Genomic DNA, 57,671 nt, shown 5'->3' on the forward strand with positions numbered 1-57,671 from the left:
TGAATCCAGATTTTATCATTGATAATTTGTCCATGAAACAAACAACCATGTACCCTTAATCCCTTTTCCCATCCTTGATCCATTAGTAAAAAATGATTATGATCTTCGCTGATAATAAGAGTTGTTGTAATATCTCCATATCGATAGGGAATCTGAGTATATTGTTCAAGGACTTTTCTTAAAAGGTTTTGATATTCAGTTAGAGTTTCCATTGTACTATCTCCTCATTTTCTGGATCAAATATGACTAGCCTCAAGTCAGTTTCATCAAGCATAAGCTGACCAATTTCTTCTGAAAAAATTTCACTAAACACAAGACGAGTTATTGCTAAATATAGTATCCTGTCTGGTTCTTGTTGCGCTAAAACTTTTGAATACAGTACAAATTGTCCTACAGCCTGTTCTAAATCATGAAGTTGCGATGGATTAAGAAAGCTCTTAATTTCAATAGCAATTTTTTGTCCCTCTCGTTCGGCTGCTAATAATTTCTCTGCCCCTAAATCTACTAAAGCTTTCCGACGACCGATTTTCAAGGTCAAAGGATCATTTGTAATCTGCCAACCATCCTTTACTAAAGCTATTTTTACAGTATTATGGTAAATGTCTTTTGCCACTTTAGATTCCATATATCCCATACATGCATAGAATTATAGCCTTAATTCTGCCATTGTCGAGGATCGAGGCGATAGTACCTCTGTAGTAGTTCATAAAGAGATGGATGCTTTTGATGTAACTGATTTGGCTTCTCGAAGAATGTCTCAGTTGCCACTGCAAAAAATTCTGCAGGACTAGTTGCGCCATAACTATCAAGGATTGTCTTTTGACCATTTTCGACACGATCGCATAATTGCAAATATTCTGCCGACATTACCTGTTTCCACATCCCATAATCCAAAGCTCGCGCTAAAATTGGCACACCTTCTGCTCTACCATCCTCTTGATCAAGCTGATGTGCGAACTCATGTAGAATCACATTATGTCCATCTTTCCAATTGAGAACATCTTGCTGTATTTGCTCCCAAGAGAGGACTAGTTGATCCCTTGTCCATGACTCTCCTAATCTAGCGACACGGCGTTCTTCCACCACATAGCTATTCATTATCAACTCATTTACGATATAAGCATGGGGATATACGAGAACGGAGCGTAGGTTTGGGAAGTAGGTCTTACGATCGCTAAATAACAACAAACAAGCGATCGCAGCGATCGTCACTTTTATCTCTTCCGTAATTTGCAATCCTAGACAGCCAATAAATTGCTTCTCTTTCAGAAATACTTGTATATAGCCGAGCAATTCTTTTTGCTGTTCAGAAGTCAAACTCTTATAAATAGAAAGATTACTTTCGATAATGCTTAACCATGACTTAGGAAATTGCTTTGCCATGATGCGATCACGTCGCCATTTGACAAACAATGGATAGCACAAAATTCCTATGGCGATCATACTAACCACAATAGAAAAGATAATTGCTAAAACACTAGGAGGAATCACAGAAGTTAAATTAGTGAAAACTAGAGAATTACAAGAAATTCTGACAATTCCTAAATCTATATTGGCATAATTGGCTTATGTATTGACGACGACAAGTGTTTGTTAATCAAAAGATTTATCGTAGAAATATCCCACAAAAACACAGAGTATAACTTAGAATAACTTTAGAAAACTCAACACTTGCTCTCTTCACCACTATGAAAGCTTTTTGGATATTAGCCACAATTACTAGCTTAGCGGGCGTAACTGTGAGTTGCACTCAAAGCAATAAAGATGCCTCTCAAGCTCAAGTACAGAACCAAAAACCTGCTGTAGCTGTAGATGTAGCGATCGCTAAGTTTGATTCTCTCCAAGCTGAGACAGAGTATACAGGTACAACTGCACCAATAAGGGAAGTATCGGTGAAATCCCGACTGGAAGGGCGTTTGCTAGATCTGAATGTGGATGTTGGCGATCGCGTTGCCGCAGGACAAGCAATCGCCCAATTGGATGATGCAGTTCTATCTGCAACTGTGCTTCAGGCTGAAGCTGAAGTTGCGGCGAGGGAAGCAGAAGTTTCTCAAGCAAGCGCAGCCGTGGGTAATGCCCGTGCCCAAGTAGAACGAGCTAGAGTGGAATATCAACAAGCTCAAGCCGACGCAAATCGCTTCACCCAATTGGCTAAAGATGGAGCCGTATCTTCTCAAACTGCGGAGACTGCTATCACTCGTGCGCGATCTGCCGAACAATCATTGCGATCGGCTGAGCAACAAGTCAGTCTTCAGCAACAGACGGTGGGAGCAAGTTCACAAAGAGTTTTAGCTCAAGAAGCCATCAGATTAAGAGAACAAGAGCGTCAATCCTACACTACGATTACTGCACCGATTAGTGGTGTTGTGCTAGAGCGCGTCAGTGAAACGGGGAATCTTCTATTTGCAGGTAACGACGTTATAAAATTAGGTGATTTTAGTCAAGTTAAAGTAATTGTACTGATTTCAGAATTAGAGATTAGCAAAGTTCGTTTAAATCAATCCGTTGATGTGCGGTTTGACACATTTCCTAATCAAAAATTTACGGGAACAGTGAGACGAATTTCGCCAGTAGCTGATCCTGTGGCGAGATTGATTCCTGTAGAAGTTGTAGTTCCAAATCGTGACAATAAATTAGGTAGTGGTCAACTAGCAAGGGTGCAGTTTTCGAGTGGTCAGTCTCGCCAAATTGTGATCGCAGATTCCGCCTTAGAAGTTGCAGGACGACCGAAGCAGACAAGTACAACTAATCAAACCAAAGCGCAAACGGATTCAAAATCCAACCCAAATTTAGGAAATAAGACAAATGCTAGCAATCAAAGTAAACCGAAAACTGGCACAGTTTTTGTGGTTATGGGTGATCAGCAAGAACCGAAAGTGACAGCACGAAAAGTCACCCTTGGCGATCGCCGTGATGGCAAAGTTGTGATTCTCTCTGGATTAAAAGAAGGCGATCGCCTAGTGGTCAGGAGTGGTGGCAGGTTGCAGGATGGTGATTCTGTCAAGCTTAGCGTGTTATCAGAATCTTCTAAGTGATGAAGTAATGCTCGCATCGTATTACTTCATCACTTTTTTTAATTATTTTAAGAGATAACTTTAAGAGATAACTATGAGCGACCAACACTCTTCCAGTCCCAGACCGACAGGATTTAGCATTAGCGCTACAGCCATTCGCCGCCACATTGGTACGCTGATGCTAACGATCGCTATTTTTGTTATGGGAGCCTTCTATATCACCCGATTGCAGGTAGATTTACTTCCATCAATTGTTTATCCACGTATCGGCGTACAAATCGATGTTCCAGGCATTTCCCCAGAAGTTGCTATTACCGAAGTTACCAAACCTCTAGAAGAAGCTTTAGCGCTAACTGAAGGTGTTAACCAGCTTTTTTCGCGTACTCGTGAAGGTCAGGTGCGGGTCGATTTGTTTTTTGAAGCAGGTAGTGATGTTGATCAAGCTCTCAATGACGCAGTTGCTAGCTTTAACCGTGGTCGGAGTCGTCTACCCGATGTAGTCGAGAATGAAAGAATCTTTAAATTTGATCCTTCCCAATTTCCGATCTATGAATTTGCGCTTACATCGCCTTCTTTGTCATTGCCAGAGTTGCGGCTATTTGCGGATGAAGAGTTGGGACGTGAACTAGCGATCGTGCCAGGGGTTGCGGGTGTTGATGTAGTTGGTGGTGTCAGGGAAGAGGTACAGGTTAATCTCGATCTGCCACGATTACAATCAGCAGGTGTGAGCGTTAATGATGTTTTGAACGCATTGCGCGATCGCAATATCGATATTTCTGGTGGTAGGCTACGCAATGGCACGGTTGAACCACTGACTCGGGCGATCGGTAAGTTTAAAGATGCTAAAGAACTAGAAAATTTATCCTTTGTTGTCAGCAATCCTACAGCTACGACTCCGCCCAGACAAGTCTATTTACGAGACTTTGCGGAAATCATTGATAGTACTGAAGAACAGAGAGTTTTCACGACTTTAAATGGACAGGAAGCAGTACGGTTGTTAGTAACTAAGCAGCCCGACGCGAATACGATTGAGGTCGTCGATCGCGTCAAGGAAAAAATTGCCACACTACGAGAAAATGGCTTAATTCCCAGCGACGCTGAACTAACAGCCACCCTTGACGAGTCAAGACTGATCAGAGCTTCGGTTGCTAACGTGGCTTGGTCAGGGATTATTGGTTCTGGCTTAGCGGCGATCGCTGTGTTTTTATTTCTAGGTTCATTACGTCAGACATTAATTATTTCTCTAGCGATTCCCCTCGCTACCCTTGCCGCAGTCATCTGTATGGGGATTTTTGGTTTCTCTCTCAACCTATTTAGTCTAGGTGGACTAGCCCTCGGCGTAGGTATTGTCGTGGACAATTCGATTGTGATGCTAGAGAACATTACCATCGGCATTGCCAAAATCCGCAAGCGTAATGGTGGTGAGGCTGGATTTGAAGACATTATTCACCAATCACAGTCTAGCAGTGGCGAAATTGAATCAGCCCTAATTGCTTCTACTAGCACTAATCTTGTAGTAATTTTCCCATTCCTATTGTTAGGTGGATTTCTATCACTGCTATTCAATCAACTAATTCTTACCATTAGCTTTGCTGTGGCAGCTTCGATCGCGATCGCGGTAACTGTCGTACCGATGATGGCTTCGCGACTATTAGCTATCCCTTGGTCGAGTCGTTTAAATGAATCTTGGTTCATGGTCGGATTTGAGCGTCGTTTTGCAGCAGCTACTCTTGGCTATGCAGGGTTTCTAGCCAGAATTGTCCATTATCGCCTCTTGGTTGTAATTGCTCTATTTGCGATCCTTGGCGGTGGCGGCTTCCTGATGGCGCGACAACTGCCCCAAGAAATCATCCCTCAAGTTAAAACAGGTGATGTCAACGTTAATGCTCAATTTCCAGCAGGTACAACCCTTGCTGAAAATATGAAAGTGATGTCGCTAGTTGATGAAATTCTGATTAAGCAACCTGAAACAGCCTACTCATTTGCCACTATCGGTGGCGGCTCCTTTGGTAATAACGTTACAGCTAATCCCTTGCGTAGTGGTAGTACAGTCACACTCAAACCAAATGCTGACCTTACTGGCTTTGTCAGTCGCGTTAATCGAGAAATTGCCAAACTCAACCTAGCAGGGGTAAGGATTCGGGTTAACCCAGGGCAAGTTCGCGGGATTATTGTCAATAATTCCCCTGTACCTAGAACGGATATTGATGTTGTTTTGCAAGGTAGTAATCCAGATGTGTTGTCTCAAGCAGGTATGGAAGTTCTCAGTGCCTTAGAGAAGTCAGTCAAAGGCGCAACCTTCCGTCCCGATACCGATGCCCGTCAGCCTGAGATCCAAATTATTCCTGATTGGGAACGTCTGCAATCGCTAGGACTTTCAACTCAAGCGATCGGTTCCACTCTGCAAACTGCAATTACAGGTTCAGTCCCCACGCAATTACAACGTGGCGATCGCCTTGTTGATGTGCGCGTACAGCTTGATCCTGAGTTACGCAAAAACTCTTCGCAATTGCAACAAGTCCCCCTATTTGTCAGCAATAATCGCCCAGTCCGCCTCGCTGATGTGGCAACTCTGAGCGAAGGTCGCGCCCCTGGGGAAATTCAACGGATTAATCAACGTCAGGTTTACTTAATCCTCGGTAGTGTGGAGCGCGGCGCAAGTCTTAGTGACGCTCTCAAACAAACTGAACGGGCGATCGCGGCAATTGATCTGCCCGATGGTGTCGCCGTATTACCCAGTTCTGCAAAAGCGGCTAATGACAACCTCTCTGGAGCCTTTGGAACATTGGGTTTACTTGCCTCATTCCTAGTATTTGTGGTGATGGCGGTGCAGTATAACTCATTGCTTGATCCACTTGTGATCATGCTGACGATTCCCCTTGCTCTGGCCGGTGGCGTTGTGGGGCTGTATGTCACCAATAGCTCGATCAATGTGATGGTAGTAATCGGCGTAATCTTGTTGATTGGTATCGTTGTTAATAATGCGATCGTGTTGGTAGAGCTGGCGAACCAAATCCGTGAGGAGCAGAAATGTAGTCGAATTCAAGCCATGTTGCAAGCTGCGCCGACGCGCCTCCGCCCGATTCTGATGACCACGATTACCACTGTAGTTGGTGCATTTCCGCTAGCTCTGGGTGGTGGCGATGGTGGCGAGTTTTTACAACCGCTTGGAATCGTGATTTTCTCAGGCTTAGCCCTTGCCACAATCCTGACTTTATTCTTGATTCCCTGCTCCTATGTATTGATGCACGAGTTGAGTTGGGCAAAAGTAAGTAAGTTAGTGCCATTAAAAGCATCATCAAGAAATTAGTAAATATAGTTGTCCCCAAATAGTTTGAGGCGGCGCGAAGCACCGCCTCAAACTATTTGGATAGGCGGCTTAAGCAAAAAAGCGTTGCTTTGCAACGCTTTTTTGCTTAAGCCGTAAGTTTCTCTAAGATTTCCGCAGTTCTCATTCCTTGCTTTACAAAACCCTCAACTGGTTGAACTTTGCTAGTGAGTCCAACCAGAAAGCGCGTATAACTATCCTGTTTGGAAGAGGAATTATCAGCATCAGGATCTGGCGGCGACGACCAGTCCGTTGCACAGGCGCGAATATCTTTACCTGCCCAGCGTGAAAACCATGCAGCAATAAATCCAGCTTGCAACTGATGCCAAGGCAACTTACTACCCGACTGCAAGCCAATTTCACTACCTGTCGTTAGCACAGAATTTTCGGTAGTCACGACGATCAGCCCATGTTGACGATGGCTAAAGTCAAGGGTTATGGTTCCCATGCCATGTACTGTCCAGAGTTGGCGCATTGTAGCGAGGAACTCTACCGCATTAGCTGCCATAATTGTCGTGCCTTGATAGGACTCGATTTCACTACGAATGTGATCGTAAAAAGAGCCACCCCAACCAAAACCAAAGGTGTACAGAGCTAAAGTACCTGCTTGCCCTGCCTCAGAATAAAGAGATCGATGGATACTCCGTAACAAAAAATCTGGCACAGCCACAAGGCGATCGCCTTGTCGAGTTGAGAGCAGCCCCGTCGCAGGATCGGATTTGACGTAAAAACGAGGGGAAAAGTAATTACTAGGAATTGAATTGGTAATCATTGGCTTAACCATTGGTGGGCGATCGCAAGGTATGGCAGTAGCAAATCTGCATTTTCCTTAGGAAGATTTGCCTGAACGGATTTCTGCAAGGAGCGATAGACAAAATCATTTACCCGTTGGTTTTTTAAAGCCAACATAATATTCTGCATCCAATACAGCAAACGATCTTTAAGCAATTCTTCGTCTTGCAATAACATCGCTGTAGCACAGTATCGCAGCACTAAAGCCATGTCACGATTACATTTATTACCACCATCAACAGTTACTTTTGCCGCTACATCAGGAGCCGTGTTAATAATCTGTTGCATGACTTGCTCAAGAATGACATTTTCCTTAGTCTGGAGCAAATCATAGGTTTGACGACGCTGTTGCCACGAAGCGATCGCTCCATCCAAGATTCGCAAATCTTCGGGTGTAATGTAGGAGCCATCGGCACGATCTAAAACATTTTCTAAGAGAGTAAGCATAGTTTTAAAAGTTTAATTAAATGATTTTTGAAATAAATGTGCAAAGCACATTTGTTTATGGGACGGAATTAGGAATCAGGAAAATTAACAAGCAAATCCTCCAGCAAAGTCAGATCTTCCTCCTTCGCAATCAACACTTCCTGACTCTCAGCATTCCACTCGATTTGCTCAATTAACTCTTTGGTCGTTAAAAATTCCAAATTGTCAATATTGTCTAAACCCAATAAAAAGCTGGCAGGACGCGAATTCAAGATCGGCGACTCACTACTCAAATGGCTTTGCCCATTGAGATCTTCATAGTATGACGATCGCCGCGATCGCTTGGAAGGAGAACCACCTAAATCCGCAGTGAAAAATACTTTGAGCGATTTAATTAGTGACTTCCATAGCTTTTTAAGCCCATGTAGCCAATTCTTTAACGACCAATTTTTTAAAGTGTGATCGGCTCGATGATTACTTTTTCTTCTCAACTTAAATTCCTCCTGTATCCATTGACTGAGCCATAGCCCTTTTCAGGTAAGTAGTTGTTTCTCCGTCTTGGGATGGGAAATAACTACTTACTTCGCTACAGTCCATTACCATTAGTAGAATCTTGATCAAGTAACCTTCCATTACCATTAGTAGAATCTTGATCAAGTAACCTTGCTTCAATTTCTTGAGCTGTAGCACCAGAACTTAGCCAAAATTCAGCGGCTTTAATCCGAGTCTCTGAACCAATCAAAAAACGACAGAAGTTATTCCCCATCGAATAGCATTGGATTTCAGTACTACTTAAACCGCGATTAAGCATCACCGAAAAGAATCCCGCTAATAATCCTGCATAAAGAAAACATACAGGCTTACCAATATTTCCCATCGATTTTGCTACTGCCGAATCAAATAGATCAACAAATATGAAACCTTCACGAATTGAACTGAGATCGACATTCCATTTTCCCCAGCCCTGAGATGTCAACGGCCACCACCAAGTTTCTAGGGCAAAGCTAAGACTGGACTTATTAATACTGAAACGATAATCTCTCTCAAACCAGATTTTAAAATCTTTGGCATCCTCAGTTCCCCAATCTTTGCCGATCAAATACATCAACCACCCAGAAGCTTCGCCCACTTCATGGTCTAGTCCTTTGAGCAATGACACAATAAAATCATCACTAGCCAACACATATTGGTGTTGGTTCCAGTCTCTAATTTGTCCTTTAGACTGATCAAATTTAAAGAATGTATGGCGACTGTAATGACAAACTTGAGATAAGGAGTTTAACTGAAGAATCGATTCTTCAGTTGTATTATTACGAAAGGTTGATTTGGTCATTTGCAATCCTCAGATTGATGCAGATTGATGCAATGGAATAGATATTAATTTGCGATCGCAGAGCTTCAGTAATGTTATTTACCTGAAGCCATAGATTTTTCTGGTGGTAACAAAATTTGACTTAAATCAGTACTAAAAGAGGAATCAATTTCAGACATTTTTTCTAAAGCTGATCGTAAAATCAACTTACCTTCTTCAACTAAAACGTCACCAGTTAACGGATGAATCAGATTTTGCTGAGCGCGCTTTCCGATTAAGTTTTTTAGTTCTCCAATCGAACCGATGTACATTCCTTGCGGAACTTCAATCACGATGCCATCTTGCCAAACCTTTGCCTGACAAGCCAGACGTGAATTTGCTTTAGATGAAGTGATAAAGCTTAGGGTTAATATTTCCTGTTCACTTTTGGGACTAAGAGATTTTTCCCCTGCTTGAATATATACATGACAAGTTGCACATCTTCCCTGACCACCACAGGCTTGGAGTACATTCATCTCCTGTTTAATCAAAACACTGAGTAAAGTACTGTCAGTTGAAACCTCCACATCTTGATTTAAAGGTTGTAATTTTATCTGTTTCACTGCGATCTCATTCAACGGGGAAAACTAGCTTGGAAACATCGGCAGATAGGGATTTGGCTTGTAATATCTGTGAGAAGTCAACAATGACTCGCTCACATTCTTTCAAAAAAGCTCTTACCCATGTTTGAACATCTTGCAATTGAACGGGGGTTAGTGGCTCAATTTGCTCAGAGATAAAAGGACAGCTTATTTGTCCTTGATAGTCAACTTTCCAATATTCAAGAGAGGGATGAAGTGAAACGAGACTAGCATGGCTTTTTTTCCAATAGTTGGCGATCGCTAATGGACCTAAATAACTGGAACTGTACTTAGTCAGTCGGTTTAGGGCTACTAGGGTTGCCTCCCAAGTGAGAGTGTCAGACTTGTCAGAATTAGCTTCTTCATCAATATTTTGATTGTTTTGGCTAGAATCGGCGATCGCAATTTTCAAGACGTTACGAATTAACGCTTTCTGGAATTGATGTACATTTTGAGGATGCACACTAATTACGTCATGCACACCCCGAGCAATCGCCCACTTCCGAAAAAAATCACCAACTTCCAGTTGCTCAACTAGTAAAATGATCGGCAAGTTCTGCCATTGTTTGAGGCATCGGCGACAAGCCTCTAACCAATTTAAATCTTCCAATTTACCCAATAAAATTAGATCAGAAGATTGTTGAGTAACAGTCTGAACCAATTGCTGGTAATTGGGGCAGATATCGGGAACCCAACGGTTGTCTTTTTTGATTTCTTGAAGAATAACTTGCGATACAGTTGGTGTTGACTCAGCTAAAGCCAAATGGATAAGCTGCTTTTTTTGATGCGGCTTATCCACCAATTCTTCAAAAAAAGAATCTGAGTTATTCATTGTTAATGTATGCATTGTGCAATTTGTTATAGTTGTTTATTAAATTTTTTTATTTTTATAAGTTTTTATAATATTTAAAGTTTTAAGTTGGATTAATGACAAAAAAATGATTTAAAAATCAGAATAAAGTTTGTAAAAAATCCCCCAATCCGAAACATAAAGGTTTTCAAGTCTGTGATTAACAGAACTGCCCTATCCTGTGGAAGATAGGACAAAGCATGGTTAATTCATAAATCATGAAAGATGCAACAGTTAGAGGTAATAATTTTGATAACCAGTCTATAGCCTCTTAAAAGACAAGTATCTAAAAGTTAAAAAAAATATGTAATTTTTAACACTAGATCAGTCCTAAATAATTTGTGAAAGTGTGCCACTTTGTGGCACACTTTCACAAATTATTTAATCTCACGACTCTTTTATAGCTGTCGCCAAGTGTAGACATAAAACCCAAGAGGAGAATGGCGGCGCGAAGCGCCGCCATTCTCCTCTTGGGTTTTGATTTTGTCCTAACACAATCGACGGTAGCTATAAAATTGCTATATTTGTTTTTCTAAACATAAGAGGCGGCACAAAGCGCCGCCTCTTATGTTTAGGAATCACTTAGTAACCGTTCTAAAATCTCTTGTGTAATTAGATTCCCTTCTTGAACTAACAAATCATTGGTGATGGGGTGATAGATATTGCGAGGAGCAATACGGTTTTTAAGTCGTTCAAAAATTTGTACTAGTTTTTTGTCAGCTTTGTTATCTAAGTAAAAAACAACTCCATCCTCTAAAACTGAAGCTTGGCAGGTCAGACGATAAAGCGATAGATCGCGGCGCGTATTTTTAAGAGTGACTTGTTCTAGGGTTTGCATAGGACTAAGGCAACTTGCTCCCTCAAACACTCTTAAAGCACAAGTACCACAGGTTCCTTGTCCTTGACAAGTTGCGACTAGTTCAACCTTGGCATGTTTAAGCGATCGCCACAATCCATTTTTTGCGGAGACGTTGATCGTAATTCCTAGAGGTTCGAGTTTAATACGCGGCATAGAGATTAAATTGTGCCAAGAAAAGTTTAGTGGTCTGAGATGAACAGCACAATGCGTTGATGATCCTAACCTTTTTTGGACAATTTTAATAAATTTTGGTATTTCCATCGCCGAAGGCGATGGAAATACCAAAATCGGTTTTTTATGAAGTTGCGATTGAAGGAGATCGCAGTTCTAATCCCAAAACTTGCGTATGCTCACCCCTTGCTTGAGTTACACCAATTGTTCGTTCTGAGGCTTCGATCATTGGGCGGCGTAGACTGACCACAATGAATTGGGCGAGATTAGCTTGCTTCCGTACCATCTTTGATAGACGCTCCACATTCGAGCCATCAAGGAACATGTCTACCTCATCAAAGGCATAGAATGGTGATGGACGATAGCGTTGTAAAGCAAAGATAAAGCTGAGGGCAGTGAGAGATTTTTCACCACCAGACATGGATGCTAAATGCTGAACTTGTTTCCCTTTAGGATGAGCAACCAAAGTCAGTCCACCACTCAGAGGGGCATTGGGATTTTCTAGTTGCAGATAGCCGTCGCCATCAGAGAGTTCGGCAAATATCTCTTTGAAATGACCGTTGACGGCATCAAAGGCTTGCATGAAAGCGCGTTGACGTAAAGTTGTAAAGTTCTCAATTCTGATTAAAAGTTCAGTACGTTCTTGGTTAAGGGTTTCTAGACGATTGCTAAGTTCTTCAAGACGCTGGGATGTCGCTTCGTATTCAGCGATCGCCATCATATTGACTGGCTCCATGGACTGAATGCGCTTAAGCAAGCGGCGTTGCTCTAGTTGCAGTTGTTCGAGAGTCATGGTTTCAGGAACTTCAGGAACAATATCAGGAAGTTCAATTTGATCTAGTTGTTCCGTGAATTGAGCGATTTGCTGTTCGAGTTCGGTTTGACGTTCGCAATTTTTTTGGAGTTGCCATTGTTGCTGCTGTTGTTGTTGCTGTTGAGCGCGAAGGGATCGCTCACAGGCATCACGTTCTTGTTTTGCGGAGCCAATGGTTTGTTCGAGAACCTCTAATCGAGATTGATAGGAGGCGATCGCTGCTTCTGTTTGTTTGATTTGATGCTGAATTTGTGATGTACTATTGATCAGTTCGGCTTGAGTACTACGCAATTCTTGGAGACGAGTTTGACGCTGCGCCATTTTCTCCAAGGCTAACTTATGCTGATTTTCTAATTCTCCTAACTGTTGTTTGGCAGTGCGCAGTTCAATTTCCGCACTATTGAGCAGAGCCTCTTGACCTTGCAGGGCATCTTGAGCTTGGAGCCAACGGGTATGGGTTCCCGATTTTTCGAGTTCCGTAAGTTCAGCACGCTTGACTAGAAGTTTTGCTTCTAGTTCAGCAATGTTTCCATCTAGGGTATTTAATTGTGACTGCCCAATCTCAATAGCAGTGCGAGTTTGTTGGATTTGGTCTTGCAGTCGAGAGCGATCGCGACTATTGCGTTCGATTTGTTCGTAGATGCGATCGCGTTTGAGTTGGGCTTCGCGATGTGTGGTTCTTGCTGCTTGCAATTGCTCTTCATATTTAGCAATTCCCGTTAATGCCCCACGCAAACGTTGATTCAGCCGCGCTAACATTTGATCGATTTCCAACAGGCGATCGCGTAGTTGCTTTGTTTCCGAAGATTCCGCAGGTTTTGTATTGCCAAAATGGAGACTGGAATGCAAAGGAGCGCTACCGCCAGTCATCGCCCCTGATGTTTCCAGAATTTCCCCTTCTAGGGTTACCATACGGTATTTGCCGATATGGAATCGCGCTTGGTCGAGATGCTCGAATACAAGGGTATTCCCGAATACAAAGGAGAAAACATCTTGATAGCGATCTTCGTAGGTGACCAGATTGAAGGCATAGTCGATCGCCCCTAGTTTTTGGGCTTCAGTACGCGAAGGAAATCTAGCGGACTGTAATTTGTTTAAAGGTAAGAAGGTAGCTCGACCTGCGCGTTCGCGTTTCAGCAGTGCGATCGCTTCGGCAGCAACTTCATCATTTTCAACCACCAAATTTCCTAAACGTCCACCTGCACAAATTTCCAGAGCCAATTGATAGCGAGGTTCGACCAGTCCTAATTGAGCGACTAAGCCATATACTCCTGACAGATCCGCTTCGATTACAACCTGCGAAGCTTTAGTTCCTTGTACTTCGCGGCTTGCCTGTACCTGTGCCTCCAATTTATCAAGTTGGCGAGTTTTGACACGCTGCTCTTGAGTAATTCGGTCAATAGTCTCATTCTGAAGTTGCACTTCTAATTGAGCCTCGGCAAGATTTTTAGCTAGGGTCTGGACTAAAGTCTCGGCTCCACTTACTTCTGCTTCTTGCAGACGTAGAGCATCTTCAAGGGACTGATTAGACAACATGTCAACGGCATAGCGACCCTCGCCAGCCATGACTTCTTGTAGTTCACATTCCTGTGCTTCTAATTGAATTGAACGTTGGTTCAGAACTTCCCGAAGTCGAGTTTGCTCTTGCTTTTGGGGATCGAGTTCTGCTTGGGCTTGATCTGCGTCCTGACGTAATTGTGTTTGTTGACGCACCCACTCCGATGAAGCCGAGGCGATCGCTTGGACTTCCTTGCGATATTGCGAAACAATCGATGACTGTTGATCGCGAGATTTCTCCGCAGTAATTACCGACTCTTCTTTAAATTGCTTTTGCGATTCTATTTCTTCAGATTCACGTAAGAGGCGATCAATTTCCTCTTGGGTATTGACGATATGGTTTTGATTATTTTGATAGGAACTAGTTAGAGATTGCTGTTGACGTTGTAAACCGCGTAGTTCCGCCTGCTGTGCCGATAAGTTACTAGAAACCGAGAGATATTCTTCTTCGCCCAGAGTATGGACGCGATCGCTTAATTCATTAAGTTGGACAGTGCCTGTCTCGATTATCTGCGATAGTTCAGCTAGAGATTTTTCTAAATTACTACATTGTTCCTTATTATTAATCAGCTCAACATTGCGAAGTGACTGTTGATAGAGAATCTCACGCTGTTGAAGAACTGCCTCCGAAGCTTCCATTCGTTCGTATTCTAATCGTAGCGCCTTATATTTTTCGGCTTTAACGCGATCGCCTTTTAGTTTCTCCTTATTGGCAATTAGTTCTTGCTCAACTATCCGAAATCTCTCTTCCTGAGTTTTGACATCATCCAACTTATCTTTTGCCGTAGCAATTTTGCGATCAAATTCACCTACCCCTGCCAATTCGTCAATAATTTCCCGCCGTTCTCGTGAATTCATGGAGATAATACCCGTAACATCCCCCTGCAAAACAACGTTATAACCTTCAGGATAAATACGGAATTTGGCTAATTGTTCATGTAACTCACTTAAATTACAAGGAGTTCCATTAATGTAATAAGTAGAAGTGTAAGTCCCCTGACTAGTAACTCGCAATTTTCGCATCACTGTCCATTCACCCACAGACTGCCCCTCTGCTGTAGGTATTTCTACGCCTTCAGCCTGTAAAGCCGTCACTTCAGCATCTTCAAGGGCAAAGGTAACCGTAACGATCGCCTCAACCATCCGACCTTTTTTACTATGGGCTTGGTTCACCAAGTCTGGTAAGCGATCAGCCCGCATCCCCTTTGAGCCTGCAAGTCCTAGCGCAAACAACAGTGCATCAAGAATATTCGACTTACCCGAACCATTGGGACCTGAAACAACCGTAAACCCAGTCATTAATGGGATGGACACAGTTGAGCCAAAGGACTTAAATCTGGTGAGTTCTACATTTTTAATGTACATATTTAATATACGCGATGGCGATCGGGGGGCAGGTAAGCTAGTTTTTGGCAGCAGGAAAGTGCCAATACGTTATCATAACTTGGCAAAAATGGCATAAATATTCTTAAGATTACCCAAGAATTAATGGTGTGGCACTTAGCGCCGCACCATTAATTCTTGGGGTGGCAAAAGGAGAAGCTTTTTACTTAACACCCGTTAAGGGTTCTGCAATTATTCTGATAGCGTAGTGACCCCCCGCTATCAAAAAATCGGTTTCTTATTTTACGGCTAAGCTCTAATTTAGTTCTATAGCAAAGCAAGTTTTGCTGTCGCCCAAGAAGTGAGGGGCGGCGCGAAGCGCCGCCCCTCACTTCTTGGGCGACAGCTATAAATTAGGAAATATGATTATGTACCGTGCAATACTAAGTAGCTAGGCATAAGTAAACTAAAAACCAAAAAGGTTGTTCCGCCCGCGTAGCGGGCGGAACAACCTCTGGTTTTAGATTTTAATTAAGCCCAGCTACTTATTAAGCTTAATATAAAGACACACTACAAAACTTTATATACTTGTGAATTACTATTTTCCCTCCGATCCACCATATTTTTTGTTTGCGATTTCCCTTGTTGCTGGACTTGCCTGTGGACGATCATTTGAAGTAACTTTACGCAATTTGGTTAGTATCTGGTCAAGCAGTAAGTCTTCTCGCGTCATGCTAGAACTAAAGAGTGCCAGTATCAAAGTCCCTTACATAGGCATGACTATTAGCATCGCTGTCTTTATGTCAACAGGGCTAGAGGTGTTTGGCTTCCCATCTCTATTTGGCTATATCGTTGCGATTCCTATCACCGTTGGTATTGCACTACTAGTTTGGAGACAACTAGGAAAGATGTTGATTGAGCTAGAGAAGGGAGGCTCCGCAGCATTAGATCTTGATTCGTTTGAAAGTTAATTTGTAAAACCCAAAAGAGGCGGCGCAAAGCGCTGCCATTAATCTTTTGGGTTTATTGCTATAAATTAATTTTTAAGAGATTTACTTAGTATGTCTTTTAAAAATTTGTTTGTACAATAACTACATAAAGATTGTTGCCAAGGCTAATCAATTAATGGATGCTAAAGAATTTTTGCAAATCTATCGATCGGGGCGAAAAGTATTTTCTAACGTTGTTTTAGTGGGAGTAGATTTACAGGCGATCGATCTTCATAAGATTGACCTTAGTCATGCCCTCATGAGCAAGGCTAACTTGGCTAACGCGAAACTTTGTCGAGCCAATCTCACTGGGGCAGATCTAAGTTATGCCAATTTGAATAATGCAGATCTGCATCGGGCAAATTTGCGTCATGCCAATCTTAAGGGTGCAGATTTACGCAAAGCAGATCTGCGGGGGGCTGATTTGCGGGGCGCAAACTTGAGTTGGGCAAATCTGCAAGAGACTCTTTTTGATGGCGCTCAAATGACAAATACTAACTTATACAATGCCAAAACCTAAAAAGTGGGACACCTTGTGTCCCACTTTTTTAAGCTTCACCTGTGATTGATAGTCCTTCTACCCAAATCTGTGGTGCAACACCTGAAGGCGTAATTTTTACTTCTGGTTCGATGTAGACGATCGCCTTTAGTAAGTCCAAGATGTCACCAGCCACCGTAGCCGAATCAATGCTAACGCGATCGCCTTTATTGATTAGCCAACCGTCAAAGGGTAAAGAAAAAGAACCCTGCGAAGCCTGCACGCCTGCATGAAGTGCTTGTAGATCATCGATCAAAATTATATTCTCAGCCGTTGCCAAATCGTAGACTTTTTCATTAGGTGCATTAGCCTCGCTACTACCCTCAATATGGAAGAAATTAGGGCTGACTGAAACCTTCGAGCCAATGCTACCATTGCCTGTGGGCTTAGCATCTAAACGTTTTGCGGTGACAGAGCTATGTAAGAAATTAGTTAAAACTCCATTCACAATTAATGGAGTGCGGCGTGTGGGAGTGCCTTCTCCATCAAATGTTGATGAGCCTACATTTCCCACATGCAGTTCATCATCGCTAACATTTAATAGTGGTGATGCGATCTGTGTGCCGATAGATTCGGGACTAGAGAGACTATTTTTGTCGAGAATGCTTTGAGCATTGAAGAGACTCGAAAAAGCACTGATTAAGCTCAAAAATGCTTCAGGGGAAAACACAACTAAATATTTGCCAGACTTGATTTTGTCATAGTTTAAATGACTAATCGTTTTCTCCGCAGTTTCCTCGATGCAGCCCTTGACATCTAAATCTTCAAAACTACGACTCACTCGATAAGCGCCAGCACTGCGAGGTTTTCTGTCTTCCTCTTCCGTTTTAGTATAGAGATAGATAGAGCTATAGGAACTACTCTCATTTCGCATTGCACCAGCACTATTCAAATAGAAGCGACTGACATCACGTTGAGATAGTCCATTATAGGGAACACCTGCGATCGCTGTATGTTTCGCTAATAATTCTTTTTCTGCACCCAAGAGGGTTGCAACTAGCTGCTCGATCGCAGTTTGTGGTGCAGTCTGTGATTCGCGAGAGGGAATATCAGCGATCGCTTCGGGACTAAAATCAGGAATATTTTCCTTAGCACCAAAGAAACTTGCCTCATGGGCGCTTTGGAGAGCAAGTTCTAAGCCAATGCGATCGATATTGGTGGTAGAAGTAACGCCGACAGTTCCTTGCTCATTCCAAACCCGCACGGTGATGCTAGCGCGGTTAGAGGCTGATACTTGTTTGGGTGCGCCACTATCGACTTCAGCACTAGTTTCATCGACGATTGCACCATAAATATCGAATTTGTCGATTTTTAGCTTGCTTGCGGTCTCTTTAGCATCGGAGACTAATTTTTCCACACTGATCGCTGATGACATAAACCCTTGATTCGTTTTTAACTTTTCGTTGCTTAATCAATATCATCATATAGCAATCCTAAATGGTTTGTGGAAGCGCTCCCTGAAAGAGAGCGCTTCCACAAACTCCCCAAAACACAAATGATTTACAGCCTATTTAGGGTTTCGAGAAATTGCAAAGCGCTGTAGGACTGCTATAGAAACAAATAAATAATTTATAAGTTTTAGGGAATCAGTAACACCTTGGCATAGACAACCATTAAAATTACAATAAAATAGGGGATTTCCATATATTAGGTAAGGCAAGAGTGACTATCTAAATAATCACTCAATACTTTGGGATATCTACATAAACTAGCTCAATCAACCTAATATTAATTACTTTAGTTTTATTTATATTTCAGGGAAAAATCATGTCTAGGAAAGTTGACTTGCAAAAGCAACTAAAAATGGCGCAAGCTCAAATCCAAAGACTTTCTGAACAGTTAATAGCAGAACGGGAAACTGTTCAAAGCATCCAGTCTCAACTGCAAAAGCAACTTGACCATCAGCAACAACAACTTGCGGATCTTGAAGCTAGAGAAATTACCTATCGGCAGCAGTTTGATTGTAATCCTCAGCCAATGTGGATCTTTGACTTGGAAACTTTACAGTTTTTAAAAGTTAATGATGCAGCGATCGCCAGATATGGCTATTCCAGAGATGAGTTTTTGAGCATGACGATCGCAGATATTCGCCCACCAGAGGATGTACCTCGGCTGTTGGCGAATGTGGCTCAAGTGGACTCTGGACTAGATCAAGCAGGTATCTGGCGGCACTGCCTACGGGATGGGCGACTCATTTATGTAGAGATAAACTCCTATGCCATAGAGTTTGAGGGAAGGCGTGCGGAATTGGTGATGGCTCAAGATGTCACTGAGCGCAGACAGGCTCAAATTGACCTTGCAGTTCTAAATCAAGAGCTAGAAAAGCAGGTAATTGATCGCACTGCTGCCCTCGCCGCCTCCGAAGCTCGTCTTAACCTCTTGCTCAATGCCAATCCTGCCATCCTTTACAGTTGTGAGCCTCACGGAGACTATACTTGCACCTTTTTCAGCAAAAATGTAGAAACCTTACTGGGCTATACGCCAGAGGAAATTTACGCTATATCTGATTTTTGGTTGCAGAGGCTGCATCCAGATGAAGCCGCAAGAGTGCTTGCAGAAATACCAGATTTATTTGAGTATGGCATCCTCAAACTTGAATATCGTCTGCGTCATCGCGATGATCATTATGTATGGGTCTATGATGAATTGACATTACTTCATGATAACGTAGGTCAGCCGCTTAAAATATTCGGGTTTGTTACAGATGTTAGCGATCGCAAAAAAGCAGAGAGTCAGATTAAACAACTACTCACCACCATCGAAAACGCCATTGATGGTATTGGCATTACCCAAAACAATATTTTTATCTATGCCAATCGCGCCCAACTAGATATGTTTGGCTACAGTGCCGACGAACTGATTGGTCAACCTTGGATAATCCTATATAGTGCTGAGGAAGTCGCCCGTTTAGAACGGGAAGCTGTTCCTGTCTTTATACGCGATGGCTATTGGCTGGGAGAGACGATCGCTACCCGCAAAGATGGAACTACCTTTAATCAAGAGTTATCGCTAACGCTCAGCGATGATGGAGTAACCATCGGTGTCAGTAAGAATATTAGCGATCGCAAACAGGTAGAAATAGCCCTACGCGATAGTGAAATGCGGTATATCACCCTAGCTAAAACTGCACCTGTAGGCATCTTCCGTTTTGACCTTGAGGGTAACTGCATCTATGTCAATGAGGACTGGTGCAAAATGACTGGCAAACCAGCAAGCTTTGCCTTAAATAATCAGTGGCTAGAAACTCTTCATCCTGACGATGTGACATATACCCAAATGCAAGTTCAGCAATGGTTGCTGGCAAATGATGGAAGTTTGTTTCAAAATGAAGCGCGGATCTTGCGTGATGATGGCAGTATTGTCTGGTTTTATTGCCAAATGCGTACTGAAATGAATGCCAACGGTGAACCCATTGGCTTTGTGGGTTCACTGACCGATATTAGCGATCGCAAACAGGCAGAAATTGCTCTCCAAAATCTCAGCGATCGCCTTACGTTAGCGATGGAAGCTGGAGGTTATGGAATCTGGGAATGGACTCTAGAACATTGGCTGATGTGGGATGATCGGGTGTATGCCATCTATGGTCTACCAAATCAAGGACAAATCTCCAAATATGAAGATTGGCGTGTATTTGTTCATCCCGACGATATTGCTCAAGCTGAGGGTAATGCTCATATAGAAGAAAATGGGATCTTCAATAGTGAGTTTCGGATTTGGCAAACTGATGGCGAATGGCGATGGGTGCAGTCCGTTGGCAAAGTCCAGCGAGATGCGAACAAAAATATTAGTAATAGCTCAACGTAGGAAAATTGACAAAGGGGCAAAAGCTGATAAATTAAAGAAATGAAAGAACTACCCAACCTAAAAGAACTAACAGACGAGGCAAAAGAAGCCTTGATAGTTAAGTTATGGGAAGAACTACAAAAACTACAGAAGCAGTTAGAAAAGAAACCAAAGAAGACTTCAAAGAACTCAAGTTTGCCACCAGCCAAAGGATTTAAAGCGGAAATCAATAATCCAGAAAAACAGAAGGCAAACGAGCAGGAAGTATAGGAAGAGATGGAGGAGGTCGTCAACTGAGTGAAAATCCAGACCAAACGCTCAAAGCAACTGTAAAAAGTTGTGCAGAATGTGGGAAAGAGATCGCTGAATCAATGCAGGTATTACTGGAACGATACGACAAGATCGATATACCACCAATCAAGCCCATCGTTACCAGAATCGAAAGGTATGGATGCAAGTGTGAGCATTGTGGACAGGAACAAATCGCAGCATTACCCGTAGGACTTGAAGTAGGAAGTCCCTTTGGAGAAAGAATAGCTGCCCTAGTGACAACGATGAGATACAGTCACGGTATAAGCTATGGAAGAATGCAGCAAATGCTGAGTGAAGTATTTGGCTTAGAGATATCAGAAGGAGGTATCGCCAATCTCTTAACAAGGGTGAAAGGACAACTAGAGTCGGAGGTGACAGGAATACTCCAAGCCCTAAAAACATCTCGTCTAGTATGCAGTGACGAAACCAGTGCAAGGGTAAACGGTAAAAATCAATGGGAATGGGTATTTCAGAACGAACAAGTATGTTTTCATATCATCCGACCGTCTAGAGGCGCAGATGTCATCGCCGAAGTGATGGCAGAGCATCAACCAGAGGTGTGGGTATCAGATTTGTTTAGCGCCCAAAAGACCAATCCAGCGACAGAATGGCAAGTTTGTCTTGCCCATCAACTCAGAGATTGTCAGTATGGAATTGATGCAGGAGACCAGATTTTCTCTGGCAGGATGAAAAAGCTGCTGCTACGAGCTTTGGTGCTGCGAAGGCGATGGTCGGATTTAGCTGACTCTACTCGTTATCAATATCGATGTCGATTGTATCGAGACCTCGACAATATTTTAGCTCTGTTACCTACTCAAGAAGATGGACTTAGATTACAGAAGCGATATCTAGAATTACGAGAAAACTTATTTCTGTTTTTGGATGACCACACCATCCCGCCAACTAATAACTCTAGCGAACAGGCTTTACGTTGGAGTGTCATTTTTAGAAAAGTTACGAATGGTTTTCGCTCCGATTGGGGGCGTGACTTATTTGCGGCTGTTCGTTCCATTGTCAATACTGGAAAAAGACAAGGCTTTTCTGCTTTTGAGTCCATTCTTATCGCTTTGAATCCTCTCAAATCATTGTTTTCTATAGGTTGAGCAATTACAAATATTATTCGTATGGTGGGCGTTAACAGTGATATCACACAGCATAAACAGGCAGAACAAGAACTAGCAGAACGGAATCAACAACTTTCTATCACCAATGCCGAACTAGAACGCGCCACTCGCCTCAAAGATGAGTTTCTTGCAAATATGAGCCACGAACTCAGGACTCCACTCAATTCGATCCTCGGTATGACCGAATCCTTACAGGACGAAATCTTTGGCACTATTAATGAAAGGCAACTTAAAGCACTCCGCCTCATCGAAAATAGTGGCAACCATCTACTGACTCTCATCAATGATATCCTCGATTTAGCAAAAATCGCCGCAGGAGAAATAAAGTTAGAGTTCAGTTCCGTTGAGGTGGAACAACTATGTAGCTCTGCTGTTACCTTCGTCAAACAGCAAGCCCACAAAAAACAAATCCGCCTAGCCCCAGAAATACCGCCAAATCTACTGAATTTATACGTTGATGAAGTTCGGATCAGGCAAGTATTGCTGAATTTGCTGACCAATGCGGTCAAGTTCACTCCAGAGGGCGGCAGCATCAAACTTGCAGTTTCTCTGATTTCGCCCGAACCCAAAACTGATCGCCCTCACTATCTGCGCTTCTCCATTACCGACACAGGTATCGGCATCAGTCCCGAAAATATCTCTCGCCTCTTCAAACCCTTTAGCCAAATTGACAGCGCTCTCAACCGCAAGCAAATGGGAACAGGGCTAGGTCTAGCATTAGTAAAACAAATGGTGGAACTGCATGGCGGCAAAGTGGGGCTAACCAGTGAATTTGGCGTAGGCAGTTGCTTTACTGTGGATCAGCCCTACAGTCCTGAAGTCCGCATACCTAGCCAGCCACAAGCGATCGCCTCTGACATTGCTCTATCCCCATCCTCTAGCAACACCAACTCTTATCGGATTCTTCTAGCAGAAGATAACCCCGCTAATGTGGCGACCATTGCCAGTTATTTAGAAGCGAAAGGTTATTGCATGATCTTCGCAAATAATGGTCAAGAGGCGATCGATCTGGCGCGATCGCATCAACCCGATTTAATTTTGATGGATATTCAAATGCCTGAAATCGACGGTTTAGAAGCAATCAAGCAGATTCGTCAACAAGAGAGTTTACGCGAAACTCCGATCATTGCCTTAACTGCTTTGACGATGCAAGGCGATCGCGATAGATGTCTAGAATCTGGGGCTAATTATTATCTGAGTAAGCCAATTAAACTCAAGCAACTCACTGCAATGATTCAACAGATCCTAATATAACGACAGTTCGACGAAGGCGAAAACTATAGCTATATTCACCTGTATTAGGACAAATCAAAACCCAAATAATGTGAGGCGGCGCTTCGCGCCGCCTCACATTATTTGGGTTTTATGTCCTAACAAGAATGGCAACAGCTATAAGTCCATTCTTATCGCTTTAAATTCTCTCAAATCTTTGCTTGCTATAAGTTGAGCAGTTAGAGCAAAATTTCAAGACATATTACAAAACGTTATTCTGTTTGCTCCACCTTATATCTCATAGCCCATTGCCAATTAGAAAGAAAGCAGACCAAAAGTAAGGATGATCGAAGGGTTCACCACCTCGGATTAATGCTACTTGTGCTAAACGTAATGACTCTGTAGCGGAAATACCTTTCTTAAGATTGGCATAAAATGCATCCATTAGTTTCTGTGTTCCACCGTCATCCACTGTCCATAGAGAGGCAATTACGGCTCTTGCGCCAGCATTCTGAAATTGATAGCCCAATCCTAGCACCTCAGTTCCATCACCTAATTTGCCACCGATTCCTGTCTCACAAGCGCTCAAAACCACCAAGTCTACGCCCTTGAGCACCCAAGTCTCAATTTCTCTTAAGGTCAAGCGATCGCCATCTCCAAAGATCAAAAAAGATTCATCTGGTGTACCCGTATTAAAAGAACCGTGAGTAGCCAGATGAATGATTGTATGCGAACCTGTACCAGTTTTAGTTGAGTTTTTTGTAAAATTTTGATCAACTAGTTCTGTCACATTTGGGAATATACTGACAATATTTTTGACTTCCTTTTGGGTAGCAGGAATAGCAACAAAGGAAATAGTTTTACCCAACACATTCACGCTATGAGCCGTAGTTGAAGCCCCAGCGAAGACTTTGGGTTGATTTACTGAAGGTCGATTAAAATTCGTCAGTGAACTAGCAGTAATATTGTTGATTTTATATTTCTCCACTAAAAACTGCTTGCCATCATAGAGAGTAGAAATGGGAATATAACGCAACCTACTATCAGGAGCATAGATGATTGTCTGTACATTAGCTTGTTGCAATTCAGCTTCGATGGGAGCAATCAGCCATTTATAAAACTGTTGGGAAGTATCTTTAAAATCAAAATTACTTGCATCTCGTAAATCTGCACGAAATTTATCGACAGCCGCACTAATTTCTCTTTGTCTGACTGGAACTGCACGATGTATGGGTGGAGATGAAGGAGTGATCAATACAATTTCCAGCCTGCTTTCCAGTACCAGTGGATAAATAATCACTGCATTTAACTGCTTGAGTTCTTTTTGAAGGTTAACGATCGCTTTGAGATTCACATTTTGCTGTTGGATATCGTTATTTAGCTCCGTAGTTAGTTTCTGCACTTCTGCACTATTCAAAAAAGCGTTGAATTGTCGATTAGCTTCTTTCTCTTGATTGACAAGATAGGTTAATCGTTCCTTTTGTTGAGGAGTTAACTTGTTCTGATTTTCTAGTACTTGTAAATCGGCAAGTTCTCTATTCAAATTGATCATTTGCATTTCTACAGGCTGATACTCTACGCCCTTGGCAGTTTGTTCATTGCCACGGACATTTTTAAGGAGGTCATCCGCTTCCTGCACTTTGAGCAGATCAATCACCTGCTGCGCCTCGATCACGCGATCCTGCTGCAAAAGTAAATCTGCAAGCCGACGATATACTGGCGCAATTGTGTCTGCGTAGAGTTTTTGCTCCTGTCGCGCTAGGGAGTTGAGGTCTTTCCGAATCTCCTCATAAATATTAACGGATTGCTTGAGATAGGCGATCGCCAAAACATTCTGCTTACGTTCTTTGAGCAGTGAGCCAATATGTTGATAGAGCTTAGCCTCACCTGCGCGATCGCCTGTTTGGCGACTAATGGCTAGAGCCTGTTGATAGTAACCGAGCGCGATTTCAAACTGTCCTTGGCTGTTGTAGAGCAGTCCTATATTGCCGAGAGTGATGCTTTCATTTACTCGATCTGCCAACTTTTGACTGATCTCTAGGGATTGCTGATAGCTTTTGAAAGCCTCAGCATTCAGTCCGCGCTCATTCAAAAGATAGCCGATGTTGTTGAGAATTACGGCTTCACCTGCGGGATTTTTGCCCGATTCTTTGGTCAGCGCTAGAGCCTGTCGATAATAATCTAGAGAATTGGCATATTCCTTGTTGTTGCGATAGACCAGTCCCAAATTGTTAATTGTTCTGGCAATACCAAAGCGATCGCCTAATTTCTGTTGAAGTTTGAGAGCTTCTTGATAGAGTTTGATCGAGCGATCAAATTGTCCCAAGTTGCGATAGACGATGCCCATGTTGTTGAGAATGCTGCTCTCGCTCAAGGCATCTTTAATGTCTTTGCTAATTTTAAGGGCGCGTTCATAGGATTCGATCGCGCGTACAAACTGCCCCAAGTCGTTGTAAACAGAGGCTATACCATTCAATGCTTGAGCTTGTCCAGCGCGATCCTGTTCTGCGGTGCTAAGCTTCAATGCTTGCTGAAAAGCTTCTAATGCGGAGTTAAGTTGTCCTTTTTTCTGTAATGCAATCCCATTCTTTTGCAAAATGTCAGCATCCGATGACTTTGCTTTGAAATTATTGTCTGAACTTTCTTGTGAGCTAATTTGAGCCATTGCCGCAGATGTTAGCCCCAAATGCGTCCAAGTTCCGTATATACCAATCGAAAGGGGCAACAACCAAACAGAAGAGCAGAAACCTTTGTGTAAAGCCTTAAAGATCATATTGCTGTACTTATTCGCAGATAAATCAATAATGTAGTGCATTTATATAAAATAAATGATTGTTTACAATTTGATAGGTTTGAAAAATTTAGAATTACTTATAATTTAATTAGTTTAAGGATTTTATTGTGCCAATATTTTCTGTCTATCGTCGAGCAGTCTTGAGGTGGATGTCACTATTCTGCATTGGCTTAGTGATCTCGTTTCTCTTTGTTGGTCAAGCCGAGACTCAAAATCAAAGTAATTGCATCAAGATCCCCGAAGTGTCTTTAGGCAATGCCGAAGCAATTGAAAGAAATAGACGTGTGGCTGTGCTAATTCAAGCGGATCGATTGATTCAGAGTAACAATCTGGCTGAAGCGATCAAATTGCAACAATCTGTGAAAAAAGCTCTCCCCAACGTAGCTGCGCCTAATCCACCGACAAGAAATGTGGATAATCTAGCGAGTGGCGCTAAGGTATATTGGCAGAATGCTGAAGAAGGGCTAGAGGCTGGACTGTCCACCAAATCATTAATTGCTTTGGAGAAGCTATCCGATAATTATCCTGAATTTATTACTGGACATATCAAGTTCGCGGAGGCATCCCTACGCTGGAATCAACCAGATAAAGCGATCCAAACCTTAGATCGTGCCTATGGCATTTATCCCGATCGCGTGGATTTATTAGAGCCATTACTCAAACTACTTATATCTAAAAAGATGGAGGTCGAAGCTTCCATTGCTTCCCGTCAGTTTGCACTTAACTATCCTGAACATCCTGATGCTCCTAAATATAAGAAGCTGGCTGATGATTACATGAATCAGTTTATCAATGACTTCAAAAATGAGTCATTTATCACTGCACTTATTTCTGGCGATCGCAAAATCATTGAGCAAATTTTTAAAGGAGAATCGGGATTTGGTGAAGAAAGTGCTGCCGAAATCAAACAGAGTGTGTCGTTAGTAACTGATCCGAAGCTGACGGAATATATCAATAACCTTGGGCAAAAATTGGCAAAACTATCGGGTCGGGATGACTTCAAATATGAGTTCAATATCATCCAAGACAATTCTCTCAATGCCTTTGCTCTACCAGGAGGCAAGATCTTCATCAATACAGGTGCGATCGCCGATATGGAATCGGAAGCAGAGCTAGCTGGTATTCTCAGTCATGAAATTGCCCATACGGTCTTTTCGCATTCCTATCAAAAGATTATTACCGAAACCAAAGCCAGAGCTTTAAAAAAAGTTGGGTTGATCAATACATTTCTGGAGTATCTCAAGCCAGAACTTGCATTTGGGCGATCGCTTGAACAACAAGCTGATTTCTTAGGCACGCGCATTCTCTCATCGGCTGGCTATTCTGCGGATGGACTATATCGTGTGTTTGATCGCTGGCGTGGTTATGAGAAAGATCGGCAGACAGGTTGGCTAGATAGTCATCCTGCGTCTTCAGAACGAGTGAGATATTTACAAGCAGCCGTCCAAAATCGCAACTACAATCGCTACTCATTAGAGAATATTGAAGCTCTAATTGCGGCGCGGGGTGCATTCTGTAAATCGGAAGCTAAAAATCCACCCTCTACAGATGTTCCAACTTCTACTTCCAAACCCAGTAATAAGCCAACTTTAGGCAAGGTGGCTGTAGTTGCTGGGCAAACCAACGACAATGTGAGCATCAATATTAATGGAGGTAAGGTTGAGTCGAGCGGTAAATACATACTGAATGTAGAAATCGTCAACAAGAGCAGTCAGTCTTTTGGATTTGTACCTATATTTGCGAAGACAACTAATGCTGATGGAAAGACAGTTTCGTCACAGTTCATCAGTGCTTCTGGCAAAAACGTTGTGAATGCAGGAGAAACTGCTAAAGGAACTCTCTCTGTTTTCCAGCAGCCTTGGCGAGATACTGGCGATCAAGGGCTAGTGTGGCAAGTAACAGAAAGTACTGGCGGTGGTCGAGTGTTTCGGATTCCATTCTAATTTGCTTTAAAAAAGCCTTGCAAAGCAAGGCTTTTTTAAATTATTTACTGGGTTTTGAGATTCAAGAAATGGTAACGCCACGTAACATCAGATATTAACTGATGTTACGTGGAACTCAGATGATGAATTGCTTGCTGCTAGCGAAGCAGGGCAACCACGGGGGGATTGCCCCTACCTCAATAATTTAGATTCTTTAGGGGCTGTGCCCCCCGTGCCAGCCCCAGACTTCCGAGATCGCAGGAATTGCTTCTACATAACATCAGTTAATATAATGAAATCAACACTGCTTAATATTAAAATTAAGTAACCGAAGGAAACTTGGAATCAATATTTCTGTATGCTTGTGCTGTGAAACCATCATTGCGATCGCTAATTTTGTAGCGATTGTCTTGAAAGTCAAGAGGAAAGGAGAAAAAATCTAAATTCCAAATATGCACGACAAAATTACGGTAATGTGTATCCGTTTTTGTCCTTGATTAGATTGTACAAGCATTCAACTAAGTAGGAGCTTGCCAAGTTTTGTTATCGCGGATCATGGCATTGAGAATAACCAGAAGTTTTCGCATACAGGCAACTAAGGCAACCTTTTTCAGCTTTCCATTTGCTAGCAGACGTTCATAAAAATCATGAATTACTGGGTTATGTCGAATCGCCACTAAAGTTGCCATGTACAAGCCACAGCGAATCGATGTGCGACCTCCCTGAATCATCCGCTTGCCTTTGTGTTTACCACTATCGTGATTGATCGGAGCAACACCAACTAAGCGAGCAATCTGTTTGTCAGAGAGTTTTCCTAGTTCAGGTAATTCTGCCAAACAAAGCGCTGATGTGACCTTGCCAATGCCTTTGGCAGAACACAAAATCTCCCGTTTCCTTTGCCAATCACTTTGCTGTTGCGCCAGAGTCTGAATTTGCTCGTCAAGGGATTCAATCCGTTTCTGGATCTGTTCGCTATGATCGCGGATATCAGATTCAACAGTGTTGGAAGCACGGCAGAGACGATTTTTCTCTGCTATCTGCATCTCTCCACTAACTGCTGACGACGACGCACGAGATCGCTCAATTGTTGAGACTGAGCATCGACCATTGCTTGAGGTTGAGGTTGTACAGCTTGAGCAAAACGAGCAATCACTTCAGCATCAAGTTTGTCTGTCTTCGCTTTTCCCAAAGCAGTGGCAAAGCCTTTAACTTTGCGTGGATTGGCGATCGCTACTGGAATCATCGCAGTTTGCAAGCCACTGACCAGTGTTCGTTCTAATCCGCCTGTTGATTCAACTACCACCAAACTCGGTGAAATTGGTTGTAATTGTTTGATTAGGGTTTGCACTCCGATTTCGGTATTGGGCTGTTGCAAGATTAGACCTTGCGGTAACACGTAGACATCTAGAGCATCTTTACAGACATCTATTCCTATCCATATTTTTTCTATGTTCATTGGTTATACTGGGGCTGAGTTATTGTGTCCCTTTGATAACTCGTCCTTGCGAATGCGAGGTTATTCCTCCAGCGATTGTTCGAGCTTGTATCATTGGGATAAAAGCGTGGCTCCGATGGCTACTAAACGGTGTCAAGCACCTTGGTGGAACTGGTTCGCCACGCTCTTTTCTAAAATATCAGGCTCCCTTGCTACAAATCGGTATTTTCTACCTAGGGTGCGTCGGGTTGCCTTGTTCTCAAGATACAAGGGTGTGTTAAATAAAGTCCATTACCCATTATCCATTACAAAAAAATGATTTCTATTAGAGAAAATCTTCCTCAAATAACTCCAGAAGAATACTTTGCTTGGGAAGAAAGGCAACTAGAAAAACACGAACTGATTAACGGTCAAGTTTACGCTATGAGCGGTGGTAGCGTTAATCATAGCCGCATCGCAATTCGATTTGCGACTATGGTTGACACCCATTTAGACCCTAGTAGTTGTATCACGGGTAACTCAGACCTGAGAATTAATATTGTTGGCACAAATAACTACACCTATCCTGATGTCAGCGTCACCTGCGACGATCGCGATAAATCTACAACCCAATATATTACCTATCCTTGCTTAATCGTTGAAGTTCTATCTCCTAGTACTGAGTTATACGATCGCAGTGGCAAGTTTAGACTGTACCGCAAAAATCCACACTTACAAGATTACTTATTAGTCAGTTCTACCAGCATCGAAATGGATTTATACCATAAAAATGACGCTGGCGAATGGCTGATCATTAACTACCAAGAAGGCGACACCGTAGAACTAAAAAGTATTAACTTAAGCTTTCCCATTGAGCAAGTCTATCGCGGTTTAGAATTGAATCCAGAATAATTACTCGATTCAGCAAATAAATAGAGAGTAATAGCGATCGCCTTGAGGAGATTGATTGTTGAGGCGATCGCCTAAAAATCACGACTCACAGTACTAGCGATCGCCTTGAGAAGATAGATTATTGATGCGATCACCTAGAAATCAAGACTTGCGGTAATGCAAAAATCTTGTTATTACATTTATTAGTTTCTTTATTTGACAATTTTATGTAATATTTATCTTATATAAGTATTTATCCTGTAATCTGCAAGATAATTCCTAGTTATACGACTTTGGGTAAGAGTGATGGATGGCATTGGCTGAAATTTATCGGTTAATATTTAACATCAGATAAAGTAAAAGTAAAAAGGTAAGCATCAGCAAAAGTGAAATTAGTTAATTTTTCTGTAACCAATTTTCGGAGCATTACTACTGCACATAAAATTCCAATTTCTAGTACTACTGTCTTAATTGGGAAAAACAATGAAGGCAAGTCAAATATCTTGAAGGCTCTCTTTATAACGATGAAAGTTCTTCAAGAACACGCTGCGTCTAGAAGAGTCGTAGGTGTTAGAAATAGATATCGTACTGACGAAAGTTTTTATGTATGGGAAAGAGACTTTCCTATTAATCTCCAAAATAGAAAGTCTGGAAATCAGTCTATTTTTAGATTGGAGTTTGAACTGAATGAAGAAGAGATTCTTGAATTTAAGGAAGCTATCAAATCTAGCTTAAATGGTACTTTGCCTATAGAAATAAAGATGGGCAAGGAGAACATTCCTTCAATTAGAGTGTGTAAAGGTGGAAAAGCAGCAGCAAATCTTAATTCTCAATCGAAAAGAATTGCGGATTTCATATCACAAAAAATATCGTTTAATTATATTCCTGCCGTTAGAACTGACAAGCAGGCTTTACTAGTAATTGACAATATGCTGTCTCAAGAATTGCGAATTCTGGAAGGAAATCAGGAATATCAAAATGCTCTAAATATAATTAAAGAACTTCAGCAGCCTATCTTAGATAAATTGGCAGAAAGAATCAAAGAACCCTTGTCGGAATTTTTACCAAATATGACTGAGGTTAAAATTGAGATTCCAGAACAGGAGAGACGTACAGCTTTAAGAAAAGAATTTAATGTGATTATTGATGATGGAACGCCTACAAATATAGAATTCAAAGGAGATGGTGTAAAGAGTCTAGCTGCATTGGCACTTCTGAAGAACAGATACGTAGAAGGCAGTGCCTCTATCGTAGCCATTGAAGAACCAGAGTCTCATCTTCATCCTGCTGCTATTCATCAATTAACTGAGATTATTACTTCTTTATCTAGTACTAGCCAAGTAATTATTACTACACATAATCCATCATTCGTAGACAGGCAGCATCTAAAATCTAATGTGATAATTGACAATGGCAAAGCTTCTCCTGCTAAAAGTATTAAAGCAATCAGAGAACTTCTTGGCGTTAGAGCTTCTGACAATTTGATCAATGCTAATTACGCATTAGTTGTGGAAGGAGCAGAGGATGCAATAGCCCTGAAATCTCTCTTGCCTTTTTTGAATGAAAAATTAGAGAAGTTTATGAAGAATAATTTGTTAGTAATTGAACCTATAGGAGGGGCTGGGAATTTATCCTATAAGCTCTCATTGCTTAATAACTCATTGTGTATATATCATGTCCTTCTTGACAACGATGATGCTGGTAGACAATCGTATGACAAAGCTAGCAAAGAAGGGCTTGTCACGATCAAAAACTGTACGATGCTCAATTGTTTGGGAATGAATGATTCGGAATTTGAAGACTGCCTTGAAGTATCCCTTTATAAACAAAAAATCTATGATGAATTTGGGGTTGATTTAGAGGATCCTAGTTTTCGGTGTAAATTGAAGTGGTCAGTGCGTATGAAATCTGTATTTATGAATCAGGGTAAGCGTTGGAACGAAAATATAGAACATAATGTAAAAAGAGTAGTTTCAGAATGTGTTGCAGAGAACCCAGAGAAGTCCCTTAATGCATATAAAAGAAAGTCGCTAGATGCATTAGTAACTGCCCTAGAAAGTTTAGTTAAAATATAGGTATACGCCTGTCACGACCGTATAATACTATATCGAAGTGGGTAATGCCCTGAAGGAAAGCTTGTCGGGTTCTAGCCAAGATTGTGCTATCAAAAAATTGTTGACCTCGTTGTTGAATTCTAAGAAATTATCGGTAATTCCTTTCAAGATGTGTCCCGCAGCAAATACTAATAATTATTAAATGATCGCCTAAAACTCACGGCTCACAGTAATAGCGATCACGTTTCAAAGATAGATTGTTGATGCGATCGCCTAGAAATCACGACTCACAGTAATAGCGATCACGTTTCAAAGATAGATTGTTGATGCGATCGCTTAGAAATCACGACTTACGGTAATAGCGATCACGTTTCAAAAATAGATTGTTAATGCGATCGCCTAGAAATCACGACTCATAATAATAGCGATCGCCTTGAGGAGATAGCGCGATCGCTGATCTTGTAGAGTGCGTTAATGCAATTTAATGTACCTTTCTAATACCCAAAATTTGTGCGTTACGCTGACGCTAACACACGCTACTGGACTGTTTCATCTAAAATAGTGCAATAGATATTGGTTTGGAGAGCCCTAATCATGGGAAGAGGAAGGCGAGATAAAGTCTATTTAACAGTAGAGGATAGAGAAAACTTAGAACAAATTAGTCGAAATGGCTATGCACCTGCAAAAAAGATCTTGCACGCCAGAATTTTACTGATGTGTGATGAAGGAAAATACAGCAAGAGAACATGGACTGATGAAGAAATAGCAGAAGCATTGCAGGTGCATAGAAACACCGTAGGTCGAATTCGCCAAAGATTTCTGCAAAAAGGTGAAAAACCTGCACTAGAGAGACAATTAAGGAAAACGCCCCCCACACCGCCCAAGGTCGATGGCTCTAGCGAAGCCCACATAATTGCTCTGTGTTGTGCAGACCCACCAGAAGGACGTGCTGAGTGGACAATCAGACTATTAACGTCAGAACTCAAGCAAAGACAAGTTATTACCGAAATTTCCGCATCAACGGTGTGGCGTACTCTAAAAAAAACGAATTACGACCTTGGAAAACCCAGAGATTTTGTATTCCCGAAAGAGATTTAGCAAGATTTGTGGCAGAAATGGAAGTCGTCCTTGACTTGTATAGCACGGAGCCATGCGAAGAAGAACCGTTGATTGCAATGGATGAAGCATCAAAGCAACTACTCGGAGAGGTTTATCCACCAATAGCGATGCAACCTGGACAAGATAAAAAAGAAGACTACCACTATGAGCGTGAAGGTGTTCAAGCCCTATTCATGTTTGTTGACCCTCATCGAGGATGGAGACGGGTGAGTAGCCGAGATAGTCGAACAAGGATAGATTGGGCTGAGGAAATACGTCAATTGTTGGATGAGGACTATCCGAATGCACGAAAAGTAAAGCTACTCAGTGATAATCTGAATACCCATAATATAGCTTCGCTGTATGAAGCATTTCCTGCACCAGAAGCTCATCGTTTAGCAAGAAGACTAGAAATTTATCATACGCCGCGTAATGGTAGTTGGTTGAATGTAGCCGAAACCGAATTGAGTGTCTTATCAAAACAATGTTTAGATAGACGGATTCCTAGCAAGGACAAACTCAAAGAGGAGATAGACGCTTGGCAAAAGTCTCGAAATCAGAATGCATCCAAAGTAATATGGAGGTTTTCGACAAGCGATGCCAGAGTCAAACTGAAACATCTTTATCCAGTATTTGAGCAAGAAGAATAACCGTATCTATTGCACTATTTTAGATGAAACAGTCCACTACTGTTACAAAATACTATCTCCACGACTAATCCTGTGTCAGGGCTTGCTGTGAAGAAACTTCTTTCGCCCTAGCATTGAAGAGCCCGCGACATATATGCCGCTAAGGAGGCATCATTCTCACCCCAATCGCTAACGGAATCTTCTCCTTGTTCATACATCTGCTTCAATGCTGATTCAAGCTCAGGATCACCACCTGTGAACTCCTGAATTAAAGCTTGCCGACGGCGCACTAGGACTTGCACCACTTCGCTAGCTGGATCTGTTCCCTTCTCCATTTCTGCCTGAACTTGGGCAATTAAGGTTTCCCAATCAACTTTTGCCTGTTGCATTCTTTCTTCTCCCAATAGTTCTTGACGTTGTTTCAGGATTTCAAGCTGTTCAGGACTGTAGTAGTTTTCTAGCATGTCCATAACTTGAATAATCTGGAGAATTTCTTCAATAGGAATGACATCAAGGTTTGCGACAGTTTGTTCAACGTTTTCCAATCGTTCTAGAAGCTGTTGAGACAGGTCTATCTGTTTACGAACTTTAGCAATATGCAATTGAAGCACTTCGATAAAGGTGCGATCGCTATTATCCAAGCAACTTCGTACATCTTCTAAGGAAAGCCCAATTTGTTTGAGGGCAATAATCTGCTGTAGACGGATGATATCTTCCTTCCCATAAACCCGATAACCAGATTCTGTCCGATGGGATGGAGACAATAATTTGATTTCATCGTAGTAGTGTAGCGTCCTGATTGATAATCCCGTTCGTTTCGATAAATCACCGACCTTAAAAGTTATGGGTTCCATGTGTTTAACTACTCCTTTGTGTACTCTCATTCTTTAAAAGGTATGTTCTTATCTTAAAACCCTCACCTAACGTGAGAGTCAAGAGGGAGAGTCTTCTAAATTTCTAGATTTCAAGATTACCCTCAGAATGGGAGAAAAGAAGGGGGCGATCTGTAGAAGGCATTGATACAGCTTATTGAAGCTTTGAGTAGTACAGAAATATTTTTGAAAGTGGTGTTTCGCACCACTTTCAAAAATATTTCTGGGTTTTAAGTAAGCACAAAGCGCTGTAAGTAATGTAATTTCTTCTTTCTGGGTTTTGGGTAGACTGATGCATTTGTTACAAAAAAATGTTAATCTTAATAAAAAGTTAAGTTTTGTTGCTACCCTAAATCTATGCTTCGTCTTGAACACATTCAGAAAATTTATCCCACTGGCGAAGTCCTTAAAGACGTTAACTGGGAAGTCAAAACAGGCGATCGCATTGGTTTAGTCGGCGTAAATGGTGCGGGGAAATCAACACAGCTAAAGATTATTGCAGGGGAAATCGAACCGACCGCAGGGCAAATTGTCCGTCCTTCTAGCCTCAAAATTGCCTATCTCAGTCAAGAATTTGACATCGAAGAGACACGCACAGTCAAACAAGAGATGTGGCAAGCATTTCAGGAAGTGCGGGAAATCCAAAAAGAACTAGCAGTAGTACATCATCATCTAGAAAATTTAAAAGATGGTGAAGACTATGAGCCAATTCTCAAAAAAATGGATCGGCTCCAACGCCAGTTTGAAGATCACAATGGCTATGAACTAGAAAGCCGCATCGATAAGCTATTGCCAGAATTAGGATTTAAAACTGACGATGGCGATCGCTTTGTCAGCGAATATAGCGGCGGTTGGCAGATGCGAATGGGCTTAGGCAAGATTTTGTTGCAATCGCCTGACTTGTTATTATTGGATGAACCGACAAACCATTTAGACTTGGAAACAATTGAGTGGTTAGAGAAATATCTGCGATCGCTAAGTACCCCAATGGTGATCGTCTCCCATGACCGTGAATTTCTAGATCGCCTCTGTACATCGATTGTGGAAACTGAGCGTGGCGTATCGATGACTTATTTAGGTAATTACTCATCTTATCTAGCTCAAAAAGCTGAAGCAAAAGCTGCACAGGGAGCTGCCTTTGAGCGTCAGCAAAAATATATCGAAAAGCAACAGGTATTCGTAGATCGCTTCAGAGCAAGTGCTACGCGCAGTACCCAAGCCAAGAGCCGTGAAAAACAACTAGACAAAATTGAGCGTATCGAAGCACCCGAAAGTGATGTCAGAACCTTAAAATTTCATTTTCCACCTGCTTCTCGCAGTGGGCGCGTTACAGTCGAGATTAAAGATCTCACCCATGCCTATGGCGATCAGATCCTATTTTTGGGCGCAAATCTGGAAATCGAAAGAGGCGATCGCGTTGCTTTTCTAGGACCCAACGGTGCAGGAAAATCCACACTATTGAAAATGGTGGTTGGCAAAGAAGCCTATAACGAAGGCGAAATAATCCTCGGTCATAACGTGCTAGTTGGTTATTTTGAACAAAACCAAGCCGAAGCTCTGGACTTACATAAGGACGTATTTCATACAATCCATGATGATTTTCCCAAGATGACCCATGAAGAAGTACGTGGTGTGTTGGGTAAATTCCTATTTAGTGGTGACACTGTATTTAAACAAGTACGTGACCTTAGTGGTGGCGAAAAAGCAAGACTTGCCCTCGCCAAAATGTTGCTTACCCCTGTAAACTTTTTGATCCTTGATGAGCCGACTAATCACCTTGATATTCCTGCCAAGGAGATGTTAGAAGCAGCTTTGCGTGAGTATGAAGGGACAGTCGCTGTAATCTCTCATGACCGCTATTTCATCTCACAAGTGGCAAATAAAATTGTCGAAATTCGTGATGGCGATCTCTGTATGTATGCAGGTGACTATGCCTACTATCAAGAAAAAAGAGAGGAAGAAACAAGGGAGGCTAAATATAAAGCAGAAATGGCTGCGAAAGCGGCAAAAGATGCTTTAAAAAGAGAAAAAGAAAAAGCAAAACAAGCTGAAAAACGTCAAGAAAAGCAACAACAAAAGGCGAAAGCAAAGTAATATGCAATCATCTATAGCAATTTCATATACTTTTGTAGGTGATTGCTATAAGTGAACCTGATTTTTTAGTAAAAACATTGATTCATGAATCAATGTTTTTACTAAAAAATCAATAATCTATTGATTTTTAAATAGGCATATGCAAGAGAGAACTGCATTTATTCTTTTTGATACAAACATATTATATTTATGTTGAATCATATTGCTAAAAAACGCAATTTGATAGAACGATATTCCCAAGGAGAAAGAAACTTTGAGGGATGGGATTTGAAAGGATTAGATTTAAGTAAAGTTGATCTCAGTAATGCGATTTTACGTAACGCAAATCTAGTTTTTGCAAATCTATGGGAGTCCACTCTCTGTAATACCGATCTATCTGGTGCAAATTTGTCTGATGCCGATTTATGCGGTGCATCTTTACTAGACTCTAATCTCAGTAATGCCAATATCACTCGTGCTAACTTTAGTTATGCAGGATTGAGCGGCGCGCAATTTACTAATGTGATCTTTAGTAGCGTAAACTTTCGGCTAGCAATTCTGAATTGTACCAATTTGCACGGGATGAATTTTAAAGGGGCAAATTTACAAAAGGCTTACCTTCTTGAAGCTAATCTTTCTAATACAGATTTGAGTCATGTAAATCTGCATCATGCTTTTTTGTTTCGGGCAAATCTGAGTCGATCTAACTTGCAAAATGCCGATCTCAGTGAAGCTGATCTTAGTGAGTCTAGCTTACATGGGGCAAATTTAAAGGGGGCAAATTTAAGTGAAGTAGATCTACGAGAGGCTGATCTTGATCGGGTGGATTTTAGTGAGATTAATCTGCGTTTAGCAAATTTAAGTGGTCTAAATTTGAGTAATATCAATTTTATTGGTAGTAATTTAAGTAAAGCAATTCTGCGCGGTACGATTTTGCATGGTGCTTGCTTTAACGGAGCGAATCTGTGGAATGCTGATTTAACTAATGCAGACTTGACTGGGGCTGATTTGACTGGGGCTGATTTACGCGGTGTCAACTTTAATGGCGCTAATCTAAAACATGCTGAGTTAGATGTGGGATGGATGAATGAGGCTAGGATATGTCAGACAATATTGCCTGATGGCAATATCTCCTATCGAAGTTGTCGATCCTAATTTATTTGCGAGATTAAATTGTTTGTGAGAATGTGCCACAAAGTCGCACATTCTCACAAACAATTTAGGATTGTGATAGCAATGGTGATTAAAGTATTGTCTGGATAATTTTTATATTGGTAATAATGCAAGATCTATTTGTTTTTAAGAATGAAAAATTATTGCGAATGGCTCTGACCCATCGTTCCTATGTGCATGAAAATCCCAGCGCAGGAGAAGATAATGAGCGCTTAGAATTCTTGGGTGATGCCATTTTAAATTTTTTAAGCGGTTCCTATCTTTACCGTCAACATGCTGACCTCGGTGAAGATGAACTTACTCGTCGTCGTGCGGCTCTAGTAGATGAGAAGCAGTTAGCAAATTTTGCGATCGCCTTGGAGTTAGATACGCAAATCCTATTGGGCAAGGGGGCGTTACGTGATGGCGGTAATAAAAGTGACAATCTCTTAAGCTGTGTATTTGAAGCAATGATTGGTGCTTTGTATCTGGATCGTAATTGTGATGTGGAGGCTGTGCGTCCTGCGGTGGAGGCTTTGTTTAATTCAGTACCACCAGAGTTAGTGAATACTCGCGCCGATCTTGATGCTAAAAATCGCTTACAGGAATGGGTGCAGTCTTATATCGGTCATATTTTGCCCAGATATGTCACCGAAAAAGTGGGGGGAACTGATCACACGCCCGAATTTGCGTCTAAAGTATATGTTGGCGATCGCCTATATGGTCAGAGTATGCGAAATTTTTCTAGTAAAAAGGAAGCAGAACGAGCAGCCGCATTAGACGCATTAGAACAAATAGAAAGAATGTTATAGGTTTGCAACTTCCTAATTTACGAGAATTTGCAAACCAAGGATGAAATATATGACTGAAGATTGGTTAATGATTGGCAAAATTGTCTCACCACAAGGGCTAAAAGGCGAGGTGAGAATATTGTCCTATTCAGATTTCCCAGAACGTTTTGAAAATGCTGGCAAGCGCTGGATTGCAGCTTCGGAGAAAGATGAACCGCAAGAAATCATGATGCTTTCGGGTCGAGAAGTTGCTGGCAAAAAGAATCTATTTGTGGTGCGTCTGGAAGGAATTAATGATTGCGATCGCGCAGAATCTTTGCGTAACTATCTCATGTTTATCCCCACTAGCGATCGCCCTTATTTAGAGCATAATGAGTATATGATTGCAGACTTAGTAGGTTGTAATGTTTACCATCAAACCACAGGTAAATTACTGGGTGAAGTGATTAGCATCATTGCCGCAGGAAATGATTTGCTGGAGGTTCGCAATCTTGAAAACAATGAAATCGAATTGATTCCCTTTGTCGAAGCGATCGCTCCATTTGTCGATATCAAACAAAAAAGAATTGAAGTTACACCTCCAAAAGGACTGATCGATAAATGGCTGGAGATTGAGCCTAATTAGTAGGGCTACTACTTTTTTCATTTTCTGTCTACTAAAACTGATCAAAGTCTTTATGAAGCGATCACAATTTAACACACCAAAATTTTGGCTGAAAGTTATATTTCTTATAGCTTCGTCACTTTTATTGCTAGTGTTTTTTCAGCATCTGAGTACCCACGTTAGGATTAGTACTTTGGTTCAAAGCACTTTACTTTGGGTAAAGATGCTGGGAACTATTGGCGCGATCGCTTTTATCGTTATTTACAACATTGCAACAGTTTTATTCATTCCAGCTTCATTACTGACTTTGGGTGGTGGCGCAATATATGGTTTGGTATGGGGTTCAATCTATGTATTCGTTGCTGCAACTTTAGGCGCTACTTTTGCTTTTTTGATTGGTAGATATTTTGCACAAAAATGGGTAAATGAGAAGATTAGCAAAAATGTGACTTTTCGAGCGATCGATGAAGCTGTAGCGATCGATGGATTCAAAATTGTTCTGTTGACAAGGCTGTCACCAATTTTCCCATTCAATATGTTGAACTATGTGTTTGGGGTTACCCGTGTAACTTTGAAGGATTATGTCCTCGGCTCAATTGGGATGATTCCAGCCACAATTATGTATGTTTATCTTGGTTCTCTGCTTGGAGATATTGCTTTGCTGGAAATGCAACCTTCCAACATAATTAGTAATCCCCAAACTCAAATTGCTCAATGGGGGATTAAAGTTTTAGGTTTGGTGGCAACTCTTGCCGTAACTATTCAAGTTAGCCGCCTTGCTAATAAAATTCTCGTTAGGAAACTATAGCAATAAAAAAGGCGAGCTTAGCTCGCCTTTTTTATTTGGTTATTTAGCGAGATTGCGGAGTAGCGATCGCTGATTTTCATTCATACTTTGCAAAATCTGTCTTGCATCACTGTTTTGCAACATTTGTAAAAGCTCTTCAATTTCTTCATTGAGCGCTTTAGAAACTGGCTCTTTAACTTTAGCTTTTTCGGCAACAGATTGATGATGATAGGCATGATCATGATGTTGATCAGCCTGATTCTCAGGCATCACGCAAGTACCTGTCTCACAATCCATGCCTAACTCTTGCCAATAGAGCGTTGGCACAGCTTTTCCATGCTGCCCAATATGCTCATGTTGGATCAAAGCACTCTGCAAGTAATTACGAGGTGAATCATGGAACTTCACATCACGAGCATAGGGAATAGTATGACAACCAAAAGCTTTGCGATATTCTTCAGAATCAAAGATTTTATGGAAGAAGGCATTGACACCATGCTTGGTTAATACATCTGTATACCCACTAATCTCTTCTTTATCATGGGCTGTCCTGCCAAGCAAATGCTTAAAGCTCAATTCCATAAATTTCAAATTAGAGCTATCACGATAAAAACTATCGAGATAAAGCTCAGATACCACTAGCTCTCCCAAGAAATGGCGCACATCAATTTTGCCAGCTAGAAAATCTTTCTCTAGGTGAGCAATCTCTTTTCGCTCAAACTCGTAGGGTTGACGCTCTAGCACTTGAGCGTAGATTTGAGCAAGTGCTTTTTGGCGATCTGCAGAGTGCACAGAATGACTAATTGCTTCTGAATCATGCATCATTTCTTCAGGAATGACACAAGTACCCGTTTCGCAATCCATGCCTAGTTGTTGCCAATAGATGGTGGGAATGACCTTGCCCCGTTGCCCCACATGCTCATGCTGAAGAAGATCTGTTTGAAGATAGTTACGAGGTGAATCATAGAATTTGACATTACGAGCATAGGGGATAGTAAAGCAGCCAAATGCTTTGCGATATTCTTCAGACCCTAGAATCTCCTGGAAAAATGCGGATACACCTTTCATCATCAGCAAATCCATATACTTGGTAATCTCTTCATGCCCTTGGATTGCTCTACCAAGCAAATGCTTGAAGCTCCATTCCACAAACTTGAGGTTAGAACAGTCCCGATAAAAGCTGTTGAGATAAACAGACGACATAACTAGTTCGCCAATGAAATGTTTTACCCCTAACTTTCCTTTAAGAAAATCTTTCTCAAGTTTGGCAATCTCTTTGCGCTCATATTCATAGGGCTGTCGCTCTAGCACTTGGGCATAAATTTGACGAAGTGCAATTTGACGATCTATCTCTGTGGACTTGCGATCAATGGTGATGGGGGTATGGGTAGCCATGACATCTTCTCCAAAAACTCTCTACAAAAAACTTCTAAAACATCGTTCAAACTGGCTATTAATTACCTAGAGTCTCGGAAGTAAATCTCTATAGCTTGTGCCATTAATTTTTTGGTAGGTAACATGCCTAGTTAAGCATTGAGCAGGGCTGCGATAGCCATTTCTGAATAAGGCTTCAACAAAGCTGCACATTCAGCAGGTAACATCTCGTCAACGACCGACTGCAAAAGACGATAAGCAGTAGAGCATTCTTTAGCAATTTGATAGGAATTGATGATATTTGCCAACCAATCCATCAGGGCTTCACGAAAGAAAAGTTCGTCATCACGTAATACTGATAGCGATGCATAACGAATTACGTTAGACATATCATATTTGCATCGTTGCAACTGTTTCTGAACTAATTCAGGATATTGCTGAGCCAAGAGTTTGAGCGATCGAATCGTAATTTCATCGGCGCGATCGCGCAATAGGTTATAGGTCTTGACACGCACTGAAAAGCTATTAGCAAAACGCTCCAAATTGACCAAATCACTATCGCTTAGATAAACGTGATCAATACTCGCAATTTTTTCATCCAAAGTGCGATTCATTGTTAGCATAATCTTCTTCTTACCCCTCAAATAAACTTAGTAAATATACTTATTCGGCTGCTGCAATCTTGAAAATAATCTTCTCGAAGTCCCCTTAATGAACAAGAATAGAATTCTATTTGACTGAATATTCAAGAATGAAATCAAAGTTAACTTAATAAAATATTTCGACACATAAAACTTTGCGCTTTCAAAAAATTTCTTGTTCTACATAAAGCCTAAACAAGTCGATTGTGTTAGGACAACAGCAAACCCCAAGAAGAGAATGGCGGCGCTAAGCGCCGCCATTCTCTTCTTGGGGTTTATGCCCTCATACACTTGGAGACAGCTATAGATGCAAGTTTTACTTACCCAAAAGATTAATGGCGATGCTTTACGCCATTAATCTTTTTTCCTTAAGTCTTACTCTAGATATTCCCTTCCTAGTCTAAAAATAACGTCAGTGCGACGCAAGCGAATCACGCTGCAAATGGCGATATCGAACTCACGTTAAGAATAAACATTAAAACCCAAGAATTTATTAACGCAAAGAAAAGTGCTGTAATACTAATTCTTGAGTGGGAAGGTAGTATTGCTTAAACATTGCTGAGAGCCTGAGATTTTATTGCAGTTTTAAGAACGACACGGTTAAAATGTATGTTTAATAGAACGTAATACTTAGATATATCCATGCAATCGGCAGTACGAATTGAAAATCTTAGAAAAACTTATGGCGAGACTGTTGCTGTAGATGGAATTTCTCTAAATGTTACACAGGGTCAGATATATGGGCTACTAGGTCCAAATGGAGCAGGCAAAACTACAACCATGCGTTGTCTCTGTACTTTGACTACTCCTGATTCAGGATTAATTGAGGTAGCTGGGGCAACAGATGCAAGAGCGATCCGCAATCGTCTAGGCTACATTGCTCAAGAGGTTGCTCTAGATAAAGTACTGACAGGACGAGAATTATTACGTTTTCAAGCGGCGCTGTATCACATTCCGCCAACACAAATTGGCGATCGCATTGATAGCGTATTAGATTTACTGCAACTAGAGCCTTACGCTGATAAGCTATCAGGGACATATTCAGGTGGTCTAAAAAAGCGCTTAGACTTGGCTGCGGGTTTACTCCATCAACCATCGGTACTCATTCTTGATGAGCCGACAGTGGGTTTAGATATCCAGAGTCGGATCGCAATTTGGGAGTTTTTACGCAAGCTCCGAGCTTCAGGTGTGACCGTATTGATTAGCAGTCATTACCTTGAAGAAATTGATGCACTTGCCGATCGCGTGGCAATTATTGATAAGGGCAAAATTATTGCTGAAGGCACAACCAATGATTTAAAGACTAAGGTTGGCGGCGATCGCATTACAGTCAGGATTCGCGAGTTTGCTGATCGCCGTGAAGCCGAACATGCGAAAAAGATTTTGCAGCAGTTACCAATTGTGCAAAGCATTACTATTAATTCGGCACAAGGTAATGCAGTTAACTTATTTGTTACTCCTGATGCTAATGCCATTAGTGAAATTCAAAACATTTTGGCAGCAGTTGATATTGAAGTATTTAGTTTGTCCCAGTCCAGACCTAGCCTTGATGATGTATTTCTTGCAGCAACAGGGCAAACCATTCTTGATGCTGAAATTGCTCAGTCAGAAATACTGACTGCAAGTAAAGGCAAAAAGAAGGGCAAATAGATTGACTATCCAAGGAAAAAAATACGCCACTCAGTGGCGTATTTTTTTCCTTGGAGTTTAGTAAACTTTTTTGTAGCAAATATAGCTGTCGCCATTTGTACTAGGACGAATCAAAACCCAAAAGACGAGTTGCGGCGCGAAGCGCCGCAACTCGTCTTTTGGGTTTGTGTCCTAACAAGACTGGCGACAGCTATATCGCAGCACAAGAGAAAGCTAGGACAAATTAAAAGCCAAGAAGTGAGGGGGCACTGCCCCTCACTTCTTGGCTTTTATGTCCTAAGCAAAAATTGCTTTGCTATCCAAGGAAAATCTTAACTATTGCTGTCTATTTCATACCTATAACTACATTTAATATACGGTGAGGGGTTATACCAAAGCACAAAATGACTGCGCCATTTTGTGCTTTTTAAACCATTACTGGGTTTAATTTTTAATTTATGAAAGTATCGTCTCACTTTTGTAAATTGGTATTACTTTCCTGAGTTCTTTACATTGAGGTGCCGTATGCGCGATTTCACGTCTTTCGTCTTGGCTCAAACCTCGACGACAAAAAGTTTTGCGATAGAAGATTTACTTCGACCTGATGGAATCGTATTTCAGCTTGTCTTTGCGATCGCTATTTTAGTTGGTGGCTGGGTAGTTGCCATATTTTTCTCTTCCATGACCGAAGGTTTACTGAAGCGCACTGATATTGATAATAAGCTGTCGAATTGGTTAACTGGTTCCCGTAGCAGTAGTTTGCCGATTGAGAAATGGGCTGGCACTACAGTTTTTTGGATTATTCTCCTATTTACTTTGGTAGGATTTTTCCAATTCCTCCGATTAGATGCAGTTGCTACTCCCTTAAATAGCTTACTAGCGCAAGTTGCGTCATTTTTACCTAAGCTCGGCGGTGCAGCGATTCTGGCTGGTATTGCATGGATCTTAGCTACCGTCAGCAAAGCCATTGTCGGACGATTTTTGCGAACAGCTCAAATTGATACGAAGGTGAATGAGAGTGTTGGGGATACCACCACACAAGTAATGCCCCTTAGTGAGACTTTATCCTCAGCTTTGTATTGGTTTATTTTGTTACTCTTTCTGCCATTGGTTCTAGATACTCTTGGCTTAGTTCAGGCTCTTCAGCCTTTACAAAATCTCGTCAATCAGATTTTGAGCGCTCTACCCAAAATCCTCAAAGCTGTGATGATTGGTGGTATTGGCTGGTTGATTGCCCAAGCTGTGAAGCGGATTGTCACAAATCTCTTGGCTACTAGTGGAGCAGATCGCTTCCTTCAGCGTTGGACTCCTAATCAAACTGAATATACCCTATCTCAAGTAGTTGGGAACTTCATTTATGTATTGATTCTGATTCCTACAGCCATATCTACTTTAGAAGCATTAGAAGTTGGCGCGATTTCTCGTCCAGCAACAGCAATGCTTGATCAAGTGTTGCGCTTCTTACCTCAAGTTTTTGTAGCTAGTGCGATTCTCACGGTTGCCTATTTCTTTGGTCAGTTTGCAAGAGATATCGTTTCTGGAATTCTCACAGGTTTAGGCTTTAACAATATTTTGCAATGGTTGGGATTTCCAGCGATCGCAGCTACTTCGCAAAGTAGTACATCTGCAACTGAAGATACAGACAACAACGCTATAACTTCACTCCCCACACAAACGCCCTCACAAATCGTTGGTATCATCGTATTTCTAGCAATTATGCTAGTGGCGATCGCTACAGCTACCGATGTTTTGCAGATCAATGCGCTGACTAGCATTGTTTTTGGGGTATTGTCAGTGTCTGGACAAGTTCTAAGTGGTGTAGTGATTTTCGCGATCGGCTTGTATCTTGCCAATCTTGCCTTTAACTTGATTACTAGCACTGGTGGCAGACAGGCAAGAATCCTCGGTCATGCGGCAAGGATTTCCATTATTGCGCTAATTACAGCGATGGCTCTCAAGCAAATGGGTATCGCTAGTAACATTGTTGATTTAGCATTTGGCTTATTGACTGGGGCAATTGCCGTAGCGATCGCCGTTGCCTTTGGACTCGGTGGTAAAGATATCGCTTCGCAACAGTTGCGTGAATGGCTAGAGTCATTCAAACGGAACGACTAAATCTAAAAAGATGCGCTAAACGCATATTTTTGGATAAAAAAAGCCTCGCAAAGCGAGGCTTTTTTTATCTAAACTAGCATTGAACCTGCGGCATACGTACCAGAGGCGATCTCCCTATTAATAAGAGAATTCGCTCCAATTAAAGTTTGCGATGGAATATGAGCATCTTTGCCAATAGAAGCATTTTCTCCCACATAACAAGGTGTATTCAAAACTGCTCCCTCAGCAACCTTAGCAGTTTTCGCAATCCAAACTCCTTTACTTCGCTTCTCAGCGCGATCGCCGAAATCAAATGGGACTTTTTCTTCCAATACATCAATCTGGGCTTGAAAATACTTCTCAGGTGTTCCCATATCCATCCAATAACCGTCCCATACAAACCCCATCATCTTCAAACCACGCTCTAAAACATTGGGGAAAACTTTCCGTTCAAAGCTTAGAGGTTCACCCATTGGATAGATGTCAAAAATCTTTGGTTCTAAAACATAGGTTCCTGCATTAATCGTATCAATACCTTGAGCAAGAAATTCTACCGCTTGTTCTGCATTTGGTTTCTCTCGAAAAGCTTGGACTTGACTTTGCTCATTAATTTCTACTAAGCCAAAAGGCGTAATATCAGGAACTCTTGTCAAAGTCAAAGTTGCATCAGCTTCAGTTGACTTATGAAACTTTATGAGCGCCGTCAAGTCTAAATTTGTAAGGATATCGGCATTGAATACAATTAATGACTCACCTGTGAAATATGGCTCTGCAAGCTTAATTGCGCCTGCGGTGTCAAGTGGTGTGGACTCTTCGACATATCGAATTTTTACACCAAAGCGATCGCCATCCCCAAAATAATCGATTACTTGTCGCGCTTGATACTGCACGTTTAGCAAAATGTCGCACACACTAGCTTCACGACAACGATTAATCATCCATTCTAAAAATGGGCGATCCACCAGAGGTAGCATTGGCTTAGGACAGCCATAGGTCAAGGGTCTGAGCCTTGTTCCTTTTCCACCAGCAATAATTACAGCTTGCATAGAGTTGTTGACTTGCGGTATATGTTGTTTGTTGAGCATTATAGAAGTTATGGAGTGGTGTGTGAGCAATAGACCGATAACTGCATCCAAAGTTCGGTCAGCCGATGCCACCAATCGTGCTGATTTGCCTATCAATTCACTAGAAACAACGCAAATCGATTTGCCTCAAACTACCATTACGAAAGTTAGACGCATCCCCTTTGCGAAAATTGGTTTTACTTTATCTCTACTACTCTCGGTAAGCGTGGGGGCTTTTTTAGGGCGAATTATCCCCATCAATGCCTTAGATTGGGGCGGATTATTAACGGGGCGTAAGCCCGAAGAAGTTTTGATGGAGGGCTTAGGTCGCAAGTTAGAAAGACCCTATCAGATTTTGGTAATGGGGGTTGATCGCGTACTTGACGCTCCTCTTGGCTCTCCTGAGTCCTTTAATGGTCGTAGCGATAGTATGTTGCTGATTCGTCTAGACCCGATTGATCGCTCTGTGTATATGCTATCAATTCCTCGCGATACCCAAGTACCAATTCCAGGCTATGGTGTAACCAAAATTAATGCAGCCAATGTCTACGGTGGTTCAGAACTCGCTCAAGAGGTTGTCTCAGAAAAGCTTAACGGCGTTGAAATTGATCGCTATGTTCGCCTTGATACCCACGGACTATCAGCTTTAGTTGATGCCCTTGGCGGCATTGAGGTAAATGTCCCCAAGCGGATGAAGTATGTTGACAATACGCAAAAATTAAATATCGATCTCTATGCAGGTGTGCAGACTCTAAATGGCGAACAGGCTGAAGGTTTTTCTCGCTTTCGCCATGATGAAGATGGAGACATTGGACGGATTAAGCGGCAACAGATTGTGTTGAAAGCAGTGAAGGCTAAAATTGCTAATCCTGCGGTTGTAATGCATCTTCCCGATTTGATTAACGTCATGCAAAAGCATGTGGACTCTAATCTCAGTTTTGACGAGATGATGGCGATCGCTACCTTTAGTATGACCTTAAAGCCTGAACAAATTCAAGCTACTAGTCTTAAAGGTAGACCGAGTGAGCCTAATGAGTTTCGCTTTAGTTATTGGATTGTGAGTCCTGAAGATGTCGATCAGGCGATTTCTAACAAATTTACAACCAAACAAAAAACTCAATAAAAAAGCAGCGCTAAGCGCTGCTTTTTTATTATTTTAGAACGGGCCAGGAGGGATTCGAACCCCCGACACCGTGGTCCGTAGCCACGTGCTCTAGTCCACTGAGCTACAAGCCCTTAACTCGCGAATCTAATGATAACACAGTGTGCAATCTTAACAAGCAAAAAATAAATTTTATTTTTTGCTTGTCATAAAAGTACTGTGAAGCAAAGCTTTTACAACGCTTTGTGCTCAAATCTAAACCAAGAGATTTTTTGAAAGTGTCGCTTCGCAACACTTTCAAAAAATCTTTTATGCCAATTCACAAAATGGCGCTGGACTAGCGAAGCTAATTTAACGTGAGTTCAATATCGCCATTTGCGGCGTGCGAAGCACGCCACAAATAGCGAAGAATGGTAAGAATCACTTAGCAATTCTTACCATTCTTCACTTTCGTCGAACTAACGTTAATTTAGCTTAGGACATGCATCATTAGCAAAGCTTGCTGTTGGGCATTGTTGCTTTAAGCATGGTTGATTAAAGTCGGGGTCATTTTCGGGAGCGAGAGGAATTTGTCCAAAAACCATCTCGCAACTTAAATCTTCAAAGTTGGGAGTCATGGTAAGGGGAATACCAAACTTCTCAGTGAAAAATGTTTGAGTTGGGACTTTACACATGTTGACACACATACCAACACAGCCGCTATCCACCAGATAACGACATTTTTTAATATGCACAGCCGAAGGTTGCGATCGCACTGTTCCATCGGCAAGCTTGATCTCAGCTTCAGTGACTTCACAGGGACCGACTAGCCACTCAAATAACTTTGCTGCAAACCATGCATTAAGAACACATACCAGTCTTGTTGGAGAAAAAAAAGTGCGAATAAACCAAAGTGCAGGTGCTGGTACTAAGGATTGCAATACTTGTGCTACAAGCACTTGCTGTTCTTGAGCGTTGCGTCCCTGCATAATTTGTTTCGACAAATCAACAAAGCCATCATAGCCGTCAATTTTGGTTCCCTTACCCAAAGCTTGCGCCATCTTGCGAGAAAACAGCTTAATGAACAAGCGATCGATTAGATTATCGTTGTATTCATCTTTAGCAATAGGCGCAATAGGTTGTACGGCTTTAGAATGCATAGATCTTTAAATCAGACTACCAAGATTTACTATGACGATCTTAACTGAATTTTTAATCACCCAGTACTTTGCATTGTGATTAGCTAGGCACAATTAGATTAAAGCAAGAGCCACAGCCTGTGACGCACGTTGTGAGCACGTCAATAGGTCATGACTCTTGCTTTAATGTATATTTAAAATAAGATAAAACATTTTAAACGAATCAAACATATGTCCATATAGATTTGTAAATCTACGGAAAAATGCTTAATTTTCAAATTAAATGCTTGATTTTATCTAATGAGCTAAAAATTAATAAACAAACTTGGATCGACATGGAAGAAATCACCAAGTGATTTTGCTTGGCTTTTGCTAATAGTTCTTTTGCCATTGACAACTTCAGAAACTACACCACGAGAGCCAATTATGCCCACAAGGTCTGTTTGTCTCATTCCATTCTCTTCCATTAAATGCAACAAAATGGAAAGAGGTGTTGACGCTGCTAACTGATAATGTTCATCTTCAAATTTTTCAATTATACCAATTCACGAAAGTGTGGCAACACTTTTGTGAATTAAAAACCAAACCCAGTAAGGGTTTTAAAAACGCAAAATGGCTACGCCATTTTGTGTTTTGGTATTAAAGAAACTAGAAGCCGCAGTATCTGTTCTTTTTCTAGAGACAGATTTTCTTCAGCTAGCAGACTTTCAACAATGCTCAAAGCGCGATCATTCTCTTCTTCAGTAGTAATAACTTGTGGTTGAATATCTGCTAATAATGCTTCATCTCTAAACATGCTTTTCAAGTGCTAACTCAACAAGCCGATCGCATAGTTCTGTAAACGGAATTCCCGAATATTCCCACAACTTTGGATACATACTTAGTGATGTAAATCCAGGGAAAGTATTAATTTCATTAATTAAAACCGTTCCCGTTGCTTCTACATAAAAGAAATCAACTCTAGCTAAACCCGAACCTGCCACAGTTTGAAAAGCTTTCACCGCCATTGACTGCACCGCTTGAGTTACGTTGTCAGGCAACTTGCTAGGAATAATCAGATCTGCCATGCCAGCAGTGTACTTGGTTTCATAGTCGTAGAAATCGCTCGTGAAAGTAATCTCACCGATCGCTGAAGCTTGGGGTTGCTCATTACCGAGAACTGCACATTCAATTTCACGAGCAGTTACACCTTGCTCAATAATGATACGCGGATCGTAACTAGTGGCACTAGCGATCGCCTCTTGTAGCTGCTGGCGATCGCGTACTTTAGAAATTCCCACCGATGACCCAAGATTAGATGGTTTCACAAAGCAGGGATAACCAAGCGTAGCCTCAATATGTTCACTCCAAGCCTGCTCATCCTGTAGCCATTGCCAACGATTTAAAGCTACGTACTTTACTTGAGGCAAACCTGCATTCGCAAAAATTGCCTTCATCGCGATCTTATCCATTCCCACCGATGAGGCAAGTACCCCATTACCAACATAGGGCTTGTGCATCAATTGCAATAGTCCCTGCACTGTCCCATCTTCACCATTAGGTCCATGCAAGACGGGGAACCAAAGATCAATTTGTTGAACTTCTGTTGGTAAGAAAAAAGCAGCATTGGTTAATAATTCTGTATCTTGTAAACTTTTGCCAGCATCTAGAACCTGTTGCGATACATCTGGACTACGCCATGTCCCATCACGCTGAATGTAGAAGGGTTGAACCTTGTATCGAGAATTTTGAGTAAGGGCTGAGGCGATCGCTTTTGCCGATGTAATTGACACATCATGTTCACCCGATTGTCCACCAAATAACAAACCGACATAAAGAGGGGATTTTGCTTTCAAATCTATCGATACACCTGTCATTAGTAAACACCCTCATCAAATTACTATCAAACTTTTAGTATTGAATACTTTACATTAAAGTCTTGAAGTATAACTATTGCCAGTCATTTTAGAAACTCAAAACGGAGTGGCGGCGCTTCGCGCTGTCACTCCGTTTTTGGTTTCAGTTATACGTTGACCATCAGACCCAGATTACTGATAAATTGAGGTCAAGGCTGTTCCGAGAGGCATATTTCTTTGTATTGATCTATACAGAAACTTCTTTTCTACTCACCTTAAATACAAGTTAGTTTTGTATACAGTATACATTTTAACTCTACAGGGCAATAATGCTTCATACCTTTCAGAAACAGTTAAATAGAATTCTCCTTATTGCCGTCTCAACAGCTTTGCTTGCTGCTTGTAATTCTGCGCCACCAACTACAAGTACAACTTCTGGAGACAAGACTGCTGCTCCTACTACTGCGTCATCTCCCCAAGCTGGTAGTACGGACAAGAAGGAAAAACAAAAGATTCGTGTACAACTACCTTTTTTGAAACAAAGTCTTGATGCACCTCTGATTTGGGCGATCGAAAAGGGTTACTTTGCTGAAGAAGGGTTGGATGTCAGTTATGAACGTGGGTTCGGTAACGCTGACACGATCAGTAAGCTTGGTACTGGCAAGTATGACATGGCATTTAGCGATGTCTACAATGCAATGGAATTCAATGACAAGAATCCTAATGACAAAATTGTTGCGGTAGCCTTTTATCAAAACAAGGCTCCTTTCTCAATTGTCACTTTCAAAGCAAATGGAATTAAAACTCCTGCTGACCTAGTTGGCAAGAAACTAGGTGCGCCCGCAGGTGACGGCCCACGTAAGCTTTTTCCACTTTTTGCTAAGGAAGTAAAGATTGCTCCTGATTCAGTCACTTGGGACACCATGGAGCCTAAACTGCGTGAGACTTTCCTGTTACAAGGCAAAGTTGATGCAGTCAGTGGTTTCTATACGTCAGTTATTCCGTCCTTGATCAAGGGTGGAAAGACAATGGATGACATCCAAATCTTCTTCTATGATGAATATGGTTTGGATTTCTATGGCAATGGAATTTTGGTTAAACAAGATTTTATGACCAAAAATCCTGATGCTATTAAAGCATTCCTCAAAGCTTACTTCCGTGGAATGCAGGAAGTCGTCAAAGATCCCAGTGCAGCACTTGATCTAGTTATCTCTACAGATCAAAGTAAGTTGATGGATCGAGAAGCGGAGAAACTTCGCCTAAAATTGGCGATCGAGCGCATGTACGTGACTCCAGAAGTCGAAGCGGCTGGTTTTGGTGGAGCGGATATGAAGCGCTTAGAAAAGAGCATTGCTCAAACGGTTGAAGGGTTTAACTTAAAGCCCGCTACTGTGGCTGATCTATTTACAGATAAGTTTCTACCTCCTAAAGAGAAACGGATGGTTCCTCCTGCTAGCGATCGCAAACCACTACTCTAAGTCTCAAATAATCTAAAAAGATTGGCTTAGCCAATCTTTTTAGATTATTTACCGTAATTTCTGACTCCCCTCAACCTCATCAAATGGTTTAACTAAAATGGTACAACCTTTAACTTCTGAGTCTACTGAAGCTACTGCTCCTTCGATGCCCCTGCTAGAGTTTGATCGCATCGGTTTAGAATATCCCTTTGGCGATACCATGAGACGAATTATTCAAGAAGTATCGCTTGATATCCAACCTGGTGAATTTGTGTCATTTGTGGGTCCCAGTGGATGCGGTAAAACCTCCATTTTACGCATGGTTTCAGGGTTGAGTCCTACTAAAATTGGTGAATTGCGCTGCCACGGTCAAGCGGTAACTAAGCCCCTCAAAAACGTGGGTATTGCTTTCCAAAATCCTGTGCTATTACCTTGGCGACGCACTATTGATAATGTCCTATTGCCACTAGAAGTTGTACATCCCTATAAGCGTGACTTTAAAGTTAACCATACACGCTATGTGGAAATGGCTCAAAAGCTTCTACAAGCAGTAGGGTTAAAAGACTTCCAGCAGCAATTTCCTTGGCAATTGTCAGGTGGTATGCGCCAGAGAGCCTCTCTCTGCCGTTCCCTAATTCATCAACCAGAAATTCTCTTGTTAGATGAACCATTTGGAGCTTTAGATGCCTTTACCCGTGAAGAAATGTGGGTAATGTTGCAAAAACTATGGATGGAGGCAAAGTGTGTAGGCATTCTCATCACTCACGATTTGCGCGAAGCTGTATTTCTATCAGATACAGTTTATGTGATGAGTCCACGACCTAGTGAAATCGCTTTCAAGCTCAAGATTGATCTACCTCGCCCTCGAACTTTAGAGATGTGTCTTAGTGATGAGTTTGCTCATCTTGCGGCTGAGTTACGTCGTCATATTCATAAAAACTAGGAAATAATTCCTAAATCACTTTGGTTATTGCATTATTGCAAAACTTGTCTCCAGAGTTGTCATTAGCTTTAATATTCAATAGTGAGGAAAATACATGCAGGGAACGATTGAGAATTCAAGGCGATCAACTAAAAAGTTTGATTTTAATGCTTTTCTAAATACTAAGGCAGCTACAATCGTTTTACCAGCGATCGCTACAGTTTTGCTATTTATCTTCTGGGAAATAGCTGTTTGGGCTTTCAAGATTCAGCCTTTTAATTTGCCTGCACCGTCTAAAATTATTGAAGCTGCAATTAAGTTTGCTCCACAGCTAACAGAAAACTCTTTGCGTACAGTTTGGACGACTTTTGCAGGTTTCGCGATCGCTAGCTTTGTTGGTGTAGTTCTCGGTTTTCTAATTGGTTACTCCAAATTCATTTACTTAACTTTCTATCCATTACTAGTTGCTTTTAATACAATTCCTAAATCTGCACTAGTACCACTACTGGCAGTTTGGTTCGGAGCTAATGCCATTCCTGCGATCGTCACTGCTTTTTTACTTGCTTTCTTCCCAATCGCGGTTAACGTTGCTCTGGGATTAGAGACAATTGAGCCTGAGATGAAAGATGTTTTGTACGCTTTGGGCGCATCTGACTTTGAGATTTTCCAAAAGGTGGGCTGGCCACATACTTTGCCCTATGTATTTGCCTCTCTCAAAATTGCTGTTTCTTTTTCCTTTATTGGAGCTGTAATTGCCGAATCGATCGCGTCTAACGCAGGTTTAGGTTATCTAATCGTTCAAGCAGCTTCTGACTTCAATGTACCTTTAGCCTTTGCGGCACTGATTGCGCTTGCTATTTTAGGTGTCATGCTCTATGCCTTGTTTGTTGCCATAGAAAAGAAAGTCATCTACTGGGCAAGATAATCTTCGAGTAAATAGCCATAAAAAAGCGGCGCGATGCGCCGCTTTTTTATTCGGGATAGATAAGATAAGTACAACATCTAACAACCAAAGCAGTAAAAGCCTCGCGAAGCGAGGCTTTTACTGCTTTGGTTTCCTAAGAGGGTTCGCATCGCGAATCCTCTTAGGAGCTAGTTTGAAATTAATCCGAACTGAGATTATTTAGGTTTTGGCAACCAAGCCCAATGACAGTAATTGGGGTGTAAGTGATCTTTTGGCTCATGGCTTTCAAGAGCGTTTTCACATATTTGGCGATCTCGATAATCTCTATATGCTTGTTGTTGGTTTTCACGGTAAGCTTTCATTTTTTTACTCACAAATTAACTTTTATATTTGTATTATAAACTACAAAATGTCCAATGAAACAAAAAAGGTCACTATTTGATGACCTTTTTTGTTTCATTAACGTGAATTCGATATCGCTATGCTTGTTAGGACATAAAAACCAAATAGTGTGAGGCGGCGCTTCGCGCCGCCTCACACTATTTGGTTTTTGATTTGTCCTGATACAGGTGACTATAGCTATAGCTGTCGCCAAGTGTATTAGGACATAAACCCCAAGAGGCGAATGGCGGCGCGAAGCGCCGCCATTCGCCTCTTGGGGTTTTGCTTGTGTCTTAACACAAGTGACTGTAGCTATATAAAATATCTAGCTTGACCTCAACCTAAAAAAGAAGCACCCTTTGGGTGCTTCTTTTTTAGTATGCGTCTTGTAACTCGTAAAAGTCTGGTGTGACGTAATCCTTACGCATGGGATAGCCAATCCAGTCTTCGGGCATGAGAATCCGTTTGAGATTGGGATGCCCTTCGTAGACGATGCCGTACATATCGAAGGTTTCACGCTCTTGCCAATCAGCAGTTTTCCAGATCCAGTAGACCGATGGACAACGCGGATCAGTACGAGGAAGAAAGACCTTAATGCGGACTTCTTCGAGGCGATCGCTTTTGTTAATTCCTTCATCAGTAAGCTTAGCGAGATGATACATACTCACCAAACTATCGCCAGCGCCAGCATCATAACCACATTGACACATCATGTAGTTGAAGCCATAGGCATAGAGCGCAGTCGAGAATGGTAATAGGAATTGGCGATCGATTTTGAGAATGGGAACACCTTGCTTATCCAAGCCCAAAAACTCATGCTCAAAGCCATTATTCGTTAGCCATTGCGAAACTGGGGCAGTTACCTCAGTTGTAGCTAAAGCCGCTTCTTGATTATCTGCCAACTGTTTCTACCTCCTTCTGAGCCATTTGCAAAGCGGGTAAAGGAATACCAGATTCGACTAATTCCTTTGGTGGAGCCATACGGCTAGGCATTTCTAGATATTGTCCAGTCAAGATTGGATCAACCACTTTCATTTCATGCTTTACCGCATAGTAACGATGGGTGCGATCGAGGTTAGCTCTTTCTTTAAATCCTTCCGTACCGATTTTTTTACGCAATTTGATGATCGCATCCATAATTGCTTCAGGGCGAGGAGGACACCCCGGGATATACACATCAACAGGAATCAGCTTATCTACACCGCGCACTGTGGTGTAAGAATCGGTACTAAACATGCCGCCTGTGATTGTGCAAGCGCCCATCGCAATTACATATTTTGGTTCTTGCATCTGTTCATAGAGACGCACCAAGGCAGGAGCCATTTTCATGGTGACTGTCCCTGCGGTGATGATCAAGTCAGCTTGACGAGGGCTAGAACGGGGCAATAGACCGAAGCGATCAAAGTCAAATCTGGAGCCAATCATGGCAGCAAACTCGATGAAGCAGCAGCTAGTGCCATAGAGCATTGGCCAGAGGCTAGACATTCTCGACCAATTATAAAGGTCGTTGAGGGTGGTCAAAACGACATTATTTGATAAGTCTTGGGTGACTTGTGGTGTTGCTGCGGGATTAATGAGTCGTTGCGTTTGTTCTTCAATGCTGAAGTCCAGACCAACATTTTCGGATTTCATGACCATTCTAAGGCTCCTTTTCTCCAAGCGTAGACTAGACCTAATACAAGAATGCTAATAAAGATGAGTGCTTCCACAAAGGCAAGCAAGCCAAGTTTACTAAAGGCAACTGCCCAAGGGTACAAAAATACCGTTTCTACGTCGAAGATAACGAAGGCAAGCGCGAACATATAATAACGAATATTAAACTGTATCCAAGCTCCCCCAATGGGTTCGCAACCAGATTCGTAAGTGGTACGACCTGCTGCTCCTGATTGTTTTGGGCTGAGTAGAGACGATAGTGCTAGCCCCGATATGGGAACTAGTGTACAAACGATGATGAATACCAGTAAGTATTCGTATCCGCTTAAAACCAAGATGTATTACCTCTTCAAGCTAGCTTGACTAAAATCTAATTTATAGCGGCGGATATTAGCAACTGCTACAAATTAGGAGATCCTGACTACATTATATGGGCGTAGGGGTAGATGAAAATTTGTAACAGACTAGAAATTTTTCTATACATTGGCTTATATACTGGAATAATGTCTCAGAAACCAACGGTTTGAGGCTTTAGCGGTGATCGCAGTTTTTTGGCTAACCCGCAATTATCCCCCAAATTACTCGCAATTATTATTTATTTATCCCAGCATATATTTCCATAATCGTTTTTATTGCTGTTTTTACTACTAATTTAAAATTCAGGCTATGGGCGATCTACGTTACTTAGCTTGAGTGATAACACTATTTTTATTTAAAAAGTTTAGGAGAATCCATGAGTCAAGGTTTAGCAACGCTTTTGCGTGTAGGTACACAAAAATCGCACTCTGCCGCAGAAAGCACAGATTTTATTAAATGTTTTCTAAAGGGTGTAGTTAACAAGACAGCCTATAGCCGACTCGTCGGTAACCTTTACTTCGTTTACAAAGCGATCGAAGCAGAGTTTGAAGTTCACAAAAATGATCCTGTTCTGAGCAAGCTCTACTACCGTGAATTGTGGCGTGAAAAGAGTCTTGAACTCGATATGTTGTTTTATTTTGGCTCCAATTGGCGCGAAGCAGTAAAGCCTACTCCTGCTTGCGAAAAGTATCTTGCTCGTATCCGTGAGATCTCTGCTAATGACCCAGTATTGTTAGTTGCCCATGCCTATACTCGTTATATGGGCGACCTTTCTGGTGGTCAAATTCTCAAGAAAATCGCTAAGGAGTCGATGGGATTGACTGAAGGCGATGGCACTGCTTTCTATGAGTTCAATGACATTCGCAATCATGGCGAGTTCAAAAAACGCTACCGTGAAGCTCTAGATACCCTGCCTGTGGATGCTGCTACTGCTGAGCGCATTGTAGATGAAGCCAATGCTTCATTCCATATGAATATGGCGATGTTCCGTGAGCTAGAAGGTAACTGGCTACTTGCTCTAACCAAGTTTGGCTG

The 57,671-nt window shown here is 41.7% G+C and carries 48 protein-coding genes, 1 tRNA gene and 2 pseudogenes (2 of these 51 cut by a window edge); 24 read left to right on the forward strand and 27 right to left on the reverse strand.

The window, feature by feature from the left end; genetic code table 11:
- The 3 genes in view from ABM313_RS05725 to ABM313_RS05735 are tightly spaced (at most 29 nt apart) and all read right to left on the reverse strand, a layout consistent with a single transcriptional unit that may run on beyond the window.
- Positions 1-212: the 5' portion of a XisI protein gene (locus ABM313_RS05725; RefSeq protein WP_434686727.1), read on the reverse strand. The gene continues 124 nt to the left of window position 1, outside the view; only the first 212 of its 336 coding nucleotides appear in the window; its start codon is at positions 210-212; its stop codon lies beyond the left edge, outside the window.
- Positions 200-625, reverse strand: a complete 426-nt coding sequence (locus ABM313_RS05730; RefSeq protein ID WP_434686728.1) for an element excision factor XisH family protein — start codon at positions 623-625, stop codon at positions 200-202. The genes ABM313_RS05725 and ABM313_RS05730 overlap by 13 nt, the downstream gene beginning before the upstream one ends.
- A gap of 29 nt (positions 626-654) precedes the next feature.
- Positions 655-1,443, reverse strand: coding sequence for a zinc-dependent peptidase (locus tag ABM313_RS05735; protein ID WP_434688376.1), 789 nt, complete (start codon positions 1,441-1,443; stop codon positions 655-657).
- A gap of 245 nt (positions 1,444-1,688) precedes the next feature.
- Between ABM313_RS05735 and ABM313_RS05740 the strand changes: the two genes are divergently transcribed.
- A complete protein-coding gene (locus tag ABM313_RS05740; RefSeq protein WP_434686729.1) occupies positions 1,689-3,035 on the forward strand; it encodes an efflux RND transporter periplasmic adaptor subunit in 1,347 nt (448 codons plus the stop codon).
- Positions 3,036-3,108: 73 nt separating this feature from the next.
- Positions 3,109-6,324, forward strand: a complete 3,216-nt coding sequence (locus tag ABM313_RS05745) for an efflux RND transporter permease subunit (protein ID WP_434686730.1) — start codon at positions 3,109-3,111, stop codon at positions 6,322-6,324.
- Positions 6,325-6,430: 106 nt separating this feature from the next.
- Here ABM313_RS05745 and ABM313_RS05750 read toward each other — a convergent pair whose 3' ends face one another.
- From ABM313_RS05750 to smc, 8 genes are all read right to left on the reverse strand, one after another.
- Entirely contained in the window at positions 6,431-7,114 is a 684-nt protein-coding gene (locus tag ABM313_RS05750) for a hypothetical protein (protein ID WP_434686731.1), read from the reverse strand.
- The gene (locus ABM313_RS05755) at positions 7,111-7,581 is read right to left on the reverse strand and encodes a phycocyanin (protein WP_190576481.1); all 471 of its coding nucleotides are present in this window, start codon (positions 7,579-7,581) and stop codon (positions 7,111-7,113) included. The genes ABM313_RS05750 and ABM313_RS05755 overlap by 4 nt, the downstream gene beginning before the upstream one ends.
- Before the next feature lie 68 nt (positions 7,582-7,649).
- Entirely contained in the window at positions 7,650-8,051 is a 402-nt protein-coding gene (locus tag ABM313_RS05760) for a hypothetical protein (protein WP_434686732.1), read from the reverse strand.
- A gap of 95 nt (positions 8,052-8,146) precedes the next feature.
- Positions 8,147-8,893 (reverse strand): V4R domain-containing protein, encoded by a 747-nt coding sequence (locus ABM313_RS05765; protein ID WP_434686733.1) that lies wholly within the window; start codon positions 8,891-8,893, stop codon positions 8,147-8,149.
- Positions 8,894-8,967: 74 nt separating this feature from the next.
- Complete coding sequence (locus tag ABM313_RS05770) at positions 8,968-9,474, reverse strand: 2Fe-2S iron-sulfur cluster-binding protein (RefSeq protein WP_434686734.1); 507 nt, start codon at positions 9,472-9,474, stop codon at positions 8,968-8,970.
- A 7-nt stretch (positions 9,475-9,481) separates the two neighbouring features.
- The gene (locus tag ABM313_RS05775) at positions 9,482-10,339 is read right to left on the reverse strand and encodes a hypothetical protein (RefSeq protein ID WP_434686735.1); all 858 of its coding nucleotides are present in this window, start codon (positions 10,337-10,339) and stop codon (positions 9,482-9,484) included.
- A gap of 574 nt (positions 10,340-10,913) precedes the next feature.
- Complete coding sequence (locus tag ABM313_RS05780) at positions 10,914-11,354, reverse strand: 2Fe-2S iron-sulfur cluster-binding protein (protein WP_434686736.1); 441 nt, start codon at positions 11,352-11,354, stop codon at positions 10,914-10,916.
- A 142-nt stretch (positions 11,355-11,496) separates the two neighbouring features.
- Positions 11,497-15,108, reverse strand: a complete 3,612-nt coding sequence (gene smc, locus ABM313_RS05785; protein ID WP_434686737.1) for a chromosome segregation protein SMC — start codon at positions 15,106-15,108, stop codon at positions 11,497-11,499.
- Positions 15,109-15,656: 548 nt separating this feature from the next.
- Here smc and ABM313_RS05790 point away from each other — a divergent pair.
- A complete protein-coding gene (locus ABM313_RS05790) occupies positions 15,657-16,037 on the forward strand; it encodes a hypothetical protein (protein ID WP_434686738.1) in 381 nt (126 codons plus the stop codon).
- Between the two features lie 109 nt (positions 16,038-16,146).
- Entirely contained in the window at positions 16,147-16,575 is a 429-nt protein-coding gene (locus ABM313_RS05795; RefSeq protein ID WP_434686739.1) for a pentapeptide repeat-containing protein, read from the forward strand.
- Positions 16,576-16,603: 28 nt separating this feature from the next.
- Here the strand turns inward: ABM313_RS05795 and ABM313_RS05800 are convergent, their stop codons facing one another.
- On the reverse strand, positions 16,604-17,968 hold the full coding sequence (locus tag ABM313_RS05800) for a TldD/PmbA family protein (RefSeq protein WP_434686740.1): 1,365 nt from the start codon (positions 17,966-17,968) through the stop codon (positions 16,604-16,606).
- 392 nt (positions 17,969-18,360) lie between these two features.
- Here ABM313_RS05800 and ABM313_RS05805 point away from each other — a divergent pair, with 392 nt between their 5' ends.
- From ABM313_RS05805 to ABM313_RS05820, 4 genes are read left to right on the forward strand one after another with little or no spacing between them, the layout of a single operon-like run.
- Positions 18,361-20,397 carry a PAS domain-containing protein gene (locus ABM313_RS05805; RefSeq protein ID WP_434686741.1) on the forward strand — a complete coding sequence of 679 codons (2,037 nt, stop codon included), beginning with the start codon at positions 18,361-18,363 and terminating at the stop codon, positions 20,395-20,397.
- 39 nt (positions 20,398-20,436) lie between these two features.
- The gene (locus ABM313_RS05810; protein ID WP_434683819.1) at positions 20,437-20,646 is read left to right on the forward strand and encodes a hypothetical protein; all 210 of its coding nucleotides are present in this window, start codon (positions 20,437-20,439) and stop codon (positions 20,644-20,646) included.
- A gap of 23 nt (positions 20,647-20,669) precedes the next feature.
- On the forward strand, positions 20,670-21,791 hold the full coding sequence (gene tnpC / locus ABM313_RS05815; RefSeq protein WP_434688378.1) for an IS66 family transposase: 1,122 nt from the start codon (positions 20,670-20,672) through the stop codon (positions 21,789-21,791).
- A gap of 21 nt (positions 21,792-21,812) precedes the next feature.
- Positions 21,813-23,066: a response regulator gene (locus ABM313_RS05820; protein ID WP_434686742.1), complete on the forward strand. Its 1,254-nt coding sequence runs from the start codon at positions 21,813-21,815 to the stop codon at positions 23,064-23,066.
- Positions 23,067-23,322: 256 nt separating this feature from the next.
- Here ABM313_RS05820 and ABM313_RS05825 read toward each other — a convergent pair whose 3' ends face one another.
- A complete protein-coding gene (locus tag ABM313_RS05825) occupies positions 23,323-25,839 on the reverse strand; it encodes a CHAT domain-containing protein (RefSeq protein ID WP_434686743.1) in 2,517 nt (838 codons plus the stop codon).
- Positions 25,840-25,967: 128 nt separating this feature from the next.
- Here ABM313_RS05825 and ABM313_RS05830 point away from each other — a divergent pair, with 128 nt between their 5' ends.
- On the forward strand, positions 25,968-27,761 hold the full coding sequence (locus ABM313_RS05830; protein ID WP_434686744.1) for a M48 family metalloprotease: 1,794 nt from the start codon (positions 25,968-25,970) through the stop codon (positions 27,759-27,761).
- 497 nt (positions 27,762-28,258) lie between these two features.
- Here ABM313_RS05830 and ABM313_RS05835 read toward each other — a convergent pair.
- Positions 28,259-29,196 (reverse strand): annotated as a pseudogene (locus ABM313_RS05835) (IS110 family transposase).
- A gap of 294 nt (positions 29,197-29,490) precedes the next feature.
- Here ABM313_RS05835 and ABM313_RS05840 point away from each other — a divergent pair.
- From ABM313_RS05840 to ABM313_RS05850, 3 genes are all read left to right on the forward strand, one after another.
- Positions 29,491-30,066 (forward strand): Uma2 family endonuclease, encoded by a 576-nt coding sequence (locus ABM313_RS05840; RefSeq protein ID WP_434686745.1) that lies wholly within the window; start codon positions 29,491-29,493, stop codon positions 30,064-30,066.
- A 365-nt stretch (positions 30,067-30,431) separates the two neighbouring features.
- Entirely contained in the window at positions 30,432-32,120 is a 1,689-nt protein-coding gene (locus tag ABM313_RS05845; RefSeq protein ID WP_434686746.1) for an ATP-dependent nuclease, read from the forward strand.
- A gap of 573 nt (positions 32,121-32,693) precedes the next feature.
- A protein-coding gene (locus tag ABM313_RS05850; protein WP_434683792.1) for an IS630 family transposase occupies positions 32,694-33,847 on the forward strand; the annotation gives its coding sequence in 2 pieces (ribosomal slippage) (positions 32,694-33,135 and positions 33,135-33,847; 1,155 coding nt in all).
- Between the two features lie 107 nt (positions 33,848-33,954).
- Here the strand turns inward: ABM313_RS05850 and ABM313_RS05855 are convergent.
- The gene (locus tag ABM313_RS05855) at positions 33,955-34,680 is read right to left on the reverse strand and encodes a MerR family transcriptional regulator (protein ID WP_434686747.1); all 726 of its coding nucleotides are present in this window, start codon (positions 34,678-34,680) and stop codon (positions 33,955-33,957) included.
- A 375-nt stretch (positions 34,681-35,055) separates the two neighbouring features.
- On the opposite strand from ABM313_RS05855, the gene ABM313_RS05860 reads away from it, so the two are divergent.
- From ABM313_RS05860 to ABM313_RS05880, 5 genes are all read left to right on the forward strand, one after another.
- Positions 35,056-36,792 (forward strand): ABC-F family ATP-binding cassette domain-containing protein, encoded by a 1,737-nt coding sequence (locus ABM313_RS05860; protein WP_434686748.1) that lies wholly within the window; start codon positions 35,056-35,058, stop codon positions 36,790-36,792.
- Between the two features lie 189 nt (positions 36,793-36,981).
- Positions 36,982-37,926, forward strand: coding sequence for a pentapeptide repeat-containing protein (locus tag ABM313_RS05865; protein ID WP_434686749.1), 945 nt, complete (start codon positions 36,982-36,984; stop codon positions 37,924-37,926).
- Between the two features lie 125 nt (positions 37,927-38,051).
- The gene (gene rnc, locus ABM313_RS05870; RefSeq protein WP_434686750.1) at positions 38,052-38,735 is read left to right on the forward strand and encodes a ribonuclease III; all 684 of its coding nucleotides are present in this window, start codon (positions 38,052-38,054) and stop codon (positions 38,733-38,735) included.
- Positions 38,736-38,784: 49 nt separating this feature from the next.
- Positions 38,785-39,339, forward strand: a complete 555-nt coding sequence (gene rimM / locus ABM313_RS05875) for a ribosome maturation factor RimM (RefSeq protein WP_434686751.1) — start codon at positions 38,785-38,787, stop codon at positions 39,337-39,339.
- 52 nt (positions 39,340-39,391) lie between these two features.
- Entirely contained in the window at positions 39,392-40,126 is a 735-nt protein-coding gene (locus ABM313_RS05880; RefSeq protein ID WP_434686752.1) for a TVP38/TMEM64 family protein, read from the forward strand.
- Positions 40,127-40,165: 39 nt separating this feature from the next.
- Here the strand turns inward: ABM313_RS05880 and ABM313_RS05885 are convergent, their stop codons facing one another.
- Positions 40,166-41,500, reverse strand: a complete 1,335-nt coding sequence (locus ABM313_RS05885) for a phycobilisome rod-core linker polypeptide (protein ID WP_434686753.1) — start codon at positions 41,498-41,500, stop codon at positions 40,166-40,168.
- A gap of 131 nt (positions 41,501-41,631) precedes the next feature.
- A complete protein-coding gene (locus ABM313_RS05890; protein WP_434686754.1) occupies positions 41,632-42,102 on the reverse strand; it encodes a phycocyanin in 471 nt (156 codons plus the stop codon).
- A 660-nt stretch (positions 42,103-42,762) separates the two neighbouring features.
- Between ABM313_RS05890 and ABM313_RS05895 the strand changes: the two genes are divergently transcribed.
- The gene (locus ABM313_RS05895) at positions 42,763-43,770 is read left to right on the forward strand and encodes an ATP-binding cassette domain-containing protein (RefSeq protein WP_434686755.1); all 1,008 of its coding nucleotides are present in this window, start codon (positions 42,763-42,765) and stop codon (positions 43,768-43,770) included.
- A 504-nt stretch (positions 43,771-44,274) separates the two neighbouring features.
- Positions 44,275-45,864: a mechanosensitive ion channel gene (locus tag ABM313_RS05900; RefSeq protein ID WP_434686756.1), complete on the forward strand. Its 1,590-nt coding sequence runs from the start codon at positions 44,275-44,277 to the stop codon at positions 45,862-45,864.
- Between the two features lie 68 nt (positions 45,865-45,932).
- Here ABM313_RS05900 and ABM313_RS05905 read toward each other — a convergent pair whose 3' ends face one another.
- A complete protein-coding gene (locus ABM313_RS05905; RefSeq protein ID WP_434686757.1) occupies positions 45,933-46,889 on the reverse strand; it encodes a sugar phosphate nucleotidyltransferase in 957 nt (318 codons plus the stop codon).
- Positions 46,890-46,950: 61 nt separating this feature from the next.
- On the opposite strand from ABM313_RS05905, the gene ABM313_RS05910 reads away from it, so the two are divergent.
- Positions 46,951-48,030, forward strand: a complete 1,080-nt coding sequence (locus ABM313_RS05910; protein ID WP_434686758.1) for an LCP family protein — start codon at positions 46,951-46,953, stop codon at positions 48,028-48,030.
- Between the two features lie 39 nt (positions 48,031-48,069).
- Here the strand turns inward: ABM313_RS05910 and ABM313_RS05915 are convergent.
- The 5 genes and pseudogenes from ABM313_RS05915 to ABM313_RS05935 all read right to left on the reverse strand — a co-directional run bounded on the left by ABM313_RS05915 (position 48,070) and on the right by ABM313_RS05935 (position 50,983).
- Positions 48,070-48,143, reverse strand: a tRNA-Arg gene (locus tag ABM313_RS05915).
- A gap of 330 nt (positions 48,144-48,473) precedes the next feature.
- Positions 48,474-49,148 (reverse strand): DUF4033 domain-containing protein, encoded by a 675-nt coding sequence (locus ABM313_RS05920; protein ID WP_434686759.1) that lies wholly within the window; start codon positions 49,146-49,148, stop codon positions 48,474-48,476.
- A gap of 284 nt (positions 49,149-49,432) precedes the next feature.
- A pseudogene (locus tag ABM313_RS05925) lies at positions 49,433-49,663 on the reverse strand (helix-turn-helix domain-containing protein); the annotation flags it as partial.
- 80 nt (positions 49,664-49,743) lie between these two features.
- Entirely contained in the window at positions 49,744-49,923 is a 180-nt protein-coding gene (locus ABM313_RS05930) for a hypothetical protein (RefSeq protein ID WP_434686760.1), read from the reverse strand.
- On the reverse strand, positions 49,916-50,983 hold the full coding sequence (locus tag ABM313_RS05935) for a D-alanine--D-alanine ligase family protein (protein ID WP_434686761.1): 1,068 nt from the start codon (positions 50,981-50,983) through the stop codon (positions 49,916-49,918). Before ABM313_RS05935 ends, ABM313_RS05930 begins: the two co-directional genes overlap by 8 nt.
- A gap of 308 nt (positions 50,984-51,291) precedes the next feature.
- Between ABM313_RS05935 and ABM313_RS05940 the strand changes: the two genes are divergently transcribed.
- The 3 genes from ABM313_RS05940 to ABM313_RS05950 all read left to right on the forward strand — a co-directional run bounded on the left by ABM313_RS05940 (position 51,292) and on the right by ABM313_RS05950 (position 54,266).
- Complete coding sequence (locus ABM313_RS05940) at positions 51,292-52,440, forward strand: ABC transporter substrate-binding protein (RefSeq protein WP_434686762.1); 1,149 nt, start codon at positions 51,292-51,294, stop codon at positions 52,438-52,440.
- A gap of 97 nt (positions 52,441-52,537) precedes the next feature.
- Entirely contained in the window at positions 52,538-53,362 is an 825-nt protein-coding gene (locus tag ABM313_RS05945) for an ABC transporter ATP-binding protein (protein WP_434686763.1), read from the forward strand.
- Between the two features lie 94 nt (positions 53,363-53,456).
- Positions 53,457-54,266 carry an ABC transporter permease gene (locus ABM313_RS05950; RefSeq protein WP_434686764.1) on the forward strand — a complete coding sequence of 270 codons (810 nt, stop codon included), beginning with the start codon at positions 53,457-53,459 and terminating at the stop codon, positions 54,264-54,266.
- A gap of 178 nt (positions 54,267-54,444) precedes the next feature.
- On the opposite strand, the gene ABM313_RS05955 is transcribed toward ABM313_RS05950, so the two are convergent.
- The 4 genes from ABM313_RS05955 to ndhC form a co-directional block, all read right to left on the reverse strand.
- Entirely contained in the window at positions 54,445-54,594 is a 150-nt protein-coding gene (locus tag ABM313_RS05955; protein ID WP_434686765.1) for a hypothetical protein, read from the reverse strand.
- A 406-nt stretch (positions 54,595-55,000) separates the two neighbouring features.
- Positions 55,001-55,528, reverse strand: coding sequence for an NAD(P)H-quinone oxidoreductase subunit J (locus ABM313_RS05960; protein ID WP_434686766.1), 528 nt, complete (start codon positions 55,526-55,528; stop codon positions 55,001-55,003).
- Positions 55,518-56,258, reverse strand: coding sequence for an NADH dehydrogenase subunit K (locus tag ABM313_RS05965; RefSeq protein WP_434686767.1), 741 nt, complete (start codon positions 56,256-56,258; stop codon positions 55,518-55,520). Before ABM313_RS05965 ends, ABM313_RS05960 begins: the two co-directional genes overlap by 11 nt.
- Positions 56,255-56,617 (reverse strand): NADH-quinone oxidoreductase subunit A, encoded by a 363-nt coding sequence (gene ndhC, locus ABM313_RS05970; protein ID WP_434688380.1) that lies wholly within the window; start codon positions 56,615-56,617, stop codon positions 56,255-56,257. Before ndhC ends, ABM313_RS05965 begins: the two co-directional genes overlap by 4 nt.
- A 395-nt stretch (positions 56,618-57,012) precedes the next feature.
- On the opposite strand from ndhC, the gene ABM313_RS05975 reads away from it, so the two are divergent.
- On the forward strand, positions 57,013-57,671 hold the 5' portion of the coding sequence (locus ABM313_RS05975; RefSeq protein ID WP_434686768.1) for a heme oxygenase (biliverdin-producing). It continues 76 nt past the right edge of the window; only the first 659 of its 735 coding nucleotides appear in the window; the start codon lies at positions 57,013-57,015; its stop codon lies off the right edge, out of view.

Source organism: Pseudanabaena minima str. Chao 2107 (assembly GCF_051131155.1).
GTDB classification, from domain to species: Bacteria; Cyanobacteriota; Cyanobacteriia; order Pseudanabaenales; family Pseudanabaenaceae; genus Pseudanabaena; species Pseudanabaena minima.

What these genes read in the sequence shown, in the direction of transcription:
- ABM313_RS05965 (WP_434686767.1), bottom strand. Translation starts at nt 56,258, where the DNA reads ATGAAATCCGAAAATGTTGGTCTGGACTTCAGCATTGAAGAACAAACG.
- ABM313_RS05730 (WP_434686728.1), bottom strand. Translation starts at nt 625, where the DNA reads ATGGAATCTAAAGTGGCAAAAGACATTTACCATAATACTGTAAAAATA.
- ABM313_RS05900 (WP_434686756.1), top strand. Translation starts at nt 44,275, where the DNA reads ATGCGCGATTTCACGTCTTTCGTCTTGGCTCAAACCTCGACGACAAAA.
- ABM313_RS05840 (WP_434686745.1), top strand. Translation starts at nt 29,491, where the DNA reads ATGATTTCTATTAGAGAAAATCTTCCTCAAATAACTCCAGAAGAATAC.
- ABM313_RS05885 (WP_434686753.1), bottom strand. Translation starts at nt 41,500, where the DNA reads ATGGCTACCCATACCCCCATCACCATTGATCGCAAGTCCACAGAGATA.
- ABM313_RS05825 (WP_434686743.1), bottom strand. Translation starts at nt 25,839, where the DNA reads ATGCACTACATTATTGATTTATCTGCGAATAAGTACAGCAATATGATC.
- ABM313_RS05810 (WP_434683819.1), top strand. Translation starts at nt 20,437, where the DNA reads ATGAAAGAACTACCCAACCTAAAAGAACTAACAGACGAGGCAAAAGAA.
- ABM313_RS05945 (WP_434686763.1), top strand. Translation starts at nt 52,538, where the DNA reads ATGGTACAACCTTTAACTTCTGAGTCTACTGAAGCTACTGCTCCTTCG.
- ABM313_RS05890 (WP_434686754.1), bottom strand. Translation starts at nt 42,102, where the DNA reads ATGCTAACAATGAATCGCACTTTGGATGAAAAAATTGCGAGTATTGAT.
- ABM313_RS05740 (WP_434686729.1), top strand. Translation starts at nt 1,689, where the DNA reads ATGAAAGCTTTTTGGATATTAGCCACAATTACTAGCTTAGCGGGCGTA.
- ABM313_RS05765 (WP_434686733.1), bottom strand. Translation starts at nt 8,893, where the DNA reads ATGACCAAATCAACCTTTCGTAATAATACAACTGAAGAATCGATTCTT.
- ABM313_RS05805 (WP_434686741.1), top strand. Translation starts at nt 18,361, where the DNA reads ATGTCTAGGAAAGTTGACTTGCAAAAGCAACTAAAAATGGCGCAAGCT.
- ABM313_RS05865 (WP_434686749.1), top strand. Translation starts at nt 36,982, where the DNA reads ATGTTGAATCATATTGCTAAAAAACGCAATTTGATAGAACGATATTCC.
- ABM313_RS05895 (WP_434686755.1), top strand. Translation starts at nt 42,763, where the DNA reads ATGCAATCGGCAGTACGAATTGAAAATCTTAGAAAAACTTATGGCGAG.
- smc (WP_434686737.1), bottom strand. Translation starts at nt 15,108, where the DNA reads ATGTACATTAAAAATGTAGAACTCACCAGATTTAAGTCCTTTGGCTCA.
- ABM313_RS05880 (WP_434686752.1), top strand. Translation starts at nt 39,392, where the DNA reads ATGAAGCGATCACAATTTAACACACCAAAATTTTGGCTGAAAGTTATA.
- ABM313_RS05755 (WP_190576481.1), bottom strand. Translation starts at nt 7,581, where the DNA reads ATGCTTACTCTCTTAGAAAATGTTTTAGATCGTGCCGATGGCTCCTAC.
- ABM313_RS05745 (WP_434686730.1), top strand. Translation starts at nt 3,109, where the DNA reads ATGAGCGACCAACACTCTTCCAGTCCCAGACCGACAGGATTTAGCATT.
- ABM313_RS05830 (WP_434686744.1), top strand. Translation starts at nt 25,968, where the DNA reads ATGTCACTATTCTGCATTGGCTTAGTGATCTCGTTTCTCTTTGTTGGT.
- ABM313_RS05920 (WP_434686759.1), bottom strand. Translation starts at nt 49,148, where the DNA reads ATGCATTCTAAAGCCGTACAACCTATTGCGCCTATTGCTAAAGATGAA.
- ABM313_RS05820 (WP_434686742.1), top strand. Translation starts at nt 21,813, where the DNA reads ATGGTGGGCGTTAACAGTGATATCACACAGCATAAACAGGCAGAACAA.
- ABM313_RS05750 (WP_434686731.1), bottom strand. Translation starts at nt 7,114, where the DNA reads ATGATTACCAATTCAATTCCTAGTAATTACTTTTCCCCTCGTTTTTAC.
- rnc (WP_434686750.1), top strand. Translation starts at nt 38,052, where the DNA reads ATGCAAGATCTATTTGTTTTTAAGAATGAAAAATTATTGCGAATGGCT.
- ABM313_RS05930 (WP_434686760.1), bottom strand. Translation starts at nt 49,923, where the DNA reads ATGTTTAGAGATGAAGCATTATTAGCAGATATTCAACCACAAGTTATT.
- rimM (WP_434686751.1), top strand. Translation starts at nt 38,785, where the DNA reads ATGACTGAAGATTGGTTAATGATTGGCAAAATTGTCTCACCACAAGGG.
- ABM313_RS05800 (WP_434686740.1), bottom strand. Translation starts at nt 17,968, where the DNA reads ATGTCATCAGCGATCAGTGTGGAAAAATTAGTCTCCGATGCTAAAGAG.
- ABM313_RS05855 (WP_434686747.1), bottom strand. Translation starts at nt 34,680, where the DNA reads ATGGAACCCATAACTTTTAAGGTCGGTGATTTATCGAAACGAACGGGA.
- ABM313_RS05735 (WP_434688376.1), bottom strand. Translation starts at nt 1,443, where the DNA reads ATGATCGCCATAGGAATTTTGTGCTATCCATTGTTTGTCAAATGGCGA.
- ABM313_RS05860 (WP_434686748.1), top strand. Translation starts at nt 35,056, where the DNA reads ATGCTTCGTCTTGAACACATTCAGAAAATTTATCCCACTGGCGAAGTC.
- ABM313_RS05905 (WP_434686757.1), bottom strand. Translation starts at nt 46,889, where the DNA reads ATGCAAGCTGTAATTATTGCTGGTGGAAAAGGAACAAGGCTCAGACCC.
- ABM313_RS05935 (WP_434686761.1), bottom strand. Translation starts at nt 50,983, where the DNA reads ATGACAGGTGTATCGATAGATTTGAAAGCAAAATCCCCTCTTTATGTC.
- ABM313_RS05775 (WP_434686735.1), bottom strand. Translation starts at nt 10,339, where the DNA reads ATGCATACATTAACAATGAATAACTCAGATTCTTTTTTTGAAGAATTG.
- ABM313_RS05940 (WP_434686762.1), top strand. Translation starts at nt 51,292, where the DNA reads ATGCTTCATACCTTTCAGAAACAGTTAAATAGAATTCTCCTTATTGCC.
- ABM313_RS05780 (WP_434686736.1), bottom strand. Translation starts at nt 11,354, where the DNA reads ATGCCGCGTATTAAACTCGAACCTCTAGGAATTACGATCAACGTCTCC.
- ABM313_RS05950 (WP_434686764.1), top strand. Translation starts at nt 53,457, where the DNA reads ATGCAGGGAACGATTGAGAATTCAAGGCGATCAACTAAAAAGTTTGAT.